45 protein-coding genes and 3 tRNA genes are annotated in these 51,676 nt (G+C 55.4%); 27 read left to right on the top strand and 21 right to left on the bottom strand.

The window, feature by feature from the left end; genetic code table 11:
* Positions 1 to 276 precede the first annotated feature (276 nt).
* Positions 277 to 351: transfer RNA gene (locus IE105_RS13355), tRNA-Gly, on the bottom strand.
* A gap of 194 nt (positions 352 to 545) precedes the next feature.
* Between IE105_RS13355 and IE105_RS13360 the strand changes: the two genes are divergently transcribed.
* Positions 546 to 1,724: a CaiB/BaiF CoA transferase family protein gene (locus IE105_RS13360; RefSeq protein ID WP_189499286.1), complete on the top strand. Its 1,179-nt coding sequence runs from the start codon at positions 546 to 548 to the stop codon at positions 1,722 to 1,724.
* 137 nt (positions 1,725 to 1,861) lie between these two features.
* Here IE105_RS13360 and IE105_RS13365 read toward each other — a convergent pair whose 3' ends face one another.
* Positions 1,862 to 3,457 (bottom strand): isocitrate lyase, encoded by a 1,596-nt coding sequence (locus tag IE105_RS13365; RefSeq protein WP_189499288.1) that lies wholly within the window; start codon positions 3,455 to 3,457, stop codon positions 1,862 to 1,864.
* Positions 3,458 to 5,092, bottom strand: coding sequence for a malate synthase A (gene aceB, locus IE105_RS13370; RefSeq protein ID WP_189499290.1), 1,635 nt, complete (start codon positions 5,090 to 5,092; stop codon positions 3,458 to 3,460).
* Between the two features lie 103 nt (positions 5,093 to 5,195).
* Here aceB and IE105_RS13375 point away from each other — a divergent pair, with 103 nt between their 5' ends.
* Positions 5,196 to 6,647, top strand: a complete 1,452-nt coding sequence (locus IE105_RS13375) for a helix-turn-helix domain-containing protein (protein ID WP_189499292.1) — start codon at positions 5,196 to 5,198, stop codon at positions 6,645 to 6,647.
* Here the strand turns inward: IE105_RS13375 and IE105_RS13380 are convergent.
* Positions 6,644 to 7,339, bottom strand: a complete 696-nt coding sequence (locus IE105_RS13380) for a DUF4386 family protein (RefSeq protein ID WP_189499294.1) — start codon at positions 7,337 to 7,339, stop codon at positions 6,644 to 6,646. The genes IE105_RS13375 and IE105_RS13380 overlap by 4 nt on opposite strands.
* A gap of 138 nt (positions 7,340 to 7,477) precedes the next feature.
* Here IE105_RS13380 and IE105_RS13385 point away from each other — a divergent pair, with 138 nt between their 5' ends.
* Positions 7,478 to 9,742, top strand: a complete 2,265-nt coding sequence (locus tag IE105_RS13385) for a M28 family peptidase (protein ID WP_189499296.1) — start codon at positions 7,478 to 7,480, stop codon at positions 9,740 to 9,742.
* Between the two features lie 36 nt (positions 9,743 to 9,778).
* Here the strand turns inward: IE105_RS13385 and IE105_RS13390 are convergent, their stop codons facing one another.
* The gene (locus IE105_RS13390) at positions 9,779 to 10,780 is read right to left on the bottom strand and encodes an LLM class flavin-dependent oxidoreductase (protein WP_189499298.1); all 1,002 of its coding nucleotides are present in this window, start codon (positions 10,778 to 10,780) and stop codon (positions 9,779 to 9,781) included.
* A 225-nt stretch (positions 10,781 to 11,005) separates the two neighbouring features.
* Between IE105_RS13390 and IE105_RS13395 the strand changes: the two genes are divergently transcribed.
* Entirely contained in the window at positions 11,006 to 13,024 is a 2,019-nt protein-coding gene (locus IE105_RS13395; RefSeq protein ID WP_189499300.1) for a TonB-dependent receptor plug domain-containing protein, read from the top strand.
* A gap of 255 nt (positions 13,025 to 13,279) precedes the next feature.
* On the opposite strand, the gene IE105_RS13400 is transcribed toward IE105_RS13395, so the two are convergent.
* A tRNA-Gly gene (locus IE105_RS13400) sits at positions 13,280 to 13,354 on the bottom strand.
* A 94-nt stretch (positions 13,355 to 13,448) separates the two neighbouring features.
* Between IE105_RS13400 and IE105_RS13405 the strand changes: the two genes are divergently transcribed.
* From IE105_RS13405 to hslV, 8 genes are all read left to right on the top strand, one after another.
* Positions 13,449 to 13,967 carry a prolyl-tRNA synthetase associated domain-containing protein gene (locus IE105_RS13405; protein ID WP_189499302.1) on the top strand — a complete coding sequence of 173 codons (519 nt, stop codon included), beginning with the start codon at positions 13,449 to 13,451 and terminating at the stop codon, positions 13,965 to 13,967.
* Positions 13,968 to 13,971: 4 nt separating this feature from the next.
* Entirely contained in the window at positions 13,972 to 14,370 is a 399-nt protein-coding gene (locus IE105_RS13410; protein WP_189499304.1) for a SnoaL-like domain-containing protein, read from the top strand.
* An 83-nt stretch (positions 14,371 to 14,453) separates the two neighbouring features.
* Positions 14,454 to 15,353 (top strand): thioredoxin, encoded by a 900-nt coding sequence (gene trxA / locus IE105_RS13415; protein ID WP_189499306.1) that lies wholly within the window; start codon positions 14,454 to 14,456, stop codon positions 15,351 to 15,353.
* Between the two features lie 18 nt (positions 15,354 to 15,371).
* Positions 15,372 to 16,049, top strand: coding sequence for an LON peptidase substrate-binding domain-containing protein (locus IE105_RS13420; protein WP_233354161.1), 678 nt, complete (start codon positions 15,372 to 15,374; stop codon positions 16,047 to 16,049).
* A 22-nt stretch (positions 16,050 to 16,071) separates the two neighbouring features.
* Complete coding sequence (locus tag IE105_RS13425; RefSeq protein ID WP_189499308.1) at positions 16,072 to 16,263, top strand: Trm112 family protein; 192 nt, start codon at positions 16,072 to 16,074, stop codon at positions 16,261 to 16,263.
* A gap of 56 nt (positions 16,264 to 16,319) precedes the next feature.
* Complete coding sequence (locus IE105_RS13430; RefSeq protein WP_189499310.1) at positions 16,320 to 18,155, top strand: L,D-transpeptidase family protein; 1,836 nt, start codon at positions 16,320 to 16,322, stop codon at positions 18,153 to 18,155.
* Between the two features lie 95 nt (positions 18,156 to 18,250).
* Positions 18,251 to 19,069, top strand: coding sequence for a D-Ala-D-Ala carboxypeptidase family metallohydrolase (locus IE105_RS13435; RefSeq protein WP_233354162.1), 819 nt, complete (start codon positions 18,251 to 18,253; stop codon positions 19,067 to 19,069).
* A 58-nt stretch (positions 19,070 to 19,127) separates the two neighbouring features.
* Positions 19,128 to 19,679, top strand: coding sequence for an ATP-dependent protease subunit HslV (gene hslV / locus IE105_RS13440; RefSeq protein ID WP_189499314.1), 552 nt, complete (start codon positions 19,128 to 19,130; stop codon positions 19,677 to 19,679).
* A gap of 50 nt (positions 19,680 to 19,729) precedes the next feature.
* Here the strand turns inward: hslV and IE105_RS13445 are convergent, their stop codons facing one another.
* The 8 genes from IE105_RS13445 to IE105_RS13480 all read right to left on the bottom strand — a co-directional run bounded on the left by IE105_RS13445 (position 19,730) and on the right by IE105_RS13480 (position 31,398).
* On the bottom strand, positions 19,730 to 20,335 hold the full coding sequence (locus IE105_RS13445) for a redoxin domain-containing protein (RefSeq protein WP_189499316.1): 606 nt from the start codon (positions 20,333 to 20,335) through the stop codon (positions 19,730 to 19,732).
* 23 nt (positions 20,336 to 20,358) lie between these two features.
* Entirely contained in the window at positions 20,359 to 22,428 is a 2,070-nt protein-coding gene (locus tag IE105_RS13450; RefSeq protein WP_189499318.1) for a protein-disulfide reductase DsbD family protein, read from the bottom strand.
* A 110-nt stretch (positions 22,429 to 22,538) separates the two neighbouring features.
* On the bottom strand, positions 22,539 to 24,173 hold the full coding sequence (purH, locus tag IE105_RS13455) for a bifunctional phosphoribosylaminoimidazolecarboxamide formyltransferase/IMP cyclohydrolase (protein ID WP_189499320.1): 1,635 nt from the start codon (positions 24,171 to 24,173) through the stop codon (positions 22,539 to 22,541).
* A 90-nt stretch (positions 24,174 to 24,263) separates the two neighbouring features.
* Positions 24,264 to 26,255, bottom strand: a complete 1,992-nt coding sequence (locus IE105_RS13460) for a polysaccharide biosynthesis protein (protein ID WP_189499321.1) — start codon at positions 26,253 to 26,255, stop codon at positions 24,264 to 24,266.
* Positions 26,252 to 27,895, bottom strand: a complete 1,644-nt coding sequence (locus IE105_RS13465; protein ID WP_189499322.1) for a heparinase II/III family protein — start codon at positions 27,893 to 27,895, stop codon at positions 26,252 to 26,254. Before IE105_RS13465 ends, IE105_RS13460 begins: the two co-directional genes overlap by 4 nt.
* A gap of 67 nt (positions 27,896 to 27,962) precedes the next feature.
* Positions 27,963 to 28,637, bottom strand: coding sequence for a ribulose-phosphate 3-epimerase (gene rpe / locus IE105_RS13470; protein ID WP_189499323.1), 675 nt, complete (start codon positions 28,635 to 28,637; stop codon positions 27,963 to 27,965).
* A gap of 223 nt (positions 28,638 to 28,860) precedes the next feature.
* Entirely contained in the window at positions 28,861 to 29,664 is an 804-nt protein-coding gene (locus IE105_RS13475; protein WP_189499324.1) for a hypothetical protein, read from the bottom strand.
* Between the two features lie 129 nt (positions 29,665 to 29,793).
* A complete protein-coding gene (locus tag IE105_RS13480; RefSeq protein ID WP_189499325.1) occupies positions 29,794 to 31,398 on the bottom strand; it encodes an RsmB/NOP family class I SAM-dependent RNA methyltransferase in 1,605 nt (534 codons plus the stop codon).
* A gap of 199 nt (positions 31,399 to 31,597) precedes the next feature.
* Here IE105_RS13480 and IE105_RS13485 point away from each other — a divergent pair, with 199 nt between their 5' ends.
* The 3 genes from IE105_RS13485 to IE105_RS13495 all read left to right on the top strand — a co-directional run bounded on the left by IE105_RS13485 (position 31,598) and on the right by IE105_RS13495 (position 33,972).
* The gene (locus tag IE105_RS13485) at positions 31,598 to 31,804 is read left to right on the top strand and encodes a DUF1674 domain-containing protein (protein ID WP_189499326.1); all 207 of its coding nucleotides are present in this window, start codon (positions 31,598 to 31,600) and stop codon (positions 31,802 to 31,804) included.
* Positions 31,805 to 31,892: 88 nt separating this feature from the next.
* Positions 31,893 to 32,993 (top strand): hypothetical protein, encoded by a 1,101-nt coding sequence (locus tag IE105_RS13490; RefSeq protein ID WP_189499327.1) that lies wholly within the window; start codon positions 31,893 to 31,895, stop codon positions 32,991 to 32,993.
* A gap of 172 nt (positions 32,994 to 33,165) precedes the next feature.
* Positions 33,166 to 33,972 carry a hypothetical protein gene (locus tag IE105_RS13495; RefSeq protein WP_189499329.1) on the top strand — a complete coding sequence of 269 codons (807 nt, stop codon included), beginning with the start codon at positions 33,166 to 33,168 and terminating at the stop codon, positions 33,970 to 33,972.
* Here IE105_RS13495 and pyrF read toward each other — a convergent pair.
* Positions 33,969 to 34,691, bottom strand: coding sequence for an orotidine-5'-phosphate decarboxylase (gene pyrF, locus IE105_RS13500; RefSeq protein ID WP_233354163.1), 723 nt, complete (start codon positions 34,689 to 34,691; stop codon positions 33,969 to 33,971). The two genes, IE105_RS13495 and pyrF, sit on opposite strands and share 4 nt — an antisense overlap.
* Positions 34,691 to 35,506: an SDR family NAD(P)-dependent oxidoreductase gene (locus IE105_RS13505; RefSeq protein ID WP_189499330.1), complete on the bottom strand. Its 816-nt coding sequence runs from the start codon at positions 35,504 to 35,506 to the stop codon at positions 34,691 to 34,693. Before IE105_RS13505 ends, pyrF begins: the two co-directional genes overlap by 1 nt.
* Before the next feature lie 54 nt (positions 35,507 to 35,560).
* On the opposite strand from IE105_RS13505, the gene IE105_RS13510 reads away from it, so the two are divergent.
* The 4 genes from IE105_RS13510 to IE105_RS13525 are packed head-to-tail and all read left to right on the top strand — an operon-like array spanning position 35,561 to position 38,966.
* Entirely contained in the window at positions 35,561 to 35,890 is a 330-nt protein-coding gene (locus tag IE105_RS13510) for a hypothetical protein (protein ID WP_189499331.1), read from the top strand.
* 26 nt (positions 35,891 to 35,916) lie between these two features.
* Positions 35,917 to 36,678, top strand: a complete 762-nt coding sequence (locus tag IE105_RS13515; protein WP_233354164.1) for a sterol desaturase family protein — start codon at positions 35,917 to 35,919, stop codon at positions 36,676 to 36,678.
* A gap of 9 nt (positions 36,679 to 36,687) precedes the next feature.
* The gene (locus IE105_RS13520; protein WP_189499333.1) at positions 36,688 to 37,242 is read left to right on the top strand and encodes a LemA family protein; all 555 of its coding nucleotides are present in this window, start codon (positions 36,688 to 36,690) and stop codon (positions 37,240 to 37,242) included.
* Positions 37,239 to 38,966: a DUF2207 domain-containing protein gene (locus IE105_RS13525; protein ID WP_189499334.1), complete on the top strand. Its 1,728-nt coding sequence runs from the start codon at positions 37,239 to 37,241 to the stop codon at positions 38,964 to 38,966. The genes IE105_RS13520 and IE105_RS13525 overlap by 4 nt, the downstream gene beginning before the upstream one ends.
* A 108-nt stretch (positions 38,967 to 39,074) precedes the next feature.
* Here the strand turns inward: IE105_RS13525 and IE105_RS13530 are convergent, their stop codons facing one another.
* Positions 39,075 to 40,418, bottom strand: coding sequence for a mechanosensitive ion channel family protein (locus IE105_RS13530; protein WP_189499336.1), 1,344 nt, complete (start codon positions 40,416 to 40,418; stop codon positions 39,075 to 39,077).
* A 137-nt stretch (positions 40,419 to 40,555) separates the two neighbouring features.
* Between IE105_RS13530 and IE105_RS13535 the strand changes: the two genes are divergently transcribed.
* Positions 40,556 to 40,894 (top strand): hypothetical protein, encoded by a 339-nt coding sequence (locus IE105_RS13535; RefSeq protein ID WP_189499338.1) that lies wholly within the window; start codon positions 40,556 to 40,558, stop codon positions 40,892 to 40,894.
* A gap of 680 nt (positions 40,895 to 41,574) precedes the next feature.
* On the opposite strand, the gene nadA is transcribed toward IE105_RS13535, so the two are convergent.
* Positions 41,575 to 42,747: a quinolinate synthase NadA gene (gene nadA, locus IE105_RS13540; RefSeq protein WP_189499340.1), complete on the bottom strand. Its 1,173-nt coding sequence runs from the start codon at positions 42,745 to 42,747 to the stop codon at positions 41,575 to 41,577.
* 83 nt (positions 42,748 to 42,830) lie between these two features.
* Positions 42,831 to 43,121 carry a hypothetical protein gene (locus IE105_RS13545; protein ID WP_189499342.1) on the bottom strand — a complete coding sequence of 97 codons (291 nt, stop codon included), beginning with the start codon at positions 43,119 to 43,121 and terminating at the stop codon, positions 42,831 to 42,833.
* Positions 43,122 to 43,235: 114 nt separating this feature from the next.
* Here IE105_RS13545 and IE105_RS13550 point away from each other — a divergent pair, with 114 nt between their 5' ends.
* Positions 43,236 to 43,757, top strand: a complete 522-nt coding sequence (locus IE105_RS13550; RefSeq protein WP_189499344.1) for a DUF805 domain-containing protein — start codon at positions 43,236 to 43,238, stop codon at positions 43,755 to 43,757.
* An 85-nt stretch (positions 43,758 to 43,842) separates the two neighbouring features.
* Positions 43,843 to 44,340 carry a DUF805 domain-containing protein gene (locus IE105_RS13555; protein ID WP_189499346.1) on the top strand — a complete coding sequence of 166 codons (498 nt, stop codon included), beginning with the start codon at positions 43,843 to 43,845 and terminating at the stop codon, positions 44,338 to 44,340.
* Between the two features lie 57 nt (positions 44,341 to 44,397).
* Here the strand turns inward: IE105_RS13555 and lipB are convergent, their stop codons facing one another.
* Both lipB and IE105_RS13565 read right to left on the bottom strand, forming a co-directional pair.
* Positions 44,398 to 45,042, bottom strand: a complete 645-nt coding sequence (gene lipB / locus IE105_RS13560) for a lipoyl(octanoyl) transferase LipB (protein WP_373299108.1) — start codon at positions 45,040 to 45,042, stop codon at positions 44,398 to 44,400.
* 55 nt (positions 45,043 to 45,097) lie between these two features.
* Positions 45,098 to 45,523: a hypothetical protein gene (locus IE105_RS13565; protein ID WP_189499350.1), complete on the bottom strand. Its 426-nt coding sequence runs from the start codon at positions 45,521 to 45,523 to the stop codon at positions 45,098 to 45,100.
* A gap of 168 nt (positions 45,524 to 45,691) precedes the next feature.
* On the opposite strand from IE105_RS13565, the gene IE105_RS13570 reads away from it, so the two are divergent.
* From IE105_RS13570 to IE105_RS13590, 5 genes are all read left to right on the top strand, one after another.
* Positions 45,692 to 45,778 (top strand) — tRNA-Leu (locus tag IE105_RS13570).
* Between the two features lie 297 nt (positions 45,779 to 46,075).
* Positions 46,076 to 47,317: a tyrosine-type recombinase/integrase gene (locus tag IE105_RS13575; protein WP_189499352.1), complete on the top strand. Its 1,242-nt coding sequence runs from the start codon at positions 46,076 to 46,078 to the stop codon at positions 47,315 to 47,317.
* Between the two features lie 755 nt (positions 47,318 to 48,072).
* On the top strand, positions 48,073 to 50,466 hold the full coding sequence (locus IE105_RS13580; RefSeq protein ID WP_189499354.1) for a hypothetical protein: 2,394 nt from the start codon (positions 48,073 to 48,075) through the stop codon (positions 50,464 to 50,466).
* A gap of 126 nt (positions 50,467 to 50,592) precedes the next feature.
* On the top strand, positions 50,593 to 51,072 hold the full coding sequence (locus tag IE105_RS13585; protein ID WP_189499355.1) for a pentapeptide repeat-containing protein: 480 nt from the start codon (positions 50,593 to 50,595) through the stop codon (positions 51,070 to 51,072).
* Between the two features lie 16 nt (positions 51,073 to 51,088).
* The gene (locus IE105_RS13590) at positions 51,089 to 51,493 is read left to right on the top strand and encodes a hypothetical protein (protein ID WP_189499357.1); all 405 of its coding nucleotides are present in this window, start codon (positions 51,089 to 51,091) and stop codon (positions 51,491 to 51,493) included.
* The last annotated feature ends 183 nt before the right edge of the window (positions 51,494 to 51,676 follow it).

Genomic DNA, 51,676 nt, shown 5'->3' on the forward strand with positions numbered 1-51,676 from the left:
CCCCTAATTTAAACTCTTCTGTATATCGAATGCGACTGCCCATAAGACACTCTCCTTGCTTCCAGTTTTACCCAACAAGGTGTCTACAAAGCTAGGGGCACATCATTCAACCAAACCAAAGTGTCTTCGAGCTTTCGCCACTTGAGATATTCTTTGTGTAACCGCGAAGTAACCGAGCCCCTGTGACACCGCGAAGAGCTGCTCCCGGAACCCAGTCGAAAACATCGAATTAGCTTCAATGTCCCGTCGTAACGTCGATTTTGGGGCTTAGGAAATTGGAGCGGGCGATGGGATTCGAACCCACGACATTCAGCTTGGGAAGCTGACGCTCTACCCCTGAGCTACGCCCGCCGCTGCGTCCCGATAGCACGACTGGACACCCCACGCGCAAGTGCCGTCTGCACTTTATAATTGGGCGCGTGGCCTGTCCATTTTGCGCGCCGGGCCTCTAGCGCAGACATGATCAGTATAGGTGATTTTATCGACGCCATGGACAAACCTCTCGCCCGCTCTATCCAAGGAAGAAAGACGAAAGGGGACTACCTATGACTGACCCATTAAATTCAATGCGGGCTCACCTCCCGCTCGACGGTATTCGTGTTGTGGAATTATCCACGATGATCACGGCGAGCTTTGCGGCGATGATTTTAGCCGAACAAGGGGCTGACGTGATCAAGGTTGAGCCGCCCGGCATGGGCGATCCGATGCGCTTTATTGGCTCGCAGAAGCCGGGGCTGTCTGCGCTGTTCCATAATTGCAATCGCGGCAAGCGCTCCATCGTGCTGGACCTCAAAGACGGCGCCGATTTATCTGTCGCGCGAACGCTGTGTGAGCGCGCCGATGTTGTTATTAGTAATTATCGCCCCAGTGTGATGGCGCGAATTGGTCTGTCTTATGAAGCGTTGAAAGCTGTGAACCCAAAAATTGTCTTTTGCCGGATTACGGGTTTTGGCACAGACGGTCCGCAAGCCGCCCTGCCCGCCTATGACCATGTCATGCAGGCGCAATTAGGGATGACCGCGGCGCAGGGCAAAGCGCAAAATAAATCGAACGGCGGACAGCCCTTCCATATTCAACACGCCATTTGCGATAAAGCGACCGGATTGATGGCGGCGCAGGCCGTCAGTAGCGCGTTATTCGCGAGCGAACGGAGTGGGCAAGGGTCGCGCGTTGACTTGTCTATGATTGACGCCGGGATGCATTTCTTCTTTCCCGATGGATTGATGGAACACACACTACTGGATGACGCTGCGACGCAGCTCGACCCGCTCACGGCGACTTATGCCGTGATGGAAGCCCGTGACGGCTATTTCGTCATTGCTGGCATTGGCGATGCTCAAGCAACGGCTGTGTTTACGCTGATCGGTAAGGCCCACTTGATGTCCGACCCCCGCTTTAAGACGCCAGCGGCGCGGTTGATGAACATTGGAGACATGGTCGCAGAAATGACCGCCACTTCCGTAGACCAGCCCATCGCAGACGTTCTCGCCTATATGGAAGCGCATGATGTGCCGTGCTGCGAATGCCTGTCCCCCTTGCAAGCCTATGACCACCCGCAATTAGCGGCGATGAAGACGGTCGCCACAGTCGATCACCCCTATTTAGGCAAAGTCCGGTCTGTGCGCGCGGCGGCGCGGTTTGAAGGGCAAGACGGGGTCAGCCATGCCCCTTCACCGGTACTGGGTCAGCATGGAACGGACATCAGAGCCGAATTGGAAAATTAAGTTCATCCAATACGAGAAAAGCTCCGGCGCGTGGCCGGAGCTTTAAGAGTCTTATTGAGTTTTGGCCCCGTTCGCGTGAGCTCACGGGAGCTTTGCTAAAATTGATTATTTATCAATTTTCCGGCTTTGCCGGATTGCTACGCCACATTCGCGAACTGGTTCATTGTATTATGTTCGCCGCCAGCTTTTAGCGCCCGGTCGCCGCCGGTCATTTCCTTGAAACTATCGCCAATGTCGGAGCCGACTTCATGTTGGTGACGCACAGCGGACACGCCGCCGCGGATTTCCGCTCGCTGAACATTTTTGACATAGGCCAGCATTTTCTCGTCGCCATAGTAACCTTCTGACAGGCGATCCATGCCGAGCGCATCCATGTGGAACGTCGGCAAAGTGATGAGGTTGTGGAACACCCCGGCTTCGCGCGAAATATCCGTCTGGAACGCTTGCAGACGCGCATCAGCTTCAATCCCAAGAGGATCTTCGTCGAAACGTGCGCTCATGAGCTCAGCTTCTGGATAGCTGCTGTCATGAATTTTGCCTTCAGCAACCCAATCGGCGCGCACTTGTTTGCGAATGTTCAGCGTCCAGTTAAACGACGGCGAGTTATTATAGGTCAGCTTCGCGTGCGGCGCAGCTTCACGAATACTGTTCACCATACCCGCGATCTGTGCGACATTGGGCGTCGCCGTTTCGATCCAAAGCAAGTCTGCCCCGCCATCGTTGAGCGCAGCAATACAGTCTTCGATCACGCGCGCTTCGCCTGTGTCTGGCTTGAACTTGTAGAGACCATTGGCCAATCGTGTCGGCTTGACGAGTTTACCGGACAAACGGATCGCGACTTCGCCGTCATCCAAATCTGTCAGATCATTGACGGGAGTGACGTCGAGCCATTTGGTATATTCCGCCGCATGGTCGCCCGCTTCGCGGCTGACCGGAATTTTTTGCGTCAGGCCAGCGCCGAGACTGTCTGTCCGTGCCACGATCACGCCGTCATCAACGCCGAGTTCTTCGAACGCCATACGAACAGCGCGGAGCTTTTCAATAAAGTCTTCGCGCGGCACTGTGACTTTACCGTCTTGGTGGCCACACTGTTTCGCATCAGAAACTTGGTTTTCAATCTGGATGCAACAAGCGCCGGCTTTGATCAGTTCTTTCGCGAGCAAATAGGTCGCGTGGACGTTGCCGAAACCGGCATCAATGTCGGCGATGATCGGACGAACATAGCTCTCGAACCCATCGATTTTCGCGATCACGGCCTGACGGCTGACATCATCTTCAGCAGCTTTAAGCTCTGCGAACAGATCATTTAAATCAACCTCGTCCGCTTGGCGCAAGGACGTGTAAATCTCATTGATCAAATCAGTGACCGCGGTTTTTTCATGCATGGATTGATCGGGCAGATGGCCGAAACTATTGCGCATACCCGCAACCATCCAACCGGACAGGTAGACATACGCGCGGTCGAGCGTGCCTTTTTGACGTTTAATCGCCCGCATCATTTGCATGGCGTGAAAACCAGACCAGCACCCGAGAGACTGCGTGAATTGCGAGCTGTCCGCATCATAACGCGCCATATCGGCCCGCATAACTTTGGCGGTTGCTTTGGCGATGTCCAGATGGGTCTCATAGGTATTTTGAATTTTCAGCTGCGCAATATCTTCGATATTAATGCCGCCAGGAACGCCGTTCGGGTAACGGGCTTGGATATTATTGAGTGTTTCTGTGTAGGTCATTTAAGCCTCCAAAATAGCGTAAGCAGGGATTGTTAGAAATTCAGGGAGATCGGCGGACGTCGCCGTCTGAGTGAATAGGCGGGCGGCCTCAGGGAAACGGCCTTCGATAAAGGCGTCACGCCCAAGTTCGGTTTGAAGAGCAGCGAACACGCTGTCGAACGTCCGCGTATAAAGTGCGCTGCTCATCCGTTCTTTGCTGCCGTCTTCGAGCTGAACCTCTGCGCCGTGACGAAGCCACTGCCAGATTTGCGCCCGACTAATTTCAGCCGTTGCCGCATCTTCCATCAGGCCGTGGATCGGCACTGCGCCGCGACCACAGAGCCAGGCCGCAATATAGCGGATACCGACCTCGATATTTGTGCGCAGCCCCGCCTCGGTGATTGTACCGGTATGTGGTTCGAGCAGCGCATCGTCGCTGATACGCGGGGATTGGCGTTGTTTCGTGATCTGGTGCTTGCCAGACATATGCGCGTCGAATGTTTCTTTCGCAGCCGCGACCATCGCCGGGTGCGCGACCCATGTTCCGTCATGACCGGCCCGCACTTCGCGTTCCTTGTCAGCCTTGATCTTGGCAAACGCCGCGTCATTCGCCGCATCGTCATTCTTAACCGGGATTTGCGCCGCCATTCCGCCCATCGCGTGGGCGCCTCGGCGGTGACAGGTCTCGATCAAGCGTAGCGAATAGGCGCGCAGAAAATCGCGGTCCATACCGACTTGCGCGCGGTCAGGCAGGATAAACTGCTTATGATTGCGCAAGGTCTTGATGTAGCTGAAGATGTAATCCCAACGACCGCAGTTTAGCCCCGTAATATGGCGGCGGAGAACGTAGAGAATTTCTTCCATCTGGTATGCAGCTGTCAGCGTTTCGATCAGGACTGTGACTTTGATCGTGCCGTTATCCAACCCCAAAACAGCTTGCGTGAAGTTGAAAACGTCATTCCAAAGGCGCGCTTCTTGATAGCTCTCAAGCTTCGGGAGATAAAAGAAAGGTCCGCGGCCGTCTTTCGCTAAGGCGGCACCATTGTGGAACATGTGCAAGCCAAAATCGAACAGGGACGCGCTCATGGGCTTGCCGTCAACGGTGACGTTTTTCTCTTCCAAATGCCACCCGCGCGGACGCACCAGTAATGTCGCCGGGTTCTCGCCAACCGCGTAGGTCTTCTTATCCGTCTTCAGCGTGAGAGCGCCATTCGTGTAGTCGATCAAATTAGCCTGACCTTCGACCATATTGGCGAATGTCGGTGAAGAGGCATCCTCGAAATCAGCCATGAATTGGGTTGCGCCACTGTTGAACGCATTAATCATCATCTTACGGCTAACCGGTCCGGTAATTTCAACCCGGCGATCTATCAGTGCTTTGGGGGCCGGATCAACTTCCCAAGCCCCGTTGCGAATATGTTGTGTTTCCAAGGGGACAGACGGCAGTTCGCCATCATCAAAACGGTCTTGCCGTAACAGGCGATCAGACAGAAGAATTTTACGTTGCGGGCCAAAACGGCGCTCTAAGTCAGCCAAGAACAATAGCGCATCGGGAGTCAGGACACGGTCCATCTCAGGAACGGCAGAACCGACAACCTTCGCCAGCACACGGTGACGCGGGATCGATGTGGTCTCAGGGCTAATTGGCGCAGTCATGGCACTCTCCAACAAAGGTGTGAGCCTGAGGTAGCGCGCTTTTTTGTATGTGTCTGTAAAACACGGGTTGCGTTGTTACGTTTGTAAAGTAAAAATACGTAATATGGCAAACTCTGTAAATACGCGCTCTGAAAACACGCGGGGCGAGAAATTATTAATCGGTCCTCGATTGCGCCGTTTGCGGACAAAACTCGGCCTAACGCAAACCCGCATGGCCGAAGAACTCGGTATCTCTGGCAGCTATCTCAACCTGATGGAGCGCAATCAGCGCGCCATGAGTGCCAAGGTTCTGCTTAAGCTGTCTGAAACTTACGATATCGACCTATCCGAGCTCACCTCAGGCACAGACCGGCAACTCGTCGGAGAGCTCTTCGATGCGTTGCGGGATCCAGCTCTGGGCAAGGACCGCGTGCCCAAATCAGAGGTCGAGGACGTCGTAGGCGCCAGCCCTGCCACGGCACGCGCACTCGTCAACCTTCACCATCGTTATACGGAGCTATCCCGCCGATTAGTGCGTGAAGAAGGGGCCGACGAAACAGCCACCGCTTTGCAGGAGGCTGCGCCCGCGACAGACCTCGTTCGTGACGTTATCTATCGAACCCATAACTATTTTGACGTACTCGACCGGGCAGCCGAGGCGCTTTATTCTACGTTGGACCTAAGGCGGACAGAACCGCTGACGGCGCTGATCGCGAGGATGAAAGAAAAACATAAAACGATTGTTCGCATTCTTCCCCATGACGTGATGGTTGACATGCTGCGCTATTATGACCGTCATTCCGGACGATTAAATCTGTCAGAACTTCTGCCCGCCAGCTCGCGACGGTTTCAAATCGCCTTTCAGATCGGCATGCTGGAGCACCGAACGACAATTGATAAAATTGTCGCCAAAGCCGACTTGCCAACCGTTGATTCAAAACGATTACTGCGAACGACATTGGCCAATTATTTCGGTGCTGCGCTATTGATGCCATACGGCACATTCCTGAAAGCAGCGGAAGAGCTTCGCTACGATATCGACGCGCTCGCCCATCGGTTTGGCACCAGCGCCGAACAAGTCGCGCACCGGTTAACCACACTTTCGCGTCCAGAAGCGCGCGGGGTTCCCCTCTTTTTTGTCCGGGTCGATATTGCGGGGAATATTTCCAAGCGGTTCAGCCAAGGGCGGTTCACCTTCCCGCGTTTTGGGGGCGTCTGCCCACGTTGGGCAATCCATGAGGCCTTTGCCTCACCAGAACGCGCGCTGGTTCAATCTGTCGAGATGCCGGATGGCAACACCTACCTCACATTCGCGCGCCGTGTGACCCGAGCGGGCGGAACTACCGCGCACCCGGCGCAAAGCTTTGTCATCGGTCTTGGTTGTGACATCGCCCATGCCTCACGTTTGATCTATTCGGATCACCTTTCCGGCGACCCTATGCCGATCGGACCCAATTGCTATTTATGTGACCGCACCGCCTGCCCGCAGCGCGCTCACCCGCCGCTCGGACGCGCTATGGCGCATGATGAGCGCGCCCGCGGCCTCAGCCAGTTCGCCTTTGCTCCAGAGAGTTAAGCGCGCACACCGCGAATACTGAGGTAGAGCCCTGTCGACACCAGCGCGACCAAATTGCAAACCATGAAGGCCATCGTCACAAGATCATTCCCCATGACAGGAATGAAATCACGGATGACGAGGGCAAGAACCACAAAAAGAGACGCAAACACCCCCCCGCCCGCGATGATCTTCGGAAGGTCGCCCGAGCGTAGAAAGAGGATAAAGATTGCTGCATTGGCGGCTGACGACATGACCAGACCCAGATGGAAAGACGTATAATCCGTCGTCGCTTGCAATCCGGCCAAAAGGAGCCGCTGCTCCCCACTCGCCAGCGTTTGGTAAGCCACTGTTCCCGCCAACTCCGCCGCATTCATGGCCGCAACCACTCCAAACAAGCCTAGCGCTATGGAAACAAGCCCGACCCCGACGCTCCAGCCTGCGAGAAGCGGACCTGCGTCACGCAACAGTCGATAGGCGGCGAAGAGGAAAAGCAATTGCAACCCAATAAGAAGCAGCGCGACATAGGCCTTACCGTGAAGTCGTGTCTCAGCATTCAACATCGCGCGCGCTGTCGCCTCAACATCCGCCGACAAATTAATATCGATACCTGCGCTAACCGTCATCGCCGCGATAATGCCAATGATGATGCCGAGTAGCAAAGCGACGCCCGCCACTCTGGCGGTGCGGACTTTCTCCGAATGTGTAAGCATAATGAGTTCCTTCTAAGCAACAGCGACAAACGCATCTAACGACAAGACATTCTAACAAGCAAGGAGTTTATCGTTTTTCGATAAAAAAGTATAAGCAATTGTCTTGCCCCGGGCGCGATATGCGGCTTAGGGTCCCTTATGATCCAAGCGCGCCGTAACTCGACCTTTCTCACTCTTGCGCTCGTGGCCATGACGCTCGCGTTTACGTTCAGTCTCTCTCTCGTTGCCCCGCCGTCACCTGACGCCGATCACGCGTTCAACACTGAGGCCGCGATGTTGCGTCTGTCCCGAATTCTCGGCGATGAACGCCCGCACCCGGTTGATACTGACGCTAATGACGCCGTTCGAGAGCGGCTTTTGACAGAAATAATAGCGCTCGGCTTTGATCCGATTGTGCGTGATGATTTCCATTGCACCAATCATTTTGACGGCGTTTGCGCCCGCGTTCGCAATGTCATGTATTGGGCGGTTCCGCCGACCAATGACACGACGCCGGGCGTCGCCCTTATGAGCCATTACGACTCGGTACCCGCAGGGCCCGGCGCAGGCGATGACGGCGCCGGCGTTGCGGTCGGACTGGAAGTCTCGCGGATTCTCAAAGACAGAGATGATCTTCGCCCCGTGCTTGTCTTGATCACGGACGGGGAAGAAATTGGCCTGATCGGCGCGGATAGTTTCGTCAATTCCGATCCGCTCGCCGCGCGCATCGATGCGGTTGTGAATGTTGAGGCGCGCGGTGTGCGCGGGCCAATTTCCATGTTCCAGACATCAAACCCCAACGGAAACGACATTGCGGCAATCGCCAAAACAGGCCGGACCGCCCTCACCAATACGCTGACAACCAGCATTTATGAGGCCATGCCCAATGACACAGATGTCTCGCGGTTTCTCGACGCAGACGCGCCGCGCCAAGTCGATACGACAAACTTTGCTTTCATTCTTGGCGACAGTTTCTACCACACGCCGGGCGATAATCTGGCCAATTTAGATCATGGCACCGTATTTCATTCCGGCATAAACGCGCTTGCGGCCGTCGAGCAATTCGCGGCACACCCCATAAGTGGGGCACCGGAAGGCGACCGGTTATATTTCGACGTGTTGACACGCGGTGTCGTCTCCATGCCCGCCGTATTTGGCCCGGCCATTATCTTGCTTAGCGGGCTGCTCTCTATCATCGCTCTCATTCGCACAGGAACATGGCGCGGGTGGCGCGGCTGGGTTCTCATTCCCCTCACTCTGATTGGCGTGGGATTAGCAACCGTGGCTCTGTCCGCCGTCTTGGGTGCCATAAAGTCAGGTGCCGCCTATTCCCCCGCTCACCCATGGGCCTTGCGCGGTGCGGTCTCGGCGATCGCCGTGCTCGTCGCCGCAGGTCTTGCAATTTGGCTGCGCGATAAGCGTGACGATCAAACAGGGGCATTGCTCAAAAGCTGGCTGTGGGTGTCAGTCCTCGCCACACTTGGATTGATTGTCTTTCCAAGCACCATGACATTTTTTATCGGCGCGCTCTTCATTGCGAGTTTCGGCATCATTGCAGGCTTGATGAAACGTGACCGCTGGCTCGTCGGTTTCAGCGCGCTGGCCGCCCTCATTTACGTCCTTATCAACCTCCCTATGCTCGGGTTTGCTTTGGCAGGGCTTGGCGGCATGGCCGCTCCCTTTGCGGTGCTGTGGACCATCCCGGTCGTCATGATCGTAATCGTCCTGCCCACCCAAACATACGCCCGCCTGCCGCTATTTAGCGTCAGCGCTTTAACGGTCGCCATGATCGCCGCCGCCGTCTTTGTCCCGATTTATACGTCCAATGCCCCGCGCGGACTGTCGATCCAACATATCGTCTCTGATGCCGGGTCGTTCGTGCAATTATCCGGACGCGCAAAACCACCGCAAGCCATGATGGATAACGCCAGCCCGTCAGAAAGCGCCTCCTTTGTCTTTGCCGACCCGGTTGGCGCGACGCACCCCGCTTATGCGCGCGCTCGCTGGACCCGCCCTGCGTCAAGCGCGCCGGACATTGAGGCAAGCCTCAGAGTGCTCAGCGATACAACCCAACGCGATATGCGCCGCGTAAGTTTACGGGTTGTGGCCCCAACTGCAGACCGCCTTCACCTTGCGCCAGCCTCAGCCGAAGCCATGTGGACATCCTTGACGGTGGACGGCGTGGCTGCCGAACCAACCCTATGGGGCCTGCGCATTGCGGGTCGCAATGTTCGCGATATGCAGATCGACATCACCCTGCCAACCAATCAACCGATGGGGCAGATCGCCATCACTCGGTTTGGCCTCGGTCCTGATATGGCGAGCTTTGTGGATTCCCGTCCCGATTGGGTGTTGCCGAGCCAGGCCGGTGATACACGTGTGCGGTTGATGGATCTTGATGCAGCGATCCCGCCCCAGCCGTAGATTCAGCAGCTGAATAATGCCTCATACGCGCAGTCTTCAGTCGTGAGCCATCCGCGCCTGAACCTCTATCGTCAGCTCTAAGGAGCGCAGACGTGCGTTTTGATCGTGGAAGTTCTTGGCGATAATAATTTCGTCGGGCTGTAGGCGCTCATTGAACATCGACAGACGCTCAGCGACCATATCGACTGTCCCGACCGCGCTCACTTGCAACATCGCCTCAACATGAGACTTAACGTGGGGCGGCACTTCAAAATCTTTAACCGGGCGACAGGTCAGCCCACGTTGGTTCGTGATAATGCCGACAAAGGCCTGCACCAAAGTTGAGAAATGGTATTGAGCGTCCTCTTCCGTGTCTGCGGCGAACACATTGCACGCCATCATGAAATAGGGCTTATCCAGATGCCGCGAAGGGACGAACGTCCGGCGGTAAATCTCAGCTGCTTGAAACAGATCACCGGGCGCAAAATGGGACGCAAACGCATACGGTAGGCCCAATCGCGCGGCGAGCTGCGCGCCGAATAGGCTTGAACCCAAAATCCAAACCGGAACCTTTGTGCCTTCACCGGGAATAGCCCGCACTGCGGGGTTTTCGCCTGCAACAGGGTCTGACAGATAACCAATCAGTTCTTGCACATCCGTGGGAAAGCTTTGCGCTGCGCGCTCATAATCTTTTCGCATGGCGCGGATTACGCCCATATCGCCGCCCGGCGCGCGCCCGAGACCCAGATCAATCCTATCAGGATGTAACGTCGCCAACGTCCCAAACTGCTCTGCAATCAATAAAGGCGCGTGATTGGGGAGCATTATCCCACCCGCGCCGAGGCGTATCGTTTTCGTCTGCGCCGCAATATGCGCAATCAAGACGGAGGTCGCAGAACTGGCGACACTTTTTATATTGTGATGTTCCGCATACCAAACGCGGTTATAGCCAAGCGCCTCCGCTTTTTGCGCCAATTCAACGCTGTCGGCAAAGCTCTTCGATATGCTTCCGCCTTCAACAACTTGGGCGAGATCAAGGATAGAAAAGGGAATGGGCATGGACATCATTTCTCAAAATATCACAACATTATTCAGACGCAGCAAGTCGTGAGCGGGCGCATAAAGGGTATTAAATTATATCGGGGTATTGTTTCTTGCCACCGGACTATGTGATTAAAACAGCATAGGTTCGATCATTTATCGAGACCAATGTTTTAAACAGCCGACACGGCAAACATTGGTCTACCGGCGTGACCTCCACGCCCTAAGCAATCAGGTTAACTCATGTCTACTTTGCAAAATTTGTTTTTGTTATCGGCTTACGCTTGCCTTGCGGTGGCGGCGCCGTCTGTTGCTTTCGCCAATCCTGAGCAACATGAAGAGACCGAAGAAAATCATGAAACTGAGGACCACCACAGCGACGCAGGTCATTCTGACGCGCATATGGACGAGATTATAGTCCAAGCCACGCGCTCCGGCCGCGCCGTGGATGATGAGCCTTTTCGGGTGGAAATCATTGCTGGCGAAGAAATTCAGGAAAAGGCGCTCATGCGGCCCGGCAATATTTCCATGCTGGTGGCCGAAACGGGCGGGGTTCGGGTACAAACCACATCCCCCGCACTCGGAGCCGCGAACATCCGCCTTCAAGGTCTTTATGGACGCTATACGCAATTACTGAGCGACGGTCTGCCGCTTTACGGCGGACAAGCCGCGTCCATTGGCCTGTTGCAAATCCCGCCGACCGATTTGTCACAGGTCGAAGTCATCAAGGGCTCAGCATCCTCGCTCTACGGCGGGTCAGCCCTGGGCGGTGTGATCAACCTGGTCTCCCGGCGACCTGGCGACGAAGCGGCGGGCGAAATGCTTATGAACGTCACGACACGGGACGGGCAGGATTTAACAGCTTATGCGGAAACCCCTCTCAACGAGAGTGTCGGCGTATCTTTAACGGCGGGGGCCCATCGCCAGACGGAAACTGATCTAGATGATGACGGTTTCATTGACCTTGCGGGCTATGAGCGGTTCACCGCCCGGCCGAGACTGTTCTGGGACGGCGCCGACGGGTCGAGCCTCTACGCCACAATGGGATTTATGACCGAGCAGAGAAACGGCGGAACACTCCCCGGTGCCGTCGTCTCGGACGGATTTCCGTTCTTCCAAAATCAAGACACCAAGCGGATTGACGGAGGGGTTATCGGGAATAAACCGCTTTCGGACACTCTTACATTGAATCTTCGTGGCTCTGCTATGGTACAGGATCATGAGCATCGTTTTGGCCAAACGGTCGAAGACGACCGTCATGAGAGCTATTTCGCGGAAGGCTCGATAGTGGGTGATCGCGGCGACACCAATTGGGTTGCTGGCCTCGCGTATCAATCGGAAGTGTTTAATTCGGACACATTTCCGGTTTTCAATTTTGACTATAGCGTGCCCAGCCTGTTCGGGCAGGTGGATCATGATGTTACGGACGATTTTTCCGTATCAATCAGTGGTCGCGTCGATGACCATAGTGAATTTGGAACACAGTTCAGCCCGAGGGTCTCGCTCTTATATAAGCCAAATGAGTGGACAATTCGCGGCTCTTATGGACGCGGGTTTTTTGCACCAACCCCCTTCGTTGAAGACATTGAGGCCGCGGGCTTGTCCCGGCTTGCTCCGATTGGCGCGCTCAACGCGGAAACAGCGGAAACCGCCTCCATCGATATCGGATATAAGCGCGGCCCGATTGAAACCAATGTCACATTTTTTGGCTCAAACGTGGAGGACGTGACGGAACTTGAGGCTTTTGCCTCCACCGTAGGCGGGCTGCTCGACCGCGTGCGCCTCATCAACGCCGCGGGTCAAAGCCGTATCCGGGGGTCGGAGGTATTGATTCGTTACATATGGAATGATGTCAAACTGACAGGGAGTTATCTCTATCTAGACGCGACCGAGCAGAGCGCGTTGGGGGGACGTCAAAGGATTAACCTCACGCCGCGCCATTCAGCGGGTTTTGTGGCTATGTGGGAGCAGCACGGTCGAGGACGTCTAGGCTTTGAAGCATATTACACAGGGAAGCAGAGATTGGACGGCAATCCATACAGATCTGAGAGTAAGCCCTATCTGCATCTTGGCCTCCTTGGCGAAATCACGCTCGGAAACACAGGGATTTTCCTCAATGCAGAGAACCTACTGAATGTGCGCCAAACCAAAGAAGACCCGTTGGTCCTACCGGTTCGCGCCCCCGACGGCCAATGGACAACGGGCATTTGGTCGCGCAATGACGGCTTTATTCTAAATGGCGGCGTGAGGGTGAAGTTCTAAAACTATCCTGAAGTTTTGCAGACTTACCCTCGACAATAAAGGGGAACCAATATCCCTATGGCGATCAAAAGGCTTGAAAAGGGACACTCTGCCCCCGTTTTATCTCGCGGATTGATTTCCGCACACGACATTTTTTCGGATACACGCGCCTAAACCACGACTGATCTCAGCGAACAGAGGCTCTCGAAGCCCGACTGGAAACATCGAATTTACTTCGATGTCCCGTCGTAACGTGGATTTTAGGGATCAAACAACTGGAGCGGGCGATGAGATTCGAACTCACGACCCTCACCTTGGCAAGGTGATGCTCTACCACTGAGCTACGCCCGCATCGCAGTCGTTGAAGCGCGGCGTATATCTAGGCATTATCCAGCTTGCAAGCACCAAGATTTGAGTTTCTGCATATCACTGCTAGTTGGCCTGTATGAATGATAAACATCCCGATGAACCCCGCCTCTATGCCCGGCTTGATGAGTTGGGCATTCCTTACCATACGGAAGAGCATGAAGCCGTTTTCACGGTCGAAGAAGGGCTGGATATTAAAGCGCGGCTGCCGGGCGGACATTCGAAAAACCTCTTCTTAAAGGACAAAGCCGGACAATTTGTCTTGATCAGCGCATTGGGATCAACACCGATCAAGTTGAACCGGTTGCATGCCCATATCGGCACAAAACGGCTGTCATTTGGCAAAGAAGACGCCTTATTCACGCATCTCGGCGTGCGTCCTGGCTCTGTCACCGTGTTTTCGATTCTGAACGATACGGATGCGACCGTTCGACTTGTCCTGGATGCAGCCTTGTTTTTGCAAGACGTCATCTGGTTCCATCCCATGCGGAATACGGCGAGCACACGGATCAAGCCTGATGATCTGCTGGTCTTTGCGCGGGCACTCGGGCATGATCCTCTTATACTCGACCTCGCAGAACTTACCGCAGGAGACTGACATCATGGGCGACGCAAGATTTGAAAGCTATTTGGTCAAAACAGGCACCGCCATCGCGAATCATTGTCGCGCCGGAACCGAACGCGAAGGTATAAATACTCTTTATCATGCCGATTGCTTCAGTGTTGAAGCGCATGACGGTCCTAATGGTCGCGAATCCAAAGGGATCGACGCCATGAACGGCAAACATGATTGGTGGGAAAGCGCGTTCGAGGAACATAAAGTTGTCACGAAAGGCCCATTTTTCCATGCGCCCAACATGTTTACCCTCACGTTTGACATGGATGTGACGGAGCGAGAGAGCGGACAACGCATGCAAATGTCCGAAGTCGGGCTCTATACGGTCGACACAGACGGCAAAGTCATCCGTGAACAGTTCTTCTACGCCCCAACCGAGGCGTAATCGAGGCCGCGGCACAACACTTTCTTGCGACTGGACCGAGCCTTGCCTTGAACCGGACGCAAGTCTCGCCCATTTAGCGAAGCATGACAGATATACTCGTAAAAGATTCCTCCGATAACGCCTTCATGAAAGACGTCATCGAAACCTCGCAAGACACGCCCGTCGTTGTCGATTTCTGGGCCCCGTGGTGTGGACCGTGTAAAACATTGATGCCCGCGCTCGAACGGCAAGTGAAAGCAGCTGGCGGCAAAGTGAAATTGGTCAAGATCAATATTGATGAAAACCCCGGTGTTGCCGGGCAGCTCGGCGTCCGGTCTATTCCGGCGGTTTTCGCCTTCAAGGACGGCAAACCTGTCGATGGCTTTATGGGCGCGCAACCCGAATCCGAACTGACGAAATTCATCGCCCGTCTATCTGGCGAAAGTGATCCAAAAGAAGAAGCCGAAGTTTTAGTCGCGCGGGCGCGCGACGGCCTAACCGCTGGCGATCCCGGTGGGGCGGCGCAAGATTTTGCCCAAGCCTTGCAACTGGATCCAGAAAACGGATCGGCCCTCGCCGGACTGGCGCGCGTCTATCTCGATATGGGCAATCGTGACATGGCGGTCGAAATGGTCGAAAGCGCGACCGGACCGCTCGCAGATCACCCTGAAGTCGCCTCTATCCGCTCCGAATTGTCACTCGGTGAAGGGGCGCCTGAGCCAGACGCACCGGTTGAAGAAGACACAGAGCTGCGCGACGCAGAAGCGTCTGTCGCCGCCGATGAGAGCAATCTCGATGCGCGGTTGATTTTCGCGAAAGCTCTCGCCGCGCGCGGGCGTCGGGCCGAGGCCGTTGATCATCTGATTTATTCCATTGGGCGAAACCGGATGCACGCAGACGAAGCCGCGCGTCACTTCTTGCTGACTATTTTCGAAGCCGAGGGCCCGCAAAGCGAAGTCTCCATCGACGGTCGTCGTCGGCTTTCATCAATCCTGTTTGCTTAGTCGCAACGTAACTAGGTCGTGAGCGCGCACTATAAATCGTTGGCCCGGCGGACGACACCGCCGCGCATCCCCATCTTCCCTTTGGGCGGCGCTGTTTTGCTGCCGGTTTGCGATCTCCCGCTCAATATTTTTGAGCCGCGCTATTTGAATATGATCGATGATGCGCTGAAGGGGGATCGTTTGATCGGCATGGTGCAAACGATTGACGAAAAGATTGCCGATGTTGGCGGCTTGGGCCGGATCATTCAATTTTCTGAAACGGCTGATGGCCGTTATTTGATTGTCCTCAAAGGTCTGCGGCGGTTTCGCATCACAGAAACCCCCGATGTTTTGACGCCATACCGCCAAGCCGATGTGACCTATGACAGCTTTGGCGAAGACCCAGACTTGCATGCCGTCCGGCAAACCTCAGAGGCTTTGTCAGAATCAGGCCGAAGCGACCGCGCAGCGCTCACCGTGGCGATGAAGGCGTTGGCAAATGCCATCGGGGTCGACGTTGACTGGACCGCTTTGTCAGAAATCCCCTTGCCCGTGCTCATCAATCAAGCCGCCATGATCAGCCCGTTTTCTGCACAAGATAAGCAATCGCTGTTAGAGGCTGAAACCTCTGACGAACGTCGTCGGTTACTCATTGGATTGATGCATCTTTATGCGTCTGGCAGCGCCGGGGATGCACAACCTCAATCGACTCAATAGCGTGAATTGGCAGGACAAAACGATGACCGAAACCAAAACGCCGATTGCTCCTATTGATCCTAAGATGCTGCGTGTTCTTGTCTGCCCAAAGACCCGTGGCCCCTTGATTCATGACAGTGAAACGCAAGAATTAATCAGCAAAAAAGCGGGCTTAGCCTACCCCATCCGCGATGGCGTCCCGATCCTTTTGATTGAGCGCGCCCGCACGCTGTAACGTTTGACTGACATATTCGGCGGGAACATTTCTGCGAGCAAACGCGTTTGACTCGTATGACCACATCGAACCAAATCAATAAGCCAGCCCCCCGTAAATCTAGCCTGAAGATTGTCGCAGTCAGCGCTATTGCCATGACCACGGCTCTGATGAGCTTTGCGTCTGTGACCGCGCAGGTCCATGCGCCAGTCAAGCGTGTTGACGGTCCGGCCGTCACAGTTCCAGAGCTTTTAGGTGAGCCGAAAGGGTCTGATATTGCGCTGGCGCTTGAAGCAAGCATTGTGGATGACCAGATCGACGAAACGTTCGGCAATAAAGTCTCGCCCGGCGCAAAATCCGCCGCGCGCCAAGCCTATGCACAAGGCGTCTTCGCACCGCTTTGGACGCGTAAAGCTGCTGAACGGCTGATGCAGGCCAACCCAACATGTAAGGAGAACGGCTTGGATTCGGGTTATACGGATGCCCAGCTCCGCGAAGCCATCGACAACCGATTTAGCGGCACCGCCGAACAGCGCGCCCTCGCCGATCTGCGCTTAACGGAGACATGGTTGGTGCTCGCCTCTAAAATGAGCGGTGGCCTATCTGATGAAGGCGGCATGGTCAGTTCGACAGATGACCGCCCGACCCGTTCCGACCTAATCGTTGCTTTAAGCAAAGCCAGCCAAACGGATCCCATCAAATCCATGGAGGAATACGCCTCTATGGCACCGCAATATGGCGAGCTCAAAACCGCCTTGAAACGGTACCGTCAGCACGCTGATAATGGCGGCTGGATGCGCATTCGCGAAGGCGACGAAATGCTGGAACCTGGGATGGATGACCCGCGCGTCCCAGCCCTTCGAAAACGTCTTGCTGCAGAGGGTTATATCGACCCGACGCCCTTCCGCTGGTTGTTTGCAAGCTTGCGAATTGATTTGGTCGAAGAGCCAACCGTCTATGGAGAGATGCTCGCACAGCAGGTTAAATCATTTCAAGCAGCTTACGGATTGGAACAGGACGGCGTCCTCGGCCCTGCGACGATGGCCGCGCTGAATGAAAGCGTTGAGTCAAAGATTGATCGTATCGAACGGGCGATGGATTACTGGCGCGAGAACGCCAATCCGGGCGAGCGTTATATCTGGGTCAATATTCCAAGTTACCGCGCCGAAGCGTGGACGGGAGACCGTCGCGATGTCTCCATGAAAACGATTGTTGGCAAAAGCCGGACTCCGTCCAATGCCTTTTCTGACGAGATTGAATATATCGTGGTGAACCCGAAGTGGTTTTTACCGGTAAGTTTGTTCAAACGTCAAAAACTGCATAAATTGCAGAACGATCCAGGCTACGCGGCCCGTAATAAGTATGATATTTATGACCGAAGCACCGGCGCTAAGGTTGATCCATACACGATCGATTGGAGCGAGCCCGGCGTAGCCAACCAAATCCAAATGGTGCAATCCGCAGGGCCGCATAATGCTCTGGGTCAGCTCAAAATCATCTTCCCGAACAAGCACTCCATCTATCTTCATGATACACCGGATCACAGCTTGTTTGATCTTGATGTCCGAGCTCTCTCATCAGGCTGCATCCGTCTAGATGACCCCGTTGCTATGGCCAACTGGTTGACGGATGGTGATACAAGTGTCTCGACGACCGTGTTTAATGCCACATTGGCGAGCGGAGAGCGTGAACGCTTCTATCTGGACCAGCACGTCAATGTTCACCTCACCTATCTGCCGGCTGTTGTCAGTCCCGAGGGACAAGTTGAGTTTCCAGCCGATATCTATCAGGAATTTAAGAAACCAACGCTGGCGCAAGAGACCTATCCCGACAATAGTGAGCCAATTGAAGATAATGAGCGCTATGTCGATATGAACGACAATAACGGTCCGAGGACGAAAGTACTGCATTAATGAAATTACCAACACTGTCGCTTCTTGCGTCGGCTCTTTTGGTTTCTTTATCAGCAGCGCAACCTGCAATCGCGCAGACTTCGCCAGCTGTCCAGATGAGTTTAAAGCCATCCGGGGAAGCCGGTTACGCGCTGCCATTCTCGCAATGGTACGAGACTGTTCTGCCCGGCAAGGGCTTGGATATCACCTTGCCGCCCGGTTATGTTTTTATGATCGATGATAAGGTTTGGACGCCCACTTGGCGCGCACCCCAGTCCGCGCAAACTTTGTCAGCCACGATTAGGTCCGGCTTTGAGACAGTCGCCACGATCAACATTTTCGTGCTGGAACCTCATAGCAACATCGACGAAAAAGGATGGCTTAACGGCTATCGGATCGGGACTTATCCGCGCAACCCGCCAAAAGGCTTCATCAAGTTAGAGGGTCCGAACGACCATGATCTTGACCTATCCCCACATTTCAAACTCGGGCAATTTCTCTGCAAGCAACAATCCGGTCACTGGCCGAAATATGTTCTTGTCAGCCAGAACAATGTCCGCCGCCTTGAGGCGCTGCTGACCGCTTTAAACGATGACAAAACGACCGAAGCAGAGACCTTCTTCGTCATGAGCGGATTCCGTACACCGTTTTATAATTCCGCCATCGGATCTGCAAAATTCTCTCGCCACATGTACGGCGACGCGGCTGATATTTATGTCGATTATGAGCCCCTAAACGGCAATATGGATGACCTCAATCGAGACGGGAAAATCACCAAAGCCGATGCCAATTGGCTCTATGACTACGCCCAAAAACTCTACAAACATCGAACCGACCTCCCCAAAGGCGGCATCGGAGCTTATCGCGCCAATGCCGTGCACGGACCCTTCGTCCATGTCGATGGTCGCGGCACTACGGCGCGCTGGGGCCGCTAAACGTGCGGGTCACAGTCGGGCGGTTGACGGCCCGCAGCCCTGCACCCACATCTCCCTTATGAGCGATAATTATCTAAACGAAAAATGGCGCAGCACGACGATCCTGTCAGTCCGTAAAAACGGCAAGGTCGTTGTTGTCGGCGACGGCCAGGTCAGCGCCGGGAATACCGTCATGAAGGCGCATACGCGCAAGGTCCGCCGCGTCGGCGGCGGTCAGGTGCTTGCAGGCTTCGCCGGCGCCACCGCGGACGCCTTCGCCCTGCTGGAGCGACTAGAGACGAAACTTGAGCAATATCCAACCCAACTGGCCCGCGCTTGTGTTGAACTCACAAAGGACTGGCGAACGGATAAATACCTTCGCAACCTCGAGGCCATGTTGATCGTCGCTGATAAGGATCAGACTTTCGTTCTGACTGGCAATGGCGATGTGGTTGAACCGGACGAAGGCATTGTCGCCATCGGATCAGGCGGAAATTACGCTTACTCGGCCGCGTTGGCGATGAACGAATATGAAGAAGACGCAGAGGTCTTAGCCCGCAAAGCTATGGCGATTGCGGACAAGATATGCGTCTTCACCAATAATAATCTGACCATTGAAACTATCACATAAAAAACCCGCCAAGATGGCGGGTTTTCTTGTCATGAAACCGAGCGAACCGCTTAGCGGCTATATTTGACTGAACACCCGTAGGGCTGTGTATCTGTCACAGCGACGGCCTCACCTGCGTCCAAACTTGCCAACGCCTCGCGGACATAATTCGTCGCCCCGTCGATTGTTGCGGGATTGGATGAGCTATTGTCGTCAATCGCGCCCTGATACACCAACGTTTGGTCTTCATCGATAATATACATATGCGGCGTGGTGCGCGCAGAGAACGCATGCCCCAACGTGCCCTCCTCGTCTAAGATCACGGCTGTCGCCGCCACGTCGTGCTGGGCTGTCCAGTTGACGACTTGAACATTGTCCTTGTGACCCTGTTTGCCGGGTACGGAGCTAATCACGGCGAGCCAGACAGCTCCGTCCGCCGTGGCGTCGCGTTGCAAATCTTGCATATTATTCGAATTATAGTGTTTTTTGACGTAAGGGCAGCCTTCATTCGTCCATTCAAGGACAACGCGTTTACCGGCAAAATCAGACAGGTTATGCGACGCGCCATTACTATCGACGACGGTCATATCAGCAACGGATGTGCCCGTTGTGATTTTGGCAAAAGCCGGAGTTGAGAGCGCCAAAACGGCGGCTGTGGCGAAGGTAATCATTTTCATGGTCGAGTCTCCCAATATGGGTGTCAGCTCCCCTTGAGCATGTTCACTACCCTATCTACGGTCAGAACTTGAGGAAGAACTTGCCCCTTCACGACATTGTCACCAGACGGAAAGTAGAGGTAGAGCGGCACGCCCGCGCGGCCATAGCTTTCTAACTCGCGCGCGATCATGTCGTTTTTATTGGTCCAATCCGCGATCAAAAAGGCCGTATTCGTATCGGCAAACGCCTGTTTAACCGCATCTGTTTTCATCACTAGCCGCTCATTAACCTTACAGGTCACACACCAGTCAGCGGTGAAATCGACAAAGACAGCCTGTCCGCCGGCGCGCAGCTCCGCGACACGTTCCGGACTCCATGCCTCCATAGATAAATCAACCGACCCTGATGGAGGCGCTGTGCGCGCCGCGAATGGCAACGCCATCGCCAGTACAATCATGACGACCCCGATCCAGCGCCACAGGCCTGTACGCTGTAAGAGCCAGACCGCGAGCGCGAGCGCCAACATCGCCAGTAAAATCAGCGCCATCCCGTCCACACCCGCTTGATTACCGATCACCCACACAAGCCAGATGGCGGCGGCGAACATCGGAAAGGCCAGCACTTCGCGCAGGCGAACCATCCACGGCCCCGGCTTGGGCAGCTTGGTCAACAGACCCGGCGCATAAGCCAACAGGACGAACGGCGCGGCGAAGCCTGCGGCCAGCGCGGCAAAGACGAGCACAGTAAAGAATATCGGCTGCGCCAGCGCATAGCCAATCGCACTGGCCATAAAGGGAGCCGTGCAAGGCGTCGCGACCAGAACAGCCAAAGTTCCCGTAAAGAAAGACCCCGTCAGGCCCCCCTTACCGGCAAGCCCAGCCCCTGCGCCTTGGTATGACCCGCCAGCCACGTCAAAAACACCGATCAGGTTCAACCCGACCGCAAAGAGTAGCAGCGCTAACAAACCCACGATGATGGGGTTCTGCAATTGGAAGCCCCAGCCCATCGCGGCCCCGCCTGCTTTGACGACCATCAAAGCAATAACCAGAACAGCAAAGGTCGCAAACACGCCGCCCGCATAGGCCCAGGCTTCTCGACGGGCCGTTTTACGCTCACCATGCGCCGACTTCGCCAGCGACAGGGCTTTGAGGGAAAACACGGGGAAAACACACGGCATGAGGTTGAGAATCAACCCGCCAATTAAGGCGCCGAAGATCGCGCCCCAGAGGGTGATTGAAGCACCGGACGTCGTGGGAAGGAGACTGTCGACACTGACAGAGAGGGCCGGACCCGTCGCGATGGTGACGATACGTCCCGTCCGGACCCCTTTCACATCAAACGCCAAGACGCCCTGTTGCGGCTCAGAAAAGCCTTCGCCCCAACCAAAGCTGGCCGTTGTGTCGATTTGAATGCCGCTTTCACCCAGAGAGACCGTTTGCGGGTCAGAGTGAATGAGCAACGTATTATCGTAAGGAAAGAAATAGGCGTTGGAGAAGTCCCCTGCGGGGAGATCGGAAAACTGGAGCGACAAGGCCGCGCCATTCGCTTGCATGGCGGCAGGTATAGCGAGTGCACGCGGGGCAACATTGATGGCTTCGGCGATGGCGGCCGCATTGCGGTCATTGAGCTCGGATTCGTCCGCGACTTGCAAGATAATCCGCAGTGTCCCGTTCTCCGGGATGCAAATATCTTTGCAGACTAGATAATAAACGTCGGCTTCGACCTCGATAACCGACCCAATCGCCGCGTCAGCAGCGAGGGTGAAATCGACGGGAAAGAGCGGCGCGCCCTCGAATCCGTAATTAATAATCGGGCCTGTCGGAATAGGCGCTGGCAGAGGCCAAACAATGTCGCCGGTTGTGACGGTGCCCGGCACGGTCCAGTTTATCTGAACGGGTTCACCACTGTCGCCCGGATTACGCCAATAGGTGTGCCAGTGGTCATCCAGCTCTGTCTTTAGCGCGATCTGAAACGTCTCACCCGGCGCAACGGTGTAATGGGAAGACAAAAGAGACGCTTCAACCTTACCCGTATCAATGGGCAGAGAGCTGGTGGCCAGCGCCCCTGTCGTAGCGGTAAGCCAGAGAAGAAGAGTGAGAAATAGGGCGCGCATATATGTCCCTATAATACGGCAACTTTAACAAGGCGATGCTAGATCGCTTTCGCTCACGCGAAGTTTATTGTTCTACGCGTAGCTCTGACCAGAGCAGCAATGCGACAGTGCTAATGCCGGAAATGGCGCATGCCCGTGAATACCATCGCGAGACCCGCCTCATCCGCTGCCGCAATTACTTCTGCGTCGCGGATCGATCCGCCCGGTTGAATGACAGCGGTTGCGCCCGCTTTGGCGGCGGCGAGCATACCGTCGGCAAAGGGGAAGAAGGCATCGGAACTGACGGCAGAGCCGACAGTTTTCGGTTCGTCCCAGCCTGCGGTTTGCGCCGCGTCTTCGGCTTTGCGCGCGGCGATGCGCGCGGCATCAATACGACTCATTTGACCTGCGCCAATCCCGGCAGCGGCCCCATCTTTGACATAGACAATCGCGTTGGATTTGACGTGTTTGGCGACTTTCCAAGCCATTTTAAGATCAAGCATTTCGGCGTCTGTCGGCGCGCGTTTTGTGACGACCTTAAAGTCCGCATCCGCCACGAAGCCATTATCGCGGTCTTGCACCAGAATGCCGCCCGCGACATTGCGGGACGTCAGCGATGCATCACGGGGGTTAGGGAGGTCGCCCGCGATCAACAGGCGCAGGTTCTTTTTCTTACGGAACACCGCAATCGCCTCGTCGGTCGCAGCCGGCGCAATAACGACTTCTGTAAAGACTTTGACGATGGCTTTTGCGGTTGCCTCGTCCAGCACACCATTCAGCGCGACAATCCCGCCAAAGGCACTGACTGGATCACAGGCCAGCGCGTTATTATAGGCCGTGATAAAATCATCGGCTGTCGCGACACCGCACGGGTTGGCGTGTTTAATGATTGCGACAGCGGGCTTTGCGCTCTCGCGCGCATCGCCAAATTCGGCCACGAGCTCGTAAGCCGCGTCAGTGTCATTGATATTATTATACGATAACGCTTTGCCCTGCAGTTGCGTGGCTGTCGATACGCCGGGACGGGTCGAGCCATCCGCGTAGAAGGCCGCCGTTTGATGCGGGTTTTCGCCGTAGCGCAGCGTTTGCTTGAGCGCGCCGCCTTGAGCACGATAATCCGGCGCTATATCCCCGCGCACAGTGGCGAAATAATTGCTGATGGCCGCATCATAATGCGCCGTCCGGGCAAAGGATTTATGCGCGAGACGTTGGCGCAATGTGCCTGATGTTTGCCCCGCATTCGCGCGCAATTCGGCAATCACCGCATCCACATCATCCGCATCGACACAGACAGCGACATGGGCGTGGTTCTTCGCGCCCGCACGGATCATGGCCGGACCGCCAATATCGATATTCTCGACGCAGGTCTCATAGTCAGCGCCAGAGGCAACGGCCTGCTCAAACGGGTAAAGATTGACAATCAACAGATCGATGGGCGCTATGCCGTGAGCGTTCATCGCATCAACATGTGAGGCGAGGTCACGTTCGCCCAACAGGCCCCCATGCACCATCGGATGCAAGGTCTTAACCCGACCATCCATCATTTCAGGAAACCCCGTCAGGTCAGCGACGTCCGACACGGTGATTCCCGCATCAGCAATGGCGCGCTTCGTTCCGCCCGTGCTGACCAATTCGATTCCAAGCTCAGACAAGGCCCGCGCCTGATCCATCAAACGCGATTTATCGGAGACAGACAGCAAAGCTCGCGCAACAGGCCGCAAACGGTCTGGGTCAAATGGCTTAAGGTCGGGATTGGGGCTTGGCATGAGACGGTCCGTCAAAGAATCTAAAACTGGGACGAGCGCGCGCTATCACGCGCCAGCAGTTCAGACCAGAAGACGGTACATCCGTTCTTACTAGGAGCCGTCCGGTCGTGGCAGATTCAAGCTCGGAATATCGACGGGTTCGGGCAAATCGTGAATTACCGGGAGGCCATTGAGCGTGTCTTGCGGCACAAAGTCTTTGAGTAGACCGTTTAGGGCCGTTTTAATTTGCGGGCGGTCGCGGCGATCAATCGCACGTAAAAGCTTATCAACGCCGCGCAAGACGGCCGTCGGCTCAATAATACAGGCATCAAAGCGCGCGACGCCCGACACAGGGGTCGGCGATAAAAGTTCGTCCTTGTGGGTCAATCGCTCGGACAGTTTTTCGCCCGGACGCAACCCCGTAAAGATGATTTCGATATCCTCATCCGGCACTTTACCGCGCAGACGGATCAAGTTGCGCGCCAGTTGCGAAATATTAACCGGCTCGCCCATTTCCAGAACATAAATATGCGCGGCTTGCTGTTCTTGAGTTGCATTGAGGGCAGCCGCTTGCAGAACCAAGGATGACGCTTCTTGCACCGTCATGAAATAGCGGTTCATGTCGGCGTGAGTCACTGTGACGGGTCCACCCATAGCAATTTGTTCTTCGAACAAAGTCACGACTGAGCCTGTCGATGCCAGCACATTACCAAAGCGCACGGCAGACGCATGCATCGTCGGAATTTGACTTTGCCGCGCCAAAGTCAAGAGTTCCACCACCCGCTTGGACGCCCCCATCACATTCACGGGGTCCACAGCCTTATCCGTCGAAATCAGGACGAAATGCGACACGCCATAGACCTCACACAGATCAAGCGTGACGTGAGTCCCTAAAACGTTGGTTCGCAATGTTTCAATCGGATTACGTTCGCCGGACGGAACATGTTTTAGCGCCGCCGCATGCAGCACGATATCAGGACGCTCCGCCGCAAAAATCTCTGCCATACGGCCACGACTGCAAACATCACCAAGATAGGTTCGCCACGGGGCGGCTTGCCCGAAGGGCTGTAACGGGCCCAATTTACGTTCCAAATTAAACAGGTTCAGCTCACTCATATCCACCAACGCCAGATGGCTAGGCGCAAGCCGCGCAATCTGTGTCGTCAGCTCAGACCCGATCGACCCGCCGGCCCCTGTGATCAGCACACGCTTGCCCGAGATGAGCTCTGAAACAGGCGTCATATCCAAAGTGCGCGGGTCACGTCCGATCAAATCCGCCGCTTCAAATCGGCTAAGGCCTTGATTTGGACCTGTCCCGACCCGTGACAAAGGCGCCCCCAGCTCGGCGGCAACCTTGATCAATTGCTGAGTCTGTTCCCGGTCTGGATTGGGATCGAGTGAAAGGATATGCAGCGGCTGGTCCCGACGCGTGTTCAATTTAGGATAAAGACTCGCCAAATCAGCCGTATTACCAAGCACGGGCACGGACCGGATCGACCGCCCTGCATACTGGCCCGACGTTTCGATCAAGCCGATTGGATTGAAACCTTTCGCCCGATCCCGGCGCGAACTGTCGCGCAAATAATTATACAGGTTGGACGCTTTCCCAACCAAAACAGCGTCATGCGAAAATCGCGACGGCGAACGATAGAGCGCGCGAAAATCGCCATTGCTGATCGCCATTGCAACAAGGCGCGACAGAACAATTCCAAGCCCAAAAATGGCGCCTGCAATGAACGGTGCAGAGCGTGGGAAATGCTGGCCGCGTTCGAACCCGAAAAACAGAATGAGGGGGACAATCACCATAACCACAACAATTCCGAGGAACAGACGTCGGAAATCACTCAAGGACGTAAATCGCCAGATCAGCCGATCTTGGCGCATAAAGGCCCAGACGATAATCGCTACGCACCCAGCAATAATCGCGGATCGGTGATCAATATCAGCCTGAATCGGGCGATTAATAGAGTCGTAGCGCAAGCGCACGGCCATGAGCATGGATAGCCATGCCATCGCGCTATCAACGAGCAAAAGCGATATCCCCTTGAGGACTTGACGTAACGTCCTGCGCGGCTTGTGCGTATTGACTGTGCGCCCAATCATGCGCTGCGGCCTTTGAGGCGACGTAGCGACCAGCGCACGCGATTCTCGCGCCCCTGCCCGTCGCCGTCACCCAATGCTTGTCCGGTAATCACGAGTTGCTGACACTTCAGGGGCCGGGCGCCGCTGCCGAGATAGACGCTGGGCTCAACGGCCAATGGCCCGCCATCGGTACGGAACCGCCAACCCGCGCGACCTTTTTGCACGAGCAGAGCGCTGGACATGTCTTGAGCGAGGCTCACGCGGACATCCGGGTGGAAATGGAAACGCAGCGCAAATGGCACGGTATCGCGCGAGACGGGCACAGCTCCCAGCGGTACGAACAGACTGTCTTCTCCGCGAACATCGTCTCCACTCTCCCCCACAAACAGTCGACGCCGGTGCACCAGACCATGATCGGCTTTATAGCCATCATGCGAGCTTTCCAACCAGATACCGCTACTTTGCTCTTTCCGGCGGGCGCGCACATTCTCTGGTTCTTGTGCAATCGCTGGACCAAGTGCGTCAGCCAGAAAGCCGTCGTCAAGGATATGGCCGGGCGATCGGTCGGCCAATGTTAGGGTTGAATGCGCTGCACTCGCCCGAACAGGACGACGCCAAGCCGGAGCCGCTTGCGGATGCCAACCGCAATTCACGAGCAAACGACCTTCAGCGGTTGAGATTTCCATCGCGAGCGGCGCGAGATGCGCTTCAAGATCAAAGGGACGGGCAGGAACACCCGCGAGGTCAACCAAGACGACCGTTTCACCAGCCTCTAAGCGATGGTACCCTGTATGCGGACCAAAGGCGAAAGGTTGCGGGCTGCCAGACCGGGATTTTAATAGCGCCGTGATACGGGCCGGATCGCCTTCGTGGCCGCCATGAAAGACGCCTAAGCCCCCATCTGTGTGCCGCAAGGTCGCGATCATCGGCAACATTCTGTCTATCGCCCTATCGAGCGCCCGAGAGCCTTCTAAATTGGTCGCTTGCAAAACAGCATCCGCCGCGAGTAGCGCATCTAGCGCATCAAGGGTCGCCATAGGCGAACGGCTGACATGTCCTCCGTCAGCCAAAATTTGTAAGGCAATTTCTTCGTCCAGACTATCTAAAGCCCGCGCCAAGAGCGTTTCGCCTTTTTCCGAGAGCCGTGCACCATAAATGACAAGGGACGCTCGCGCCCGCAACTGCGCTAAACCGTCGGATACTCGGGCCGTATCGCGGCGTAAAAGCCGCATCTGTGCTGAATATCGTCCGGCTAAAACGCCGTGGGCATCAGTCAAAGTCGATAACATCACCCCCCAATGTAGAGTGCGTCGGGCGAGCAAATCGGGAGCAAAAACGAACGCATTGCTTCCCGCAAAGGCGTCGGCCCATTGAGCAACCAACTGTCCAGCCTTGGCCTCACCGCCGGGCACGCTCAGTAGGTCAGCCAGCCAGTCAAAACTATGAATCCAATCCGCAAAACGCTCGGATGGAAGTGAGACAGAAAATGGATGACCGTGCGATCCAACATCAATGCTGTGACCCCCAAACATCCAGCGACCAGCCAGTAAATCAGCGCCTCGCCGTCGATCTCCGTAAGGTCGCGCAACCGTGATCTGTTTGAAGCCCGGTGAACGTCCCCCTGATGTCAGCTTCGGCCGCAGAGAGGCGGACGTATCCATGACCGCCTGGCCAAGCCGGGCGCGCAAAGCGTCTGTTATGGTAACTCGTCGTGTCACGTCTGGCCGATCAAGCCGCAGCCCGCGCACAGGGCCCTCGCAGCGCCTGAATATTATCCGAAAGCGTCCCGGCACCTTTAAAAACAGCGCTGCCCGCAACCAAGGCCGTCGCGCCAGCGGAAATACATCTCTGAGCGGTTTGCGGATTCACACCGCCATCGACCTCTAAAACAATGTTCCGACCTGTTTGATCAATCATTTTGCGGAGACACTCAATCTTAGAAAGCTGACTCTCAATAAAACTTTGTCCGCCAAAGCCGGGGTTAACACTCATCACGAGGATCATATCGACAAGATCAATCATCGGCGCCACGACATTGGCGGGTGTACCCGGATTTAAAACGAGACCCGGCTTGGCCCCGCGACTTCGGATCGCCTGCAAGCTACGATGAGGATGAGGCCCGGCATCGGGATGAATGGATAAAAAGTCTGCGCCCGCGTCAATAAAGGCATCCAGAAACGGATCCGCAGGGGCGATCATGAGATGGACGTCAAAAGGTTTGGCTGAATGTGGGCGTAACGCCTTTACCACGTCAGGACCGATCGTGATGTTCGGGACATAGTGACCGTCCATCACATCAATATGAATCATGTCCGCCCCGGCCGCATCGACATCGGCCACGGCCTGACCGAGCGCCGCAAAATCAGCGGATAAGATAGACGGGGAAATGAGAACGTCGCTCACGGGCAGCCTCAATCAATGGCGTTAAGATATCGAAATAAGGTCTACAATCTCGGCTCAACGATGACCTAGCAGTGAGTTCTACGCTTCGCAACGCACAGACGCAATCCAGATAGTATTCACAACAATGTCGGGCACAGATATCAGACCCAAAAGAGTTGCGGACATAATAAAGCCCGATCCGGGATTAACCGGACCGGGCACGATGTGTCGATCTGCGAACCGCTTATTTGCGGATCGGCAGGTAATCGCTTGAGCTATAAGTCGAGCCCGATGTGGCATAACCGCCATATGTGTTGGTCACGGCATCGCCAGAGTAGACAGATGTCGATGATACGACAGGGCTACAACATTCTGTTGTCAACTCAGGGGCAACATATGTTGAGCTGTAAGTCGACGTAATTGGCGCTGAATAGGTTGAGACCGGCGCTGAATAGGTTGAGCTGGTGTGGCTCGAATAAGATGACCCACCGCGCTGCAAGCAAGATCCATCAGACTGCATTGTTGTGCCCGCTGGACAATCAGCAACACCACCGGAGGACGCATAGCCACCCGAAGAATAGCTACCCGATGTGTAAGATGATCCGCCTGTATAAGTGGATGACCCTGTGTAGCTGCTCACGTGTGAGCTACTTTGCATACAAGTTCCATCAGGTTGTGATGTTGTTCCTGTCGGACAAGGCGCCGTTTCTTGTGCGTAAGACGGTGTTGAAGGGTAGGACGACGTGACGTGCGTCGTGCCTGTCGTAATCGTCGGATAACCCGAAGTCACAGCCCCGCAAGATGTGCTGCATGGAACGCCTTCGTAGCCGTAATGCGTTTTATGAACTTTTGGCGCCGGGCGGAACGTTGGAGTTGTGACCCCTGTTGAGCAGCTAGAACCGCAAGATTGTGAACTTTCATAATCGTAATGCGTGCTCGCACCATACCGATTACTTTGAGCATGACTGTTGGCGCAGGCAGTAAGCCCGAGCGCCGCAATCGCGGCAGACCCCATAAGGCCGCTGCGGATAATCTGTTTCGTGCTCATGAAGAGCCTCCCATATTGACACATCGCTGAACGTTTCGCTTCAAGACTCGTGCCAGTTTGGGGTGTTCTTTAGCCAAACTGAGTTAATGCGACCTTTAAACTCTGTTTTCAGGTCATATTTTTAAGTCTTCACGTCTCTTTTGCGTCTGTTTTGTCGGCTCGCCTCAGAACCGCGATAAAAAATCCGTCCATTCCTCGTCCATCGGGCGACTCAGATGGCAGAAGTCTAATCATTCCGCCGTCTATACGCCCTTCGGGGAGGTCCAGACCCGGGATTGGTGCCAGCTTAACAAGGCCAAAATCAGGCATTGCCTTCAAAAACTTCCGCACCCGGTCTGCAGCTTCTCTTTCCTGCAACGAACACACTGAATAAAGCAGCGTTCCGCCGGGCGATACGCATTTCGCCGCATGCTTGAGAAGCGTATCTTGGAGTCGGGTGAGAGGCGTAATATCCCGCTCGCGGCGGTTGTGAATAACGTCAGGATGTCGCCGGAATGTCCCTGTCGAGGAACACGGCGCGTCCAATAAAACGGCGTCAAATGTCTTCTCGGGCGTATATTCCGTTAAGTCGGCCATCACGATCGTGGCGTCGAGTTGTGTCCGATCAAGATTTCGCTTCAAGCGCTCGGTTCTCGCCTCAGAGAGATCGAACGCCGTGACATCCCCGCCCATGGCACATAACTGCATGGTCTTACCGCCGGGAGCAGCGCATAAATCCGCCACACGCTTGCCCACAAATCCGCCGCAGGCTTGTTCCAACACGCGAGCGGGCAGTGACGCCGAAATATCCTGCGCCCACCATTCGCCTTCTTTAAAGCCTTCCAAGGCCGTCACGTTGCCGATGACATCAAGCCGAACTGTTTTTCCTCCAACTACGGTTCCGCCGAGTTTTTTGGCCCAGCCGTCGGGATCATTTTTGACCGAAAGATCAAGCGGCGGTGACGTCGCGAGGAGCAGCGCCATTCGCCGAACAGCCGCTTTGCCATAAAGCCGCGTCCATTCTGAGCGTAACCAACCGGGAAAATTTCTAATCGGCGGAATTTTCGCCGCGTCCGCTTTACCCGTCTCGGCAACTTTACGCAGCACCGCATTCACAAGACCGGAAAACGGTTCTGATTTTTCATCCGCCTTGACCAAGGTGACTGTATCACCAACAGCCGCGTGCGGTGCAACATCCATAAAGACCATTTGCGCCACAGCCGTCTGCAAATAAGCCTGCACCCGTCCCGGCGGCGGTGTTTTCAGTAATGGGGCTAAAACGGCATCAATCTGCCCTAACCGCCGCAGCGTTGTCGCGCCGATGGCGCGGGCAAACGCCCGGTCGCGCGGATCAAGGCCTTCAATGGCCGGGTTTTTCGCCAGTGAGCTTTCCAGTCGAAAGCCCCGACCCATGACATCCGCGACGGCCATAGCGGCGGCTTTACGCGCACGCTGGGCGTTAGTCAGTTCTTGACGCACTGGGCGAGGCCAGGCGCGTTTAGTCTCGCCAGACCCAGTTTTGCGGTCATTGGAACCCGTGCCTTTTCCTTTATAGCCGCCGCCTGATCCGCCCGAACCGCCTTTATAGCCGCCACCGCCGCTTTTACCACCTGAGCGGTTTTCAGGGCGACCGCCCGGCTTTCCGCCAGATTTAGCGCCCGGCTTACCACCGGTTTTATTGGGACCACGGCGATCCCCGCCCCCGCCGGAAGACGGGCGAGAGGGTCGAGAAGAGTTTTTGGGCGTGTCAGACATGTCGCGCCCATAGGACAGACCCGGCGAACGGTCCATCCCGGCAAGCGGCTGCCCTGCGGCATATTGGCAGGGCAGGTTATGGTAAACAGTGTCCTAGCGCGGGATTCACGTCATTTTCAGCCTTCCACTGTAGCAAAAGGAGACATCGGACGATCTGTTCCGGTTTGACGTAGCGGGTCGCCGCTCCTACCTTTCGGGCATGTCAAAGACAGCACCCGAAGAATTGGAAAATACGGCCCCCGGTAAGGCTTTGTCCCCCGCCGCGACGCGCGCCTTGGAAGAGGCCGCAGAGCGACGACGGGCCGCCGCTGAACACACACGTCCGACTGAGCGGAACGGCCCGAGCGGCGAAGAGCCGACGCGGTTTGGGGACTGGGAACGGGGCGGTATCGCTTACGATTTCTAAACCCACGTCGCGCCGGCCATGCTTCGCCAAATTGGTGAATGATGGCGCACTGGAAAGATCCAGGCGCGAACTTAGTGGGAGTGGCGAAATGGCCATCAAAACGGCTCTTTTGAGCGTCGGCGGCACAGTCGCAATGTTAGGCCTTTTAAGTGGCATCGCCTTGGCGGGTGGACCGGCTTATTGCGGTGTTGCAGGTTGCGACACAGGGGTTTCTTATGTGCCGTCACCAACGGGACATTCAGGACCAACCACCATTGAAAACCGGACCCCGTACGACTTTCTCGACAGCGTGCATTTTCAGCGCTCGCCCCATGTCTCAATAACCCGTGTGCACGGTATGGCGCCTAATGTCGGTCTGGCCGATGCGCCCGGCGGCTTTACTCAAGGATGCCACCCGCAGAGCACGACCTATTGCCGATCCGGCCATCAGGGTAGTGCCGCGGTTAGCACGACCTCTGTTCGTACGGCGTCTGTTGCCGCGCCAACATACGTCCCGCCTCCTGTCATGCAGGCCCCAATTGTTGCCCCGCAGCCGCATATGCCACGCCCACATGTGCAAGAACGGGTCGTCGCCATTGGTGGCGGGTTTGATCCCTCGAAATTCACACCCCGCATTTACGGCGATCCTTATACGATCACGCCCGGAATTGCCTATCTTCCGACATCCATCGTCGATCGCAACCCCTACCGCGCGCAAGCCGTCCTTGATGCGGGTCCGGGGGGCGTCACACCAGCTTTGACCGGGATGCCGATTGGTCCGCTTCCGACACCGCGTCCTCCCGCTCCCGTCATGATGCACCAACCGATGATGCAGCCCCCTAATGTTCACGTCCCAAGGGTTCAGCCTTATATGACGCATCCACGACCACCATATATGAGCGGCCCACAGGTTCAGCCTTCAATTCCAACGGGATACCCCGGTGCGGCGGGCGCGCCCTACAAAATGACGAATGGCCGTTATGGCTCCACCGTCGGCGCCGATGGAACCTATTGGGAAAAAGTCTCCGGCCCGACACAGATTGGCAATACGGTCGCCACGCAAGTGATCTGTAAGCGCCGTCTACCTCAACCCGCGCCAACATATTACCCAACGCCCTATCCGGCGCCGCAACCGATGCCGCCCGTCATGTGTAATGCGCAAGCGCAACATCCTGGCGCTCATAAAAGCGGACAGAGAAGCCGCTACTAAACGCGACCCAGACCCCGCGAAAAAGAACAAGCCGCGGCCCTCTCAGGGCAGCGGCTTTTTTTATGATCCTCCGCTTTGGCACACTCATTGCAGCACCTTTTGTCGGAGCGGCCCAGTCGGCCCTCTGTTCGAATTTCTTATTCGGATTAACGCGCAAGGAAGAGGCTCGCCCGTGTCCAAGCTCATTAAAGTTACTTTGGGACTCGCTGCTGCAACTGCACTCAGCGCAACCGCACAAGCCGGATGTCCGGTTGTCAAACCGCACTGTGTTACGTGTGTCGTAACGCCGCCGCCGCCGCCATCCTGTGTGACGTGTGACGGTCCACGAACAGGCACCAGCACTCTGCCGCCACTTTCTTCCTATTTCGAGCATCAAGCCCGTTGTGGAACGACGCCGGCTTATCGTCCAATCGCAACACGTCGGACACACCCGCCTGTCACAACGCATTATCCGTCAGCCACATCATATTCTGGCGCCTCTGCTTATGCAGGCGCGACAAGCTCTGGCGGAACATCTAGCGCATCCAGCTATGCCAGTGCGTCAGCCTATGCAAACGGCACCACGTCTCAGGCATCTGCCTACGCGTCAGCGTCAGCGTCCGCATCCTCCGGCACGAGTGCATCGGCACACGCAACCAGTTATGCGTCAACCAGCCAAGCGCCCGTCGTCACATCAACCTATCAAGGCCATCAGTATCGCTATGAAGGGTTTTCGGGAAATTACGGGGGCCTTGGGCACAATGAACGCCTTCATCCGACATCCTGTCCTGTCGCTGTTCATAACCCTCAAGCGCATCAGGTCACAGGCTGCTACAAAGTCGTCAAACAATGGACCCCTCCACACGTCCAACGGCCTGCGCCACACCGCGTCTATTACCGTGTTGTCCGCCCCATTATTTATGTGCGTTACCCCGTTCCGGTCTGCGTGACAGGGCCGTGCGCGACACAACAACATGGGCGTTCACGTTACGGCAGCTAAGCCGTTCTAAAATCGACGCTGCGGATCTCAGCCATAATGGCGCGAGCCGCAGCAACAGGATCCTCAGCCTGCGTGATCGGTCGTCCGATCACTAAATGCGACGCGCCGGACGCTAAAGCGGCCGCGGGCGTCGCAATACGTTTTTGATCCCCGGCATCCGATCCGAGCGGACGCACACCCGGCGTGACAACCAAAAAACTATCCGGAACGGCCGCGCGGATGGCCGCCGCTTCCAAGGGCGATGCGACGACACCGTCCACCCCTGCGTCCAATGCTTGGCGCACACGGCGCATCACGAGATTTTCGGCATTATCATTATAGCCAATATCTTCGAGCGCCTTTTGATCCAATGAGGTCAAAACCGTCACGCCGAGAATTTTAAGGCTCGAACTGCCCTTCCCCTTTACCGCTGCGCGCATCACATCGGGACGCGCGTGAACGGTCAGCAACTGAGCGTCGAGGCCCGCGATAGACCGCGTCGCTTTCTCAACAGTGGCATCAATGTCGTGAAACTTGAAATCGAGGAAAACATTCTTGCCCATCGCGCGAAGGTCTCGGCCCAACTGCACCCCTCCAATGGGGAGGAGTTGCAGCCCGATCTTATAGCTTGCAACACTCTCGCCCAAACGCTCCACCAACGCGCGTGCTTCCTCCACACTCGGGAGGTCAAGCGCGACGAAAACACGTTCATCGGTCATATTGGCGGTCTCGGACATCATCAATTTTCGCCTGTGTTGCGGTAGCTTTCGGACCGCTTTCGTAACATGGACTTAACCCGGGACTGCGGCAAGAACCGCCCGAGCCGCGCGATCGTTCGGTTGACTTTGCCTGGAATAAACACGTCCTTATTGGCCTCCAACGCGTCGGCGGCCAAACGGGCGCACTCGGCCGCGCTCATGGTCATATAGCTCGGCAGCTGATTAATCCCCTCGCGTGTCCCGTTCACATCATGAAACTCGGTAATCACGAAACCCGGACACAGCGCAGAGACATACACACCCGTGCCTTCCATTTCCACATTGAGGCTTTGGCTAAACTTCAGCAGATAGGCTTTCACGGCCGCGTAGAGCGTATGGCCTTTACTGCCCGGTAAGTGCCCAGCCAAACTTGCGACGTTCATCACGCGACCATAGCCCCGCTCGACCATGCCGGGCAGGAGCTTCCGTGTGGCCTCGACCACAACATCAACCATGAGCCTATTGAATTTATCATGCTCTTCCCACGAACTGTCAAGAAACAGACCCGGATGGCCGTAGCCGGCATTGTTGATGAGACCGTCAACCGTCAGGCCTTTGCCTTTTATTTCGGCCAGCATCATATCGACGGCCCCGTCCGCCATCAGGTCCGCTGTGACACACTCGACCTTCACCTCAAACACGGCCTCGATCTCGGCCTTTAAAGCCTCCAACCGCTCTGTGCGCCGGGCCGTCACGATCAGGTTCCAACCCCGCCCCGCATATTCCCGGGCCAACGCCGCGCCAATTCCGGCTGACGCGCCAGTGATGAGCATCGTTCTCTTGCTTGCATCCGTCATACATGAACCCTTTGTGTGTTTGCCGTCATCAATTCTCTTGCTAGACCCGACACTATGCAATGGCAATCAATCGGACGGATCAGTTTAACCTGCGGCGCAGCAATTCTGCTCACAGGGTGCTTCACGCCCAATTTTGAGGATGCTCAGCCCGAAAAGTATGACGGCTATGATTGCGAGCAATTGAACCTTCTCTCAGAAAGCTATCGCGCCAGTCCGCAGGACCTGTTGCTTGAACAAGACCCAAGTGAGCTTGAACGCACGAACAGTCGCCGTAATGGTTCGACCCTCTTCGGTCAGCGCGCCGGCGACCGCCCGATTGAAGCCAAGGAAGAGCGTGACCGCCGCTCCATCGCCTTGGCCCGTCGCCAGAAGGGTTGCCAATAGTTTTGGACACAATTGTTGTCGTTCGATTGAGCGTTTTTATCGGCGCTCTGTGTTTCTTTATGGCGCTGGAAACTGTCGCCCCCGCGCGCGTCCGAGTGTTGCCACGCCTGTCGCGCTGGTGGACCAACCTATCTTTATCCGCTTTGGGCAGTCTTATCAGTGTTTTGATGGCGCCCGTTCTCGCCGTGAGCGTCGCCGCTGCTGCTGCCGTGAACGGCTGGGGCCTGTTGAATTTCATCGCACTTGATCCGTGGGCGGAGGGCGCACTGGCCGTCATATTGCTCGACTTTGCGGTTTGGGCGCAACATGTCACTTTTCACTACGTCCCGTGGCTATGGCGACTGCACCGCGTCCACCACACAGATCGCGATTTGGACGCCACCAGCGGCGTGCGGTTCCACCCTGTCGAAATCGCTGTCAGCCTGCTCTGGAAAGCTGTCTTCATTCTCGTCCTTGGCCCCTCAGTCTTGGCCGTCATCGTCTTTGAAATTCTGTTAAACGCGACCGCTATTTTCACTCATAGTAATATCGCTCTTCCACAACGGCTCGACCGCGCCATGCGCCGTGTTTTCGTGACTCCGGATATGCACCGTATTCATCACTCCGTCCGGCGCCCGGAAACCAATAGTAATTTTGGGTTCAATCTGTCGATTTGGGATCATATCTTCCGCACCTACCGCAAAAAGGCGCAAGGCGAATTGACGATTGGCTTGTCGAACTATCAGACGGACCGTCCGGCCCGGCTGCTCTATTCGCTCTGGCTTCCCTTTATGAGGTCCAAGCGCTAAGCTAGCGTTATGCTGGTAATTGCTCTGATCCTTGGTCTCGTCCTCATCATCTGGGGCGTGTTGCTTTTCAACAAACTCGTCGGGCTTCGACAGATGGCGAACAATGGGTGGTCTGATATTGCGGTGCAGCTCAAGCGCCGCGCGGACTTGATCCCGCGTTTGGTAGAGACGGTTAAGGGCTATGCGGCGCATGAACGCGGCATCTTTGATGATGTTATCCGCGCCCGCAACGCAGCCTTGAGCGCAGGCGACGACATTGACGCGCGCGGCTCTGCCGAAGGGGCCGTATCGCGCGGAACATCCCGGCTATTTGCGCTCGCGGAAGATTATCCCGAGCTGAAAGCCAATGAAAACTTCCTCGATCTGCAAAATGATCTGTCAGACACGGAGGACACAATCGAAATGGCCCGGCGGTTTTATAATGGTGCGGTTCGAGAGCTCAATACAGCGGTCGAGACTGTCCCGTCCAATTTGATCGCGAGGCCATTCGGATTTACGAAAAAGCCTTATTTCGAAATCAGTGAGGCAGACGCTGCCGCGCCAATCATCACGTTCGACACATGAGGCTCCTTCTCGGGCTACTCTTGTCGCTGGTATGGGTCGGGGTTTCGTTTGCGCAGGAACGGATTACGAATTTCGACGTCGATATCGAGGTCGAGACCTCAGGCGATATCGTCATTACGGAAACCATCGACGTCATCAGCACGGGCGACGCCATCCAACGCGGTATCTTTCGCGAACTCCCCGCCCGCTATACGTTTATGGGCGTGTCCCAAAACCTGAACTATGACCTGATCAGCATCGAACGTGATGCCCGCAAAGATGACGTTTCGATCACTCGCAACGGCAATGCCCTTGTCTGGCGCATTGGCCAAGCAGACGTCTTTCTCGATCCTGGCCCCCATCAATATGTCATTCGTTATCGCGTCGAAAATGCCATTCACCGACATGGTGACCGCGACGAGCTATATTGGAACGCGACGGGGTCTTATTGGGACTTCCCCATCGATGCGGTCCGCGCCACGGTGCGGTTCCCTGACGGCGCGACATTCACGGACACGGACGTTTATACGGGCGAATTTAACAGCAAAGCTAGCACCGCCGATATAACCGTTTCAGCTGGAACCGCGATTTTCACGACGACCCAGCCGCTCTCCCGCAAAGCCGGTCTCACGGTTTCCGCCTCCATCGCGCCCGGGGTTATCGCCCCGATGAGCGCAGAACGAAAACGAGAGCTTTTCTGGATCCGCTTTGGCGCGCTATTCATGCTCAGTGGCGGCGGGCTTGCGCTCTTGTTGTTCTATTGGCGTCAATGGTCGCGTGTCGGTCGGGACCCGCAAAAACCGCCCGTCTTTGCCCGTTACGAGCCACCCCAAGAGGTCTCCGGACAAAGTTATAGTCCGGCCGCGGTTCATTATATCCATCACAAAGGCTTTAGAGGCATGGACGCGTTCTCCGCCCTGTTAATGCAACTCGGCGGTCAAGGTGCCTTGGATATTCAGGCCGATAAAAAAGTCACAACCATTCGCAGACTTGACGCCCCGATAGAGGGCAAGGATGCGCAAATGTTGGTCAAATTGCTCCTGTCGGGTCGCGGCGACACACTGGTTCTCGACGGTGACACAGACACGGCCTTCCACACGGCCATTGCGAAATTTCATCAAACCATCGCCAAAAAATACGGGCCGGAATATTATCGCCACAACCTGGGTTGGGCAGCATTGGGCTTTGTCGTCTCGATCATTCTCGCCCTGATCGTCATTCTGTCCCCCGTCGCGAAAAACAGCCTACCTGTGCTGGGGCTGTTCATCGCTTTGGTCGTCATCAATGGCGTGTTTGTGTTCCTCCTGCCCGCCCCGACCCGTTACGGCGCGCAAATCAGTTCCGAAATCGACGGGTTCAAACTCTACCTCGAGACAGCGGAAGAAAAGCGCCTCAATACGGCAGACCCACTGAGTGAACGCCCGCCCGCGATGACGGTTGAGCTGTATGAGCGTTTCCTGCCTTATGCGATGGCGCTCGGCGTTGAAAAACCGTGGACCAAACAGTTTGAAAGCTCGATGCCGATTGCGGCCAAAGAGTACCGCCCCAGCTACGCACACGGCAATGCGTTGAGAGCGGGCGGCAGCCCCGTTAATTTCAGCAAATCCCTCAGCAAAACCTTGACCGCCGGCGTCGCAGCCTCCGCCCCCGTGAGCCAATCCAGTGGCAGCGGCTTTAGTTCCGGGTCTGGCGGGGGGGGATTTTCTGGTGGCGGCGGAGGCGGGGGTGGTGGCGGGGGCTGGTAGGGTTACCAATCCGAGCCGCGTATTTTAATATCCTACTCCACAGGCACACGCTCAAGAACGCAATGATGCCAGAAACGCTTATATCGTCCGAACTGACGTAATTGACTCCTAACTCTTCACCGTCTTCCGCTTCACCTTAGGCGCCTCAGCCACCCGCACCTTCGGCGCTTCGTGGACAACCCTTTGTGGGAATGGGATTTCGATATTGTTGGCTTTGAGCGTGCGCCAGATGATGAAACCGACGTCGGAAGAGAATTTGTTCGGGCCATCGTCGACGCCTTCGCACCAAAACTCGACACACATATTGATCGAGCTGTCGCCAAAGCTGCGGAATTCAACGCTGGGCAGGTCCGGTTCGTCGAGCACGTCTTCATGGGCCAGCACCGCATCGCGGATGAGCGGAACGAGCGCGTCCAAATCCGTATCATATGACACGCCGAAATCGACCTCGTACCGTTGTAGCGGACTATCATGGGTCCAGTTCTCATAAGAGTTCTCGGTGAAATCTGTATTCGGCACGATAATGTCTTTACCGTCAGCCGTTGAAACCGTGGTGGACCGCATATTGATCGATTTAATCCGACCAAATACGCCGCCTTCCAGCATGACAAAGTCACCGACTTTGACCGAACGGTCGAGCAGAATGATTAAGCCTGACACGAAATTTGCGGCGATCGGCTGTAACCCCAGCCCGATCCCCAATGATAAGGCGGAGAAGACAACGACGAGACCGGAGGTCGGAATACCCGCCGTATTGATAACCAAGAAAGCGATGACAACGAACAGGATAATTTGGAATAGTTTGGCGAGAATTTCACGCACACCAATGTCGAGGCTTTTCTGCGCCCGAATAGCCGTCTGTCCACGCTTATTCCCGAGCGATCCGAGCCAGAAAAACAGGGTGCCAAACACAGCCAGTTTGGCGATTGTCAACACGGTGATCGGGTTGGACCCCATCGGAATCAGGGTCGTATTGCCGAGGAAACCGGTGAAATTTTCCCAATAGCCGAGCACAAAAATTAGGGCGAGCGGAACCAGCGTAAACGTCGCGATTTTGCGGTAGAGCGGGTCATCAAGGAACACTTTGATCGCGCGATAGACGACAAAAACTGTCGCGAGGCTCTGTGCGATCTTCACCAGCCAATCTTCCCCGAATGGGCTCATACCGCGCAGGGCTGTGGCCGCTAACGCCAACAAAGCCACCAACACAACCGCGCGTAAAAATTGCCCGGAACGGAAGATGATCTGACGGACTTTCAGTAAAGAGGCGTCCTCGGCCGGGGCACTTCGCAAGACAGGGACCTGTTTGCGCAGAATACGGGCTAAAATCGGAGCCAAGACAATGGCCGCGGCAATCGCTGCCAGTTGGGCTAAAAAGTTCGGGTTTTGCAACCAGACCCATAGCTGCGCGAGCCACTCTTGGGCGCGTGCTGTCAAAATCTCTAAATCCATGATCGGACCATTCCCCTTGATATTCAGGCGCCGCTATGGCGCGCGTTAGCCCAATTCGCAAGTTGTGGAATTCGGACATTTGTCAAACCCACCGAAAACGTTCAAATGCTCTGACACCACGCGACCAAGAGCTTATTATGAAACGTTTCGTCCTTCTCCTGTTGGCCACCTTAATCGGATCCGCCGCGCCCGCCTTTGGCGGCGAGGTCACGCGCGAAAGTGCCAGCGCCAAATTCGAATGGAAAAGCACGGAGTGTCAGCGCCCAACCCGTCCTTACCCCCAACGCAACGATCCAACACGGCAAGCCCAGATGCAAGACTTTGCCCTGAAAGTGGCCTATTATCTCGACTGCCTCAAAGGCGAAGCCCAACGAGATTTTGATCGCGCACAAGTCGAAATGCACGACGCCATCCAGCGCAATCTACAGGCGGAGACGGATAAGATGAACGATGATGTCGAGCGGATGGTGAAATAGTGACGCAAATTTTTGATCCGGGGGATCAAAAGTTAAGGAACCGCGAGCACCGCAAGCGGTTCTGATTTCAAAACACGCGCTCACGTTCCACCGTGCATCAAGGCGTCGGCAATAAGCGAAAGTGTCTTTAGGTGACACGAGCGCGGGCGCTCCCCCGTGACGGGTAGAGCAATAGAGAACCGATTTACACGAAGGCAGAGCCCGCGCGCTTGGGGGCGCATCCGATCAAAGCCTTGTGACCCGGCAGATCTTCATCACGTCCGGGACGGTGAGACAGGATGGCGGACTTTCGGTCCGGTCCTCTCTACCGATAAATTGGGTGTCCCGCTGACATTCAGGCGTTCGCCATTATGCCCCAGAGGCCCCAATCCATCATCAATCGCTTTGTCGAATGGAACCGCGCGCGCCGCATTACCTCGCCCACCGTCCAGCCCACCAAACCCCCGCCAGCCATAGAGCAATGCACTCTCTCGTGTCCGAAGCGGGTGAGGCTAAAGTGCAGGCGTTTGGGAAAGCGGGGATGGGGTTGTTTCGATTGTGGTGGGGGCGGGGTTTGCCTGCGGTGATAGCGCGGAGAGTTTATTCTGGCCCATCACGGCAGGAAATTTAGAGGGACAATGCCGCTCGCGAAGCGCGCGGTTGCGCGCCAATGTGATCCCCCAGATCACATTGGCGCGTCATCAAATAACCTTGACGTTTTTGAACGGGCTGTTCGGATCGAAATAGCCCTTCTCTTTATCGAACTTCACATTGATCATGCGCATGACGGCGTCATATGCTTTTTCGCGCATCGGTTCCGGCACGAGCACTTCATTCGTCCCGTCGCGCAAACACTCATAGAGGTTTTCCAGCGTGATCCGTTTCATATGCGGGCAGAGATTGCAGGGGCGGACGAAGTCGACAGTGGGATTGGCCATAGCGACATTGTCGGACATGGAACATTCGGTCAGCAGGATGACTTTGCCCGGGCTGTGATCCCCGACATAATCGCTCATAGCTTTTGTGGATCCCGTAAAATCGGATTCCTCAACCACTTCCGGCGGACATTCCGGATGTGCGAGCACGACGACACCGGGGTTGGCGGCGCGCATATCGCGAACATCTTGGGCCGAGAACCGCGCATGGACTTCGCAGCGGCCATGCCATGCGATGATCTCGACATCCGTCTGTCGGGCGACATTTTTGGCGAGGAATTCATCCGGCAGCATGATGACTTTATCAACGCCCCATTCGGCGGCGATATGTTCGACGATGGCCACGGCGTTGGAACTCGTACAGCAAATGTCGCTTTCGGCTTTCACATCGGCGGATGTGTTCACGTAAGTTACGACCGGAATGCCGGGATAACGTTGCTTGATGAGTTGAATATCCGCGCCTGTGATCGAACTGGCGAGGGAGCAGCCGGCGCGCATTGACGGAATATAGACACGTTTTTCAGGGCAGAGAATTTTAGACGTCTCGGCCATGAAATGCACGCCGCCCTGAATGATGATATCGGCGTCGGTTTTCGTCGCTTCAATGGCGAGGCCCAAGCTGTCGCCGACATAATCGCCGACCAACGCGAAAATATCTGGCGTCATATAATTATGGGCCAGCACGACCGCGTTCTTCTCGACCTTTAGTTTATTGATCGCATGCACGAGCGGCGCGTAGGCAGGCCATTCAAACTCAGGAATGAAATCGGACACTTGTGCGTACAGATGGTCCGTCGCGGCTTTAACTTCGTCCGTATAAGGCAAGTCCTTGGGGTATCCATCCAAGTCTTTGCCCGGCACGGCGCAGACGCCGTTTTCGACCTCCAACGTCTGGCCAATCCAACGACCATTTTCCCAATTGAGAAGCTCTTTACCCATGATTGCCCTTCGGTGACGCCAAACGCTGTCTCTGACCCGATATAGGGGTCAAGACGTCATCGCGCTACTCTGCTGTCAGGTCATTAGCCAAACACAAACGGCACAGCGAGTAGCAAAGCGCCGCAGAGCAGCCCGCCGGCAATGGACATGTCCGAGAGTTTCGACGCCGGCATCGGCTTACGGCGGTCTATGATTCGTCCGATAAAGCCGAACACACAGGCTGCGCTCGCGCCAATAATCACCCAAAACGGCACTGCGACAGACGCAAAGCCTTCCGATGGCCCTTCATTGATGCGCAAAGCATAAAGCTCAATCAGTGACGTCACACTAATCAACAAGCCGATAATGGCCAAAATATTGATGACAAGACGCATAGGTTTCTCCCATTTCAGGACGGTCGTGTGCTTTGCTAGGCGCGACGTCAAGGCACGGATAAATGCCGCGCCTAACAGTAGCGCTGCTGGCATTGCCCCGCTAGAACGCCGTCCATGTTTAAGACAGCCCTATACCATCTTTTCGTGCCTTCGGGACGGACGGACCGAAAAACTTTCTGGCTCACGCTGGCCGTGTTTTCGACCCTTGTCGTCGCGTTCAGGGCGGGACTTTTTATGAATGATCCGGCGGGCGTGTTTTATTTCTGGGGCTTTCTAATTTGGATGACTATGTTGTTTTGTGGAACGTTCGCCGTTTACGGCAAGCGGCTGAAGGACTTTGGGCGCTCTGTCTTGATGATTATCCTGTTAATCACCGCAATTTTAGCGGTGTTAATGGTCATCATGCTGGCCAATGGCGGCGCGGAATATTTCGACGCCTATTCACAATATGATCGCCAAGCCACGATTGACCCCGAAATCCGGCGGGCGATTAATGCCCGCTACCAAGAGCAAATGGCGAGCGCTGGCACCCTCGTCACAGGCACGATCAGTGCCATGCTGGTCGGCTTCACCCTCTGGGTTGGCCTGACTCCGGGGGATAAAGGTGACAACCGATACGGTCCGCCGCCGCGCTAAGGGTCCCGGCAAATCGCGGGATTCTTCTTGCAATTCACGCGGATTCCGCCAGTCTTTCCCAACAAACAATAAGAGGGATAGACTCATGGGTAATCTACTATTTTCGCCAAGCGGTCGCATTGGGCCAAGCGCCTATATGAAGGGCATCATTATCATTGCGGTTATCGGCGCTGTATTTAGTCTTCTGACACTTGTTAGTGCTGTGTTTGGAGCCATCGGATCTGCGGTCGGTCTTCTGACATTTTACATATTTATCGCGCTTGGCATCAAACGCTCTCACGATGCCGGAAAATCCGGCTGGATGGTCTTGACGCATATTCTGTTGTCTTGGGGTGTTTTAGCGGTTGTTATGTACATTCTTGGAATGGTGACAGGCATCAGCTTGAGCGATATCTTCTCTGCCGCCCTTAGTGGTGATCAAGAAGCTATGAACGCGTTTGAAGCCTCCACACAAACGGTCGGTTATGTGATTCCGGCAACGATTCTCGGGATGATTTCACCGATCGTCACGGGTTTCCTGGTCAATATGTTCAACAAGCAAGACACGGGCGACAACCAGTTCGGACCTGTTCCGGCCGCTTAGTCACTAACTACCGTCACGAATGCAAAGCCCGCCTCATCCGGCGGGTTTTTTCTTTGCTTAATGGATCGGTCCGAACAGGCGGATAAAGTTTCGCGCCAGTGCGGCGTCCACATCCGCCATCGTGGCGTTGACGCCCAAGTCCGCCAGCGACGTCACGCCATGTTCTGTAATCCCGCACGGCACGATCCCGCTAAAGTGCGACAAGTCCGGCGCGACATTGATCGATAGGCCGTGAAAGCTCACCCAGCGGCGAATTCGAATGCCAATGGCGGCGATTTTCGCCTCCGTTCCATCGGGCTTGTCGACCCATACGCCAATCCGGCCTGTGCGGCGATCGCCCGTCACGCCTAACTCGGCCAGAGTCTCAATCACCACCTGTTCGACGCCCGACACAAAGCAGCGCACATCGCGCCCGCGTGTCCGCAAATCCAGCATCAGATAAGCCACACGCTGGCCGGGACCATGATAGGTATATTGCCCGCCGCGACCGGCCTTAAAGACCGCAAACCGGTCCGGGTCGACAAGGTCCGCTGGATCGGCGCTTGTCCCGGCTGTATAGAGCGGCGGGTGCTCCAACAGCCAGACTTGCTCCTGCGCCTCCCCCGCGGCAATGGCCGCCGCGCGCGTTTCCATCTGGTGCAGAGCCGCCTCATAAGGCACAGGATCAGCCGCGCGTTGCCACTCAACCGGGTGATCTGTCAGCAGAGCCGTCAGCCCGCGCCGAGACTTGAGCTGAGACGCGGGCGCGGCGTTTGGTTTATTGTGGGTCAAGATCGTCCAAAACGCTGCGGAGCACCTCTGCCGCTTCGGGGTGATCATTCTGAATCCGCTGAATTTCGTTCGCAACCCGTTGTTGCGTATCGATGAGTTTCGGGGCGCGTGACGCCATCGCGGTCATCTCTGAAAAGCTTGGACTCTCCATCGTTTCCATTTTCACGAACAGCGCGCGATACTCTTCGACCATCGCTTCAATCTTTGGGCGGACCTGCTCCGCCGTCTCGGGGCTATTAACGCGCGCGAGCATTTCGCCGAGCGTATGGCCGTCATCAATTACTTGATCTGCGACATTGGGCAGGCTCGTTTCCGACACGGCCGCTTTGTCCGCGATATCGGCGTCTCGGTCGGACCCGCCGCTACACGCGATGAGTAAAGGCAGAAGGGAGAGAGCAAGGAGGTGTTTCATAAGGCCTAAATACGCCCCGCGCTCACCTCTGACAAGCCTGATACGGTGCGCCGCTACGGCCAATTCCAGCCCCAAGATCGACTGGGACCCATAAACCCGCATTTCATCCGCAAAAGCCGCTTGTCAGACGCCCTACCCCCTCGCTATAGGCGCGCTCTGCTTTGGCGTGCGGCCGTGGCGGAATTGGTAGACGCGCAGCGTTGAGGTCGCTGTGGGGTAACACCCGTGGAAGTTCGAGTCTTCTCGGCCGCACCAAGCAGACCCGTCACCGGTGACCATATGCTGTCAGGGGTGGACTTGTTTTACCAATGATACCAGTGCTTTGGCCATGTTAAGCGGACAAAGAGCGTCAGGGCGTGACAGGCGATGACATCGCTAAAGTATGACCAATTGTAGGCCCGGAAGTAGGCCTAATAGTAGGCCCGGAGAGCGGGCCATTTCTTCTTCAGTTACAAATTCGGCGGGGATCGGTTTTCGGTCCCCGGAGCGCAGTGATATGGCTGTTGGCCTTATGCGTTGCCCCGTTTTTAAAATCATACCTCTGGTTCCCGCGTGACCCGCGCGCTGAACAAGCTAAGCGCCGCCCGGGCCAAGGCCCTGCGTGATCCAGGACGGCACAGTGACGGCGCTGGGCTCTATCTCCGTATCCGACCATCCGGTGCCAAGAGCTGGATCTTCAACTACTCAGACAATGGACGGCGACGAGATTTGGGTCTTGGCGGCTATTCCGACGTCACTCTGGCCCAGGCTCGGGACCGGGCTAGCGCCTGCCGCTCTGCTATGGCGGAAGGCTGCCGTCCTTCTTCTGCCCTGGTGTCCCGGCGTAATGTGACCTTCGAAGAGGCCTCCCGGCGCTATATCGCCATGCGGTCCTCTGACTGGCGATCCGCCAAGACCCACTACAAGTGGGACATGTTCCTAGAGCGCTATGGCAAGCCTCTGATGCCACTCGCCTGCAAGGATATCCGGCGCGAGGATGTAGAGGCCGCTCTGCGTCCCCACTGGATCCGAATCAACCACTCCGCGCGCTACTTCCGCTCTATGGTGGAAAGCATACTCGACTATGCGGCTGTCAAAGGCTGGCGTGAGGGTGACAACCCTGCCCGGTGGAAGGGGAACCTGGAGCATGTCCTAGCCAGAAAGAAACCTCCAACCCGTCACAACACTGCTGTGCCCTTTGATAAGGCGCCTGAGCTGTATAGTTCCCTACTGGCCTCGTCGCGCTCTGGGCCGCGGTGTGCGGCCTTCGTGATGCTGACAGCCGCCCGGAACGGAGAGGCCCGCCTTGCCTCTCGAGATCAGATCGATTGGGATACCAAAGTCTGGACCATACCGGGAGAGATGATGAAGCGCGGCCGTGAACATACCGTGCCTCTGTCCACACAAGCCATTGATCTACTCCAGGCCCAACCCGTCTATGGTTGGACCAATCTTTTCTTCCCGGGACTGCGTCAAAAGCCGCTCTCGGACGCCACTGTTCGCATGGCGATACGGCGTGTCGGCTTTTCTGAGGCCACCGCCCATGGTCTACGCTCGACCTTCCGAGACTGGTGCGGAGAGACGGGTGTCTCGCGCGAACTGGCCGAGCTGGCTTTGTCTCACGCGGTCGGCAACGAGACGGAACGTGCCTACCGCCGTATGACCGCGCTGGAGCGCCGTAGAGGGCTCATGCAGCAGTGGGCAGACTATCTCGCGAACGAGACGCGCTCGCGTTCTCATCGTGCCTGTATCAACCGGTTCGAATTTCAGGATCCCACACTCTCAAAAAATGAGATGTCCTATCACAATGGCTAGTAAGTCTGGTCGGATCGTTCAATTTCCCTTTGGGGCGGATCTTAAGAGAGTTGTTCTTTCAAAATCTGAACTCGATGAATCATCAATACAGACCGTTGCTGATGCTCCAACGCATGATGATAAGCAGCCGCTAGCTCACCCAGCACTGTTGTTTCAAAAATACGGATAAATTTTTCGACGGGAGCTGAATAATATGAGTCTCGCTTTTGCCGCCCGTGTCGGAGAAATTATATCGATCGTTTTATCTCTAGAATAAAACTCAGAGCGACCGACCTCTATGAGGCGAATTACAGCCGAAATCGCAAACATTACCAGCGGCTGTCACGAGGCGATCATAAGCCGCTCACTTTAGGCAACTCGGGGGCAAAGCAGACATCCCGATTTCGCGACCTATTGCGTACTCTGCTCAGAGTATTTTTTGAAATTAGGGTTGGCTACGAAGGTGGAGGCATCATCCGGTCTCAAGATTATTCCTGGGTGAATTTTCGACTATGCCGCTGGGCCGCAGAGGCGGTGTGGGTTTTCATAAACGAAAATGAATGGGTTCATTCATTGGAGGTGCGACCAGATGACTTGCATTTTTGTACAGGTGTGTCACGGTTGCGTTAGCGATGTCGGCAATCGCGTCTTATAAAACGAGCTGACCCTAGCTTCGCGCCCAAACAAAAGCGTATGCTTTACTGAAGGGCATTTTATGGCCTATCTTTTATTTTCTCCTAATTTTTCTCTTGTTGGTATGCGCCAAGGAGAACATCATGGGAACGCCATTATTTATTGAGAGTCTGTCACAGGCGCGCAAAAACGCGGCGAAGTGGCTCTCCATTATCTCGGTAACAGCCTTGAGTGCCGGATGGGCTCAGACCGCCCATGCCGACTATCCCAATGCCCGCGTGACCAATAATACGGAATACACCGTTTCGGGCAAAGTTGAATATGTGTCCTGGTTATGTAGCGATGACAGCTACAGCGTTGCGCCGGGCAAGACATGGACGGCAACATCCCGGGGCGTGTGCCTGATTGACGACATTACGGGGTCCACTGGTGGCGCTATCGGGAAATACGGTGAAAGCACGAGTATTACTCCCTATCACGCGTCACCTGCGACGTCATATGGTAGCTTTCAAATCAATGCGTTTAGCGGGTCTTACCGAATATTTTCTGCCGACGAATGGGACAAGGTTAGTAATACCAAACAGGGTAAAAGCCCGGGGTTTTACTTCGTTAACAAAACCGCTTGGCCCCTAACCTATTCTCTCGACCAAGTGGGGTGTTTGTACCACGGTATAATCCCGGCAGGTGAAGGTGAAAAGGGCGTCAGACGGGTGGATACAGGTGCGGTTTGGTTCACCCTGAAAGTTGCCATCCAGCCTGACGGCATAGACCCCGTGTCCAATTGGGATTGTGTTAAACCCGTGGCCGAACTTGTCGGTGATGTCGCCATGGCAGCTGTGACAGGCGGCGGCACAGCCGTAGCCAAGGCCGGAGGCAAAGTCATCGTGAAACAGGTCGCGAAGGAGGCTTTGAAAGCCGGCGCTAAGAAAGCCATCAAATCAGCCGCGAAGAAAGTTTTAACGGAACTCGGAAGAGACGAACTGGGTAAGCTGCTGTCTGACGCCGGTAGCGTCGAGCTTTACGGCCAATATGCTGGCTATGAATGGCCGTTTCGCTGCGATAACATGCCGGAATATCACATTGTCGGTGGACCGGAACCACTCAAAGACGAAGACGGCAAGATCTACCTTGAACGGGGGACACCGTTCAAGGTGACTAAAGTCAATGATTGCGGTGATGATATGATGACCGGATCAAAGCGCTCTATGGAATCCGATCAAAGCTCGTTCAGCGATTGGCCCGGCGGCGGCGGCAATAGCCTCATCGAAACCGGCGACCCGACTTGTGTCACATTTTATACAGGCACAAATGCTGGAGGCCAATATGAGCAGCTTTGCGGTGTGAATGACAACAGTCCAATACCCAAGGATTTTTCTATTCCTTATCGCAACAAAATTATGAGTTTTAAATGCAATTCTGGTCTTAAATCCTTGCTGTTATTAAACTTAAGAGAACCCGTGAAAGCATATTCGTGCAAGGGCGGCAATGTCATCAATACGGATGGTTACTTTAAGTCTGCCACAGCGGCTGTTTTTTATACTGTGCCTTGTTGCGGTGACGAGCCCAAGCCCCCGACGGCGGCGCAACAAGCGGCGCAACAAGCCGCGCGGGCGAAAGCCGCAGCAAAAGCTGCCCAAGAGGCACAAGTAGCAGCACAAGCAAAGGCTGCTGCTGAGGCCGCCAAACGAGCCGCAGAACAAAAGGCATTTGAGGATCGCGTAGATGCTGAAAATGCGGCACTCGAAGCGGGCTGGGCCGCGAGCGCAAAACTCCTCTATGGCAATTGCAGTCATCGGGGAACTGTCTCATCCATCGAAAGTCCCAGCGCCGTCGCTGAAGAGATCAGGATATTCAATAAAGGATCCAAAACCATCCATATTTACTGGATCGACACGCAGGGACAAGAGGTCAATTATGCGTCGCAAGACGAACCGGTCCACACCATTGCCTCGGGGCCGTCTGGCGTAACCGAATATGGCTCGCCGAATTATTTATACATCGCGACGGATGATAACGGCGAATGTGTGGGTATTGGAAACGGGATTAATTTCTCCGGTGAATTTAATTTCGACCCCGACCTTGTCGTCCCCGGTGCCAACCCGCAAAAGGCCGCCGCGCCGCAGCAGACTGGCTCTTCTGAACAAGGGAGCTATGTTGATGAGGATACGGGATATGTAGACACCAATGCCTATACCGATGATCAATCAGGCAATGATGGCGTATCAAACAGTGTGGAAGGCCCCGGCTGTGAATATTTCGGACAAGTGGCGTCAACTGACGAGGGCGAGATCGTCGACGTACGGTTCGAGAATCAAACCAACGACATGCTGGACATCTACTGGATCGACGGTAATGGGCAGCCCAGCAATTATTCAGAGGATGACGGTACCGTTGCGTCTATTCCGGCGCAGTCTTTTCAGAATGTCAGAACCAGAATCGGACATATTTTTGTAGGAGTTGATTCTACTGGAATATGCCTCGGGATGGCCGCCGCTGAGACCAGCGGAGAGACCATCGCCTACACGCCTCTACAGTAAGTGCGGGTCGTTTTGAGAAGCGGGCGCAACTGGCATAGCCGATGTGCGCTTGTCTTATACACCGCAACCTTACTTACTGGATGCGCGGCGTCGCAGGAAAACTCGCCGGACCTTGCTAAATTCAGATTGGGTGAGCGCCTCGACTGTCCCGGCTGTGATCTCGCGATTGCCGATTTGAGGCGGCATAATCTCGTCGGAGCCGACCTTTCAGGCGCTGACCTCTCGCATGCCAATCTACACGGCGTGGATATGAGCGGGGCTAATCTTACAAATGCGAATTTGGAAGGCGCCGATGTGGGCCATGCAAATTTAACAGGCGCTGTGCTTAACGGGGTAAATTTGGAGCGGTCGAGCTTAATGAAAGCTGTGCTGCGCGGCGCGGTCTTATCGGACGTAAAATTAACCGGGATATGGATGCCGGAAGCCATTCTGACGGACGCCATACTCGACGGGGCTGATTTGACGGACGTAGACATGACAAGTGCCGTCGTCGATGACGGCGCCTTTGATAAGGCTGTTCTTTGCAATACAACATTACCCGATGGCCGCGCGCGTGATCGCGATTGCGTTTTTAACGAACGAAATACGCTTGATGATATTCACTAAACCAAAGGGACAGACTATGAACAAGACAACTGCATTACTGATGTTGCTCTATGCCTCTCTGATCAGTTGTACGTCTCCACCCGCCCCGGCCATAGAATGGTCCTGTCGCAACCCATTCGCCGAAATAGCCTGCCAAGGACAGGACTGCTCTGTGGCTCTTCCTGGTGATTACACTCCAATGGAATTGACCTTAGATTCCTTCGGCGAAATAAGCCTCTGCGCGTATTCCGGATGTTGGAGCGGTAAGGCCGAAACAATTTCCACGACAGGAAATTATTTTTCCGTCATCGCCTTAGGCTTGCCTTGGAACGGGACAGACGGTGCGGTGTCGGATATTTCCGCAACGATCAATATGGAAACAGCGATGGCCACGATTATAACATATGGTTTTGCTCAGCCGATGAGTTGCAAAGTTTCTTAATTTCTTTGGTAACAATGAAAACTGAAATATCTAACCGTTCAATCTGAAGCCAACTTACAAGCAATAGGTACTGGGGAATGTCCGTCGTCATATAAAACGGCACAGATTTCGGCCTGGGCCAAGAGAGACTTTGCTCACCTTTATTGATTGATATTAGGCGACGGCTTTGCGGTATTGCAACCG

Origin of the sequence: Algimonas arctica (assembly GCF_014652695.1) — a bacterium.
Classification (GTDB): Bacteria; Pseudomonadota; Alphaproteobacteria; order Caulobacterales; family Maricaulaceae; genus Litorimonas; species Litorimonas arctica.

What these genes read in the sequence shown, in the direction of transcription:
- IE105_RS13360 (WP_189499286.1), top strand. Translation starts at nt 546, where the DNA reads ATGACTGACCCATTAAATTCAATGCGGGCTCACCTCCCGCTCGACGGT.
- IE105_RS13365 (WP_189499288.1), bottom strand. Translation starts at nt 3,457, where the DNA reads ATGACCTACACAGAAACACTCAATAATATCCAAGCCCGTTACCCGAAC.
- aceB (WP_189499290.1), bottom strand. Translation starts at nt 5,092, where the DNA reads ATGACTGCGCCAATTAGCCCTGAGACCACATCGATCCCGCGTCACCGT.
- IE105_RS13375 (WP_189499292.1), top strand. Translation starts at nt 5,196, where the DNA reads ATGGCAAACTCTGTAAATACGCGCTCTGAAAACACGCGGGGCGAGAAA.
- IE105_RS13380 (WP_189499294.1), bottom strand. Translation starts at nt 7,339, where the DNA reads ATGCTTACACATTCGGAGAAAGTCCGCACCGCCAGAGTGGCGGGCGTC.
- IE105_RS13385 (WP_189499296.1), top strand. Translation starts at nt 7,478, where the DNA reads ATGATCCAAGCGCGCCGTAACTCGACCTTTCTCACTCTTGCGCTCGTG.
- IE105_RS13390 (WP_189499298.1), bottom strand. Translation starts at nt 10,780, where the DNA reads ATGCCCATTCCCTTTTCTATCCTTGATCTCGCCCAAGTTGTTGAAGGC.
- IE105_RS13395 (WP_189499300.1), top strand. Translation starts at nt 11,006, where the DNA reads ATGTCTACTTTGCAAAATTTGTTTTTGTTATCGGCTTACGCTTGCCTT.
- IE105_RS13405 (WP_189499302.1), top strand. Translation starts at nt 13,449, where the DNA reads ATGAATGATAAACATCCCGATGAACCCCGCCTCTATGCCCGGCTTGAT.
- IE105_RS13410 (WP_189499304.1), top strand. Translation starts at nt 13,972, where the DNA reads ATGGGCGACGCAAGATTTGAAAGCTATTTGGTCAAAACAGGCACCGCC.
- trxA (WP_189499306.1), top strand. Translation starts at nt 14,454, where the DNA reads ATGACAGATATACTCGTAAAAGATTCCTCCGATAACGCCTTCATGAAA.
- IE105_RS13425 (WP_189499308.1), top strand. Translation starts at nt 16,072, where the DNA reads ATGACCGAAACCAAAACGCCGATTGCTCCTATTGATCCTAAGATGCTG.
- IE105_RS13430 (WP_189499310.1), top strand. Translation starts at nt 16,320, where the DNA reads ATGACCACATCGAACCAAATCAATAAGCCAGCCCCCCGTAAATCTAGC.
- IE105_RS13435 (WP_233354162.1), top strand. Translation starts at nt 18,251, where the DNA reads ATGAGTTTAAAGCCATCCGGGGAAGCCGGTTACGCGCTGCCATTCTCG.
- hslV (WP_189499314.1), top strand. Translation starts at nt 19,128, where the DNA reads ATGAGCGATAATTATCTAAACGAAAAATGGCGCAGCACGACGATCCTG.
- IE105_RS13445 (WP_189499316.1), bottom strand. Translation starts at nt 20,335, where the DNA reads ATGAAAATGATTACCTTCGCCACAGCCGCCGTTTTGGCGCTCTCAACT.
- IE105_RS13450 (WP_189499318.1), bottom strand. Translation starts at nt 22,428, where the DNA reads ATGCGCGCCCTATTTCTCACTCTTCTTCTCTGGCTTACCGCTACGACA.
- purH (WP_189499320.1), bottom strand. Translation starts at nt 24,173, where the DNA reads ATGCCAAGCCCCAATCCCGACCTTAAGCCATTTGACCCAGACCGTTTG.
- IE105_RS13460 (WP_189499321.1), bottom strand. Translation starts at nt 26,255, where the DNA reads ATGATTGGGCGCACAGTCAATACGCACAAGCCGCGCAGGACGTTACGT.
- IE105_RS13465 (WP_189499322.1), bottom strand. Translation starts at nt 27,895, where the DNA reads ATGGATACGTCCGCCTCTCTGCGGCCGAAGCTGACATCAGGGGGACGT.
- IE105_RS13475 (WP_189499324.1), bottom strand. Translation starts at nt 29,664, where the DNA reads ATGAGCACGAAACAGATTATCCGCAGCGGCCTTATGGGGTCTGCCGCG.
- IE105_RS13480 (WP_189499325.1), bottom strand. Translation starts at nt 31,398, where the DNA reads ATGTCTGACACGCCCAAAAACTCTTCTCGACCCTCTCGCCCGTCTTCC.
- IE105_RS13485 (WP_189499326.1), top strand. Translation starts at nt 31,598, where the DNA reads ATGTCAAAGACAGCACCCGAAGAATTGGAAAATACGGCCCCCGGTAAG.
- IE105_RS13490 (WP_189499327.1), top strand. Translation starts at nt 31,893, where the DNA reads ATGGCCATCAAAACGGCTCTTTTGAGCGTCGGCGGCACAGTCGCAATG.
- pyrF (WP_233354163.1), bottom strand. Translation starts at nt 34,691, where the DNA reads ATGATGTCCGAGACCGCCAATATGACCGATGAACGTGTTTTCGTCGCG.
- IE105_RS13505 (WP_189499330.1), bottom strand. Translation starts at nt 35,506, where the DNA reads ATGACGGATGCAAGCAAGAGAACGATGCTCATCACTGGCGCGTCAGCC.
- IE105_RS13510 (WP_189499331.1), top strand. Translation starts at nt 35,561, where the DNA reads ATGCAATGGCAATCAATCGGACGGATCAGTTTAACCTGCGGCGCAGCA.
- IE105_RS13520 (WP_189499333.1), top strand. Translation starts at nt 36,688, where the DNA reads ATGCTGGTAATTGCTCTGATCCTTGGTCTCGTCCTCATCATCTGGGGC.
- IE105_RS13525 (WP_189499334.1), top strand. Translation starts at nt 37,239, where the DNA reads ATGAGGCTCCTTCTCGGGCTACTCTTGTCGCTGGTATGGGTCGGGGTT.
- IE105_RS13530 (WP_189499336.1), bottom strand. Translation starts at nt 40,418, where the DNA reads ATGGATTTAGAGATTTTGACAGCACGCGCCCAAGAGTGGCTCGCGCAG.
- IE105_RS13535 (WP_189499338.1), top strand. Translation starts at nt 40,556, where the DNA reads ATGAAACGTTTCGTCCTTCTCCTGTTGGCCACCTTAATCGGATCCGCC.
- nadA (WP_189499340.1), bottom strand. Translation starts at nt 42,747, where the DNA reads ATGGGTAAAGAGCTTCTCAATTGGGAAAATGGTCGTTGGATTGGCCAG.
- IE105_RS13545 (WP_189499342.1), bottom strand. Translation starts at nt 43,121, where the DNA reads ATGCGTCTTGTCATCAATATTTTGGCCATTATCGGCTTGTTGATTAGT.
- IE105_RS13550 (WP_189499344.1), top strand. Translation starts at nt 43,236, where the DNA reads ATGTTTAAGACAGCCCTATACCATCTTTTCGTGCCTTCGGGACGGACG.
- IE105_RS13555 (WP_189499346.1), top strand. Translation starts at nt 43,843, where the DNA reads ATGGGTAATCTACTATTTTCGCCAAGCGGTCGCATTGGGCCAAGCGCC.
- IE105_RS13565 (WP_189499350.1), bottom strand. Translation starts at nt 45,523, where the DNA reads ATGAAACACCTCCTTGCTCTCTCCCTTCTGCCTTTACTCATCGCGTGT.
- IE105_RS13580 (WP_189499354.1), top strand. Translation starts at nt 48,073, where the DNA reads ATGGGAACGCCATTATTTATTGAGAGTCTGTCACAGGCGCGCAAAAAC.
- IE105_RS13590 (WP_189499357.1), top strand. Translation starts at nt 51,089, where the DNA reads ATGAACAAGACAACTGCATTACTGATGTTGCTCTATGCCTCTCTGATC.